Annotated in this window: 45 protein-coding genes and 2 rRNA genes (2 of these 47 cut by a window edge); 7 read left to right on the plus strand and 40 right to left on the minus strand. The window is 37.3% G+C overall.

The features are described from left to right. The 10 genes from AC4BC5_RS05120 to AC4BC5_RS05165 form a co-directional block, all read right to left on the minus strand. Positions 1–928 (minus strand): 23S ribosomal RNA (locus AC4BC5_RS05120); it reaches 1986 nt to the left of the window's first position. A 228-nt stretch (positions 929–1156) separates the two neighbouring features. Then, positions 1157–2714, minus strand: a 16S ribosomal RNA gene (locus AC4BC5_RS05125). Together the 16S and 23S rRNA genes form the textbook arrangement of a ribosomal RNA operon. A 482-nt stretch (positions 2715–3196) precedes the next feature. Then, positions 3197–3754, minus strand: coding sequence for a Maf family protein (locus AC4BC5_RS05130; RefSeq protein ID WP_490497091.1), 558 nt, complete (start codon positions 3752–3754; stop codon positions 3197–3199). Further along, positions 3751–5739: a DNA mismatch repair endonuclease MutL gene (mutL, locus tag AC4BC5_RS05135; protein WP_490497092.1), complete on the minus strand. Its 1989-nt coding sequence runs from the start codon at positions 5737–5739 to the stop codon at positions 3751–3753. The genes AC4BC5_RS05130 and mutL overlap by 4 nt, the downstream gene beginning before the upstream one ends. Positions 5740–5754: 15 nt before the next feature. Continuing rightward, the gene (gene mutS, locus AC4BC5_RS05140) at positions 5755–8328 is read right to left on the minus strand and encodes a DNA mismatch repair protein MutS (protein WP_490497093.1); all 2574 of its coding nucleotides are present in this window, start codon (positions 8326–8328) and stop codon (positions 5755–5757) included. Continuing rightward, positions 8282–8701, minus strand: a complete 420-nt coding sequence (locus AC4BC5_RS05145; RefSeq protein WP_490497094.1) for a YlbF family regulator — start codon at positions 8699–8701, stop codon at positions 8282–8284. Before AC4BC5_RS05145 ends, mutS begins: the two co-directional genes overlap by 47 nt. 18 nt (positions 8702–8719) lie before the next feature. Next, entirely contained in the window at positions 8720–9517 is a 798-nt protein-coding gene (locus AC4BC5_RS05150) for a TIGR00282 family metallophosphoesterase (RefSeq protein WP_490497095.1), read from the minus strand. Between the two features lie 93 nt (positions 9518–9610). Continuing rightward, entirely contained in the window at positions 9611–10033 is a 423-nt protein-coding gene (mgsA, locus tag AC4BC5_RS05155; RefSeq protein WP_490497096.1) for a methylglyoxal synthase, read from the minus strand. A 12-nt stretch (positions 10034–10045) separates the two neighbouring features. Beyond that, entirely contained in the window at positions 10046–10831 is a 786-nt protein-coding gene (locus tag AC4BC5_RS05160; protein ID WP_490497097.1) for a Cof-type HAD-IIB family hydrolase, read from the minus strand. A 142-nt stretch (positions 10832–10973) separates the two neighbouring features. Continuing rightward, the gene (locus AC4BC5_RS05165; protein ID WP_490497503.1) at positions 10974–11771 is read right to left on the minus strand and encodes a formate/nitrite transporter family protein; all 798 of its coding nucleotides are present in this window, start codon (positions 11769–11771) and stop codon (positions 10974–10976) included. Between the two features lie 552 nt (positions 11772–12323). Between AC4BC5_RS05165 and rpsD the strand changes: the two genes are divergently transcribed. Beyond that, a complete protein-coding gene (gene rpsD / locus AC4BC5_RS05170; RefSeq protein WP_490497098.1) occupies positions 12324–12935 on the plus strand; it encodes a 30S ribosomal protein S4 in 612 nt (203 codons plus the stop codon). Between the two features lie 107 nt (positions 12936–13042). On the opposite strand, the gene AC4BC5_RS05175 is transcribed toward rpsD, so the two are convergent. Beyond that, positions 13043–14434, minus strand: coding sequence for a citrate/2-methylcitrate synthase (locus AC4BC5_RS05175; protein ID WP_490497099.1), 1392 nt, complete (start codon positions 14432–14434; stop codon positions 13043–13045). A 179-nt stretch (positions 14435–14613) separates the two neighbouring features. Between AC4BC5_RS05175 and acnA the strand changes: the two genes are divergently transcribed. Continuing rightward, entirely contained in the window at positions 14614–17289 is a 2676-nt protein-coding gene (gene acnA, locus AC4BC5_RS05180) for an aconitate hydratase AcnA (RefSeq protein ID WP_490497100.1), read from the plus strand. Positions 17290–17332: 43 nt separating this feature from the next. Further along, the gene (gene icd / locus AC4BC5_RS05185) at positions 17333–18601 is read left to right on the plus strand and encodes an NADP-dependent isocitrate dehydrogenase (protein WP_490497101.1); all 1269 of its coding nucleotides are present in this window, start codon (positions 17333–17335) and stop codon (positions 18599–18601) included. A gap of 448 nt (positions 18602–19049) precedes the next feature. Here the strand turns inward: icd and AC4BC5_RS05190 are convergent, their stop codons facing one another. The 8 genes from AC4BC5_RS05190 to AC4BC5_RS05225 form a co-directional block, all read right to left on the minus strand. Beyond that, positions 19050–19982 (minus strand): RNA-guided endonuclease TnpB family protein, encoded by a 933-nt coding sequence (locus AC4BC5_RS05190; protein WP_490497102.1) that lies wholly within the window; start codon positions 19980–19982, stop codon positions 19050–19052. A 19-nt stretch (positions 19983–20001) separates the two neighbouring features. Then, positions 20002–20940, minus strand: a complete 939-nt coding sequence (locus AC4BC5_RS05195; protein WP_490497103.1) for an ATP-binding cassette domain-containing protein — start codon at positions 20938–20940, stop codon at positions 20002–20004. Continuing rightward, a complete protein-coding gene (locus tag AC4BC5_RS05200) occupies positions 20933–22012 on the minus strand; it encodes an ABC transporter ATP-binding protein (protein ID WP_490497104.1) in 1080 nt (359 codons plus the stop codon). Before AC4BC5_RS05200 ends, AC4BC5_RS05195 begins: the two co-directional genes overlap by 8 nt. An 11-nt stretch (positions 22013–22023) precedes the next feature. Further along, positions 22024–22959 (minus strand): oligopeptide ABC transporter permease OppC, encoded by a 936-nt coding sequence (gene oppC / locus AC4BC5_RS05205; RefSeq protein ID WP_490497105.1) that lies wholly within the window; start codon positions 22957–22959, stop codon positions 22024–22026. A gap of 2 nt (positions 22960–22961) precedes the next feature. Beyond that, on the minus strand, positions 22962–24449 hold the full coding sequence (locus tag AC4BC5_RS05210; protein WP_490497106.1) for an ABC transporter permease: 1488 nt from the start codon (positions 24447–24449) through the stop codon (positions 22962–22964). A gap of 66 nt (positions 24450–24515) precedes the next feature. Beyond that, positions 24516–26498 carry a peptide ABC transporter substrate-binding protein gene (locus AC4BC5_RS05215; protein ID WP_490497107.1) on the minus strand — a complete coding sequence of 661 codons (1983 nt, stop codon included), beginning with the start codon at positions 26496–26498 and terminating at the stop codon, positions 24516–24518. Between the two features lie 459 nt (positions 26499–26957). After that, positions 26958–27563 carry a DUF1054 domain-containing protein gene (locus AC4BC5_RS05220; protein ID WP_490497108.1) on the minus strand — a complete coding sequence of 202 codons (606 nt, stop codon included), beginning with the start codon at positions 27561–27563 and terminating at the stop codon, positions 26958–26960. Positions 27564–28484: 921 nt separating this feature from the next. After that, positions 28485–28790 (minus strand): hypothetical protein, encoded by a 306-nt coding sequence (locus AC4BC5_RS05225; protein ID WP_490497576.1) that lies wholly within the window; start codon positions 28788–28790, stop codon positions 28485–28487. On the opposite strand from AC4BC5_RS05225, the gene tnpA reads away from it, so the two are divergent. Both tnpA and AC4BC5_RS05235 read left to right on the plus strand, forming a co-directional pair. Next, positions 28765–29232 (plus strand): IS200/IS605 family transposase, encoded by a 468-nt coding sequence (gene tnpA, locus AC4BC5_RS05230; RefSeq protein ID WP_490497504.1) that lies wholly within the window; start codon positions 28765–28767, stop codon positions 29230–29232. The genes AC4BC5_RS05225 and tnpA overlap by 26 nt on opposite strands. A 373-nt stretch (positions 29233–29605) precedes the next feature. Beyond that, a complete protein-coding gene (locus tag AC4BC5_RS05235) occupies positions 29606–30262 on the plus strand; it encodes a hypothetical protein (protein WP_490497109.1) in 657 nt (218 codons plus the stop codon). A gap of 120 nt (positions 30263–30382) precedes the next feature. Here the strand turns inward: AC4BC5_RS05235 and AC4BC5_RS05240 are convergent, their stop codons facing one another. The 7 genes from AC4BC5_RS05240 to AC4BC5_RS05270 all read right to left on the minus strand — a co-directional run bounded on the left by AC4BC5_RS05240 (position 30383) and on the right by AC4BC5_RS05270 (position 36318). Further along, positions 30383–31351 carry a sodium:calcium antiporter gene (locus AC4BC5_RS05240; RefSeq protein ID WP_490497110.1) on the minus strand — a complete coding sequence of 323 codons (969 nt, stop codon included), beginning with the start codon at positions 31349–31351 and terminating at the stop codon, positions 30383–30385. 72 nt (positions 31352–31423) lie between these two features. Beyond that, on the minus strand, positions 31424–32809 hold the full coding sequence (locus AC4BC5_RS05245; RefSeq protein WP_490497111.1) for a PH domain-containing protein: 1386 nt from the start codon (positions 32807–32809) through the stop codon (positions 31424–31426). After that, positions 32802–33290 (minus strand): PH domain-containing protein, encoded by a 489-nt coding sequence (locus tag AC4BC5_RS05250; protein WP_490497112.1) that lies wholly within the window; start codon positions 33288–33290, stop codon positions 32802–32804. Before AC4BC5_RS05250 ends, AC4BC5_RS05245 begins: the two co-directional genes overlap by 8 nt. A 15-nt stretch (positions 33291–33305) precedes the next feature. Further along, on the minus strand, positions 33306–34115 hold the full coding sequence (locus AC4BC5_RS05255) for an acyl-CoA thioester hydrolase/BAAT C-terminal domain-containing protein (protein WP_490497113.1): 810 nt from the start codon (positions 34113–34115) through the stop codon (positions 33306–33308). Between the two features lie 268 nt (positions 34116–34383). After that, positions 34384–35277: a metallophosphoesterase gene (locus AC4BC5_RS05260; protein WP_490497114.1), complete on the minus strand. Its 894-nt coding sequence runs from the start codon at positions 35275–35277 to the stop codon at positions 34384–34386. Beyond that, positions 35240–35653 carry an iron-sulfur cluster biosynthesis family protein gene (locus AC4BC5_RS05265; RefSeq protein ID WP_490497115.1) on the minus strand — a complete coding sequence of 138 codons (414 nt, stop codon included), beginning with the start codon at positions 35651–35653 and terminating at the stop codon, positions 35240–35242. The genes AC4BC5_RS05260 and AC4BC5_RS05265 overlap by 38 nt, the downstream gene beginning before the upstream one ends. 83 nt (positions 35654–35736) lie before the next feature. After that, complete coding sequence (locus AC4BC5_RS05270) at positions 35737–36318, minus strand: GNAT family N-acetyltransferase (protein ID WP_490497116.1); 582 nt, start codon at positions 36316–36318, stop codon at positions 35737–35739. Between the two features lie 126 nt (positions 36319–36444). Here AC4BC5_RS05270 and AC4BC5_RS05275 point away from each other — a divergent pair, with 126 nt between their 5' ends. Continuing rightward, positions 36445–36891, plus strand: a complete 447-nt coding sequence (locus AC4BC5_RS05275) for a YueI family protein (RefSeq protein WP_490497505.1) — start codon at positions 36445–36447, stop codon at positions 36889–36891. A 15-nt stretch (positions 36892–36906) separates the two neighbouring features. Further along, positions 36907–37314 carry a hypothetical protein gene (locus AC4BC5_RS05280; protein WP_490497117.1) on the plus strand — a complete coding sequence of 136 codons (408 nt, stop codon included), beginning with the start codon at positions 36907–36909 and terminating at the stop codon, positions 37312–37314. 169 nt (positions 37315–37483) lie between these two features. Here the strand turns inward: AC4BC5_RS05280 and gshAB are convergent, their stop codons facing one another. The 14 genes from gshAB to AC4BC5_RS05350 form a co-directional block, all read right to left on the minus strand. Continuing rightward, complete coding sequence (gene gshAB, locus AC4BC5_RS05285) at positions 37484–39745, minus strand: bifunctional glutamate--cysteine ligase GshA/glutathione synthetase GshB (RefSeq protein WP_490497118.1); 2262 nt, start codon at positions 39743–39745, stop codon at positions 37484–37486. Positions 39746–40057: 312 nt separating this feature from the next. Next, positions 40058–41290 carry a signal recognition particle-docking protein FtsY gene (ftsY, locus tag AC4BC5_RS05290; RefSeq protein WP_490497119.1) on the minus strand — a complete coding sequence of 411 codons (1233 nt, stop codon included), beginning with the start codon at positions 41288–41290 and terminating at the stop codon, positions 40058–40060. A 13-nt stretch (positions 41291–41303) separates the two neighbouring features. Next, positions 41304–42113 (minus strand): Cof-type HAD-IIB family hydrolase, encoded by an 810-nt coding sequence (locus AC4BC5_RS05295; RefSeq protein ID WP_490497120.1) that lies wholly within the window; start codon positions 42111–42113, stop codon positions 41304–41306. A gap of 12 nt (positions 42114–42125) precedes the next feature. After that, a complete protein-coding gene (smc, locus tag AC4BC5_RS05300) occupies positions 42126–45701 on the minus strand; it encodes a chromosome segregation protein SMC (protein WP_490497121.1) in 3576 nt (1191 codons plus the stop codon). A gap of 13 nt (positions 45702–45714) precedes the next feature. After that, positions 45715–46407, minus strand: a complete 693-nt coding sequence (rnc, locus tag AC4BC5_RS05305) for a ribonuclease III (protein WP_490497506.1) — start codon at positions 46405–46407, stop codon at positions 45715–45717. A 355-nt stretch (positions 46408–46762) separates the two neighbouring features. Next, on the minus strand, positions 46763–48529 hold the full coding sequence (locus AC4BC5_RS05310; RefSeq protein WP_490497507.1) for an oligopeptide ABC transporter substrate-binding protein: 1767 nt from the start codon (positions 48527–48529) through the stop codon (positions 46763–46765). A 21-nt stretch (positions 48530–48550) separates the two neighbouring features. Continuing rightward, a complete protein-coding gene (locus AC4BC5_RS05315; protein WP_490497122.1) occupies positions 48551–49468 on the minus strand; it encodes an ABC transporter permease in 918 nt (305 codons plus the stop codon). 19 nt (positions 49469–49487) lie between these two features. Beyond that, complete coding sequence (gene opp4B, locus AC4BC5_RS05320) at positions 49488–50450, minus strand: oligopeptide ABC transporter permease (protein ID WP_490497123.1); 963 nt, start codon at positions 50448–50450, stop codon at positions 49488–49490. After that, complete coding sequence (locus tag AC4BC5_RS05325) at positions 50450–51394, minus strand: ATP-binding cassette domain-containing protein (RefSeq protein WP_490497124.1); 945 nt, start codon at positions 51392–51394, stop codon at positions 50450–50452. The genes opp4B and AC4BC5_RS05325 overlap by 1 nt, the downstream gene beginning before the upstream one ends. Continuing rightward, the gene (locus AC4BC5_RS05330) at positions 51391–52395 is read right to left on the minus strand and encodes an ABC transporter ATP-binding protein (protein ID WP_490497125.1); all 1005 of its coding nucleotides are present in this window, start codon (positions 52393–52395) and stop codon (positions 51391–51393) included. The genes AC4BC5_RS05325 and AC4BC5_RS05330 overlap by 4 nt, the downstream gene beginning before the upstream one ends. A gap of 189 nt (positions 52396–52584) precedes the next feature. Then, on the minus strand, positions 52585–52827 hold the full coding sequence (acpP, locus tag AC4BC5_RS05335; RefSeq protein WP_016176251.1) for an acyl carrier protein: 243 nt from the start codon (positions 52825–52827) through the stop codon (positions 52585–52587). A 130-nt stretch (positions 52828–52957) separates the two neighbouring features. After that, the gene (gene plsX / locus AC4BC5_RS05340) at positions 52958–53959 is read right to left on the minus strand and encodes a phosphate acyltransferase PlsX (RefSeq protein ID WP_490497126.1); all 1002 of its coding nucleotides are present in this window, start codon (positions 53957–53959) and stop codon (positions 52958–52960) included. Positions 53960–54006: 47 nt separating this feature from the next. Further along, positions 54007–56034, minus strand: coding sequence for an ATP-dependent DNA helicase RecG (recG, locus tag AC4BC5_RS05345; protein WP_490497127.1), 2028 nt, complete (start codon positions 56032–56034; stop codon positions 54007–54009). Between the two features lie 108 nt (positions 56035–56142). Beyond that, a protein-coding gene (locus AC4BC5_RS05350; protein ID WP_490497128.1) for a DAK2 domain-containing protein crosses the window boundary here: on the minus strand, positions 56143–57671 show its 3' portion. It continues 133 nt past the right edge of the window; only the last 1529 of its 1662 coding nucleotides appear in the window; its start codon lies off the right edge, out of view — the gene reads right to left on this strand; its stop codon occupies positions 56143–56145.

Raw genomic sequence — 57671 nt, forward strand, 5'->3', positions numbered from 1 at the left:
GATGGGCCCCTAGTCCAAACAGTGCTCTACCTCCATCATTCTCAACTTCGACGCTAGCCCTAAAGCTATTTCGGAGAGAACCAGCTATCTCCAAGTTCGTTTGGAATTTCTCCGCTACCCACACCTCATCCCCGCACTTTTCAACGTACGTGGGTTCGGTCCTCCAGTGCGTTTTACCGCACCTTCAACCTGGACATGGGTAGATCACATGGTTTCGGGTCTACGACTACATACTCATTCGCCCTATTCAGACTCGCTTTCGCTACGGCTCCGTTTCTTCAACTTAACCTCGCATGCAATCGTAACTCGCCGGTTCATTCTACAAAAGGCACGCTATCACCCATTAACGGGCTCTAACTTGTTGTAGGCACATGGTTTCAGGTTCTATTTCACTCCCCTTCCGGGGTGCTTTTCACCTTTCCCTCACGGTACTGGTTCACTATCGGTCACTAGGGAGTATTTAGCCTTGGGAGATGGTCCTCCCGGATTCCGACGGAATTCCTCGTGTTCCGCCGTACTCAGGATCCTCCTAGGTGTCTTTCACATTTCGTCTACGGGGCTTTCACCCTCTTTAGCTAACTTTTCCAAGTTATTCAACTATCTGAAAAAACTACCATATCGGAGTCCTACAACCCCAAGATGCAAGCATCTTGGTTTGGGCTTTTCCCGTTTCGCTCGCCGCTACTCAGGGAATCGAATTTTCTTTCTCTTCCTGCAGGTACTTAGATGTTTCAGTTCTCTGCGTCTACCTCCTGCCAGCTATGTATTCACTGACAAGTAACATCCTATAAAAGATGCTGGGTTCCCCCATTCGGAAATCTCTGGATCAAAGCTTACTTACAGCTCCCCAAAGCATATCGGTGTTAGTCCCGTCCTTCATCGGCTCCTAGTGCCAAGGCATCCACCATGCGCCCTTATTCACTTAACCTTATCAACCTTACGGTTGGGTTTTGATAAAGATCTTCTAGCGATAGAAGTTTTATCAAGAAAAATAAGCAATTGAACTTATTAAAAAACTCATTCAACGCGGTGTTCTCGGTTTGTTTTGATTTCTTTACTTTAAATATCCAGTTTTCAATGAACAATCTGTTTGAGAGTAAACCTCTCAAAACTGAACAAAGGCAAACGTTTGTGTAGTTTCCGTAATATTCCTTAGAAAGGAGGTGATCCAGCCGCACCTTCCGATACGGCTACCTTGTTACGACTTCACCCCAATCATCTATCCCACCTTAGGCGGCTGGCTCCAAAAAGGTTACCTCACCGACTTCGGGTGTTACAAACTCTCGTGGTGTGACGGGCGGTGTGTACAAGGCCCGGGAACGTATTCACCGCGGCGTGCTGATCCGCGATTACTAGCGATTCCGGCTTCATGTAGGCGAGTTGCAGCCTACAATCCGAACTGAGAGAAGTTTTAAGAGATTAGCTTAGCCTCGCGACTTCGCAACTCGTTGTACTTCCCATTGTAGCACGTGTGTAGCCCAGGTCATAAGGGGCATGATGATTTGACGTCATCCCCACCTTCCTCCGGTTTGTCACCGGCAGTCTCGCTAGAGTGCCCAACTAAATGATGGCAACTAACAATAAGGGTTGCGCTCGTTGCGGGACTTAACCCAACATCTCACGACACGAGCTGACGACAACCATGCACCACCTGTCACTTTGTCCCCGAAGGGAAAGCTCTATCTCTAGAGTGGTCAAAGGATGTCAAGACCTGGTAAGGTTCTTCGCGTTGCTTCGAATTAAACCACATGCTCCACCGCTTGTGCGGGCCCCCGTCAATTCCTTTGAGTTTCAACCTTGCGGTCGTACTCCCCAGGCGGAGTGCTTAATGCGTTTGCTGCAGCACTGAAGGGCGGAAACCCTCCAACACTTAGCACTCATCGTTTACGGCGTGGACTACCAGGGTATCTAATCCTGTTCGCTCCCCACGCTTTCGAGCCTCAGCGTCAGTTACAGACCAGAGAGCCGCCTTCGCCACTGGTGTTCCTCCATATATCTACGCATTTCACCGCTACACATGGAATTCCACTCTCCTCTTCTGCACTCAAGTCTCCCAGTTTCCAATGACCCTCCCCGGTTAAGCCGGGGGCTTTCACATCAGACTTAAGAAACCGCCTGCGCTCGCTTTACGCCCAATAAATCCGGACAACGCTTGCCACCTACGTATTACCGCGGCTGCTGGCACGTAGTTAGCCGTGGCTTTCTGGTTAGATACCGTCAAGGGATGAACATTCTCTTCTCATCCTTGTTCTTCTCTAACAACAGAGTTTTACGATCCGAAAACCTTCTTCACTCACGCGGCGTTGCTCGGTCAGACTTTCGTCCATTGCCGAAGATTCCCTACTGCTGCCTCCCGTAGGAGTCTGGGCCGTGTCTCAGTCCCAGTGTGGCCGATCACCCTCTCAGGTCGGCTATGCATCGTTGCCTTGGTGAGCCGTTACCTCACCAACTAGCTAATGCACCGCGGGTCCATCCATCAGTGACGCAAAAGCGCCTTTCAGCTTTCTCTCATGCGAGAAAAAGCATTATGCGGTATTAGCACCTGTTTCCAAGTGTTATCCCCCTCTGATGGGCAGGTTACCCACGTGTTACTCACCCGTTCGCCACTCCTCTTTTCCAGTGAACCGAAGTTCGGCGGAAAAGAAGCGTTCGACTTGCATGTATTAGGCACGCCGCCAGCGTTCGTCCTGAGCCAGGATCAAACTCTCATAAAAAATTTGAAACAATCTTTCGATTGTTAAGCTCAGTAAAAAATTAACTTTGCTAGCTATTGCTTGCTTGTTGTATAACTTCTATCTAATAGAAGTATCCTACACAATTGGTTCGTTTGCTTGCTTTGTTCAGTTTTCAAAGGTCTACTTTTTTCGCTGCGTTAGCAACTTTTATATAATACCATCTCGCCAAATGAATGTCAACTATTTTTTTCGAATTAAATAATTTTATTTTCAAAAATAAAATATAAAAATTATTTATTTCTTGTTATTTTAAAAACGATAAAAACTTTTTAAAACAACTTAAAATCACACATTCATCTTAACGACTTTGTTATAATACCATCTGCTCTTTTCGAAGTCAATACTTTATTTCATCTTTTTTCAGAAATAGATATATTCACTTACATTTAAAACCAGCGTTGAATAACTTACCATATTTCTTATCTACAAGTCAATAGAAAAAGAAAAAATTCAGTGCTTAGTTAAACACTGAATTTTTTTAATAGTTGATGAACCATACCTACAGGAAAACCAACAATTGCATAATAATCTCCTTGTATTTCCTGAACAAAAATCGCGGCTGCACCCTGAATGCCATACGCTCCAGCTTTATCCATATATTCTTGCTTATCTAAATAATCATTAATTTCTTTTTCAGAGAGTTCAAAAAACCTTACCTTAGCTGAAGCAATCCCTTCTAGTTCGCACCCATCTGAAGATAAAACTACAGAGGTATAAACATCATGTGTTTTCCCACTCATTTTCTTTAACATTCGCTGCGCATCCTCACGCGAAGTCGGTTTCCCTAAAATATCGCCTTCACTAACTACAATCGTATCACTAGCAATTACCAATGTTTTTGGATCTTGCTGAGTAATAAACGACGCTTTTTCCTTAGCCATACGCAACACATATTCTTTGGGTTGATCGCCTGAACGAATTGTTTCATCAATATCCGCTGGAATAACTTCAAAATTATCAATTAGTAATTTCAACAATTCTCTTCTTCTAGGTGATTGTGAAGCTAAGATAACCTTCATCCTTCTCCTCCTCGAGAGCGATGCGGATCTTGAATACGTTTAAACATTCTTTCCATATCACTATTGGTAAAATGAATGAGTACTGGACGACCATGCGGACAATTAAACGGATTTTCACATTTCGCTAAATCTTCTAATAAAACGCGAGCTTGTTGTGGATTCAAATAATGATTAGCTTTAATTGAACGTTTGCAACTCATCATGATGGCCGTCGCTTCTCTAAATTGGTGAACACTGACTTTACCATTTGTAAGCAAGATATCAATCATTTCACGTATAATACCTTCTTCTTGACCTGTCGGATACCAAGTAGGATGGGCACGAACAATAAAACTATTCGCCCCAAACTCTTCTAAATGAATTCCTACTTCTTGCAAAGCAGTTACCCGTTCTTTTAATTTCAAAGCATCACTATTAGGATAATCCAATACAATCGGTACGAGTAATTCTTGCAGATCATTTCCCACTTCACCAATTTTTTTACGAAAATACTCATATTTAATTCGCTCTTGAGCTGCATGCTGATCAATAATGTACAACCCATCTTGACTCTGAGCAAATAAATACGTTCCATGCATTTGTCCGAAATATTCTAGCTGTGGAAAACGCTGCTTCACAACTTCTTCTTGCAACTGCTCAATCATTTGTGATCCTTTTTTATGAAAATCAAATTCTGGATGGTCTTGATTGATAGACTCACTTTGTAGTTGCCTTTCATAATTTCCAGTAGTTCCAGAAACTTCAATCGGAATTTCCGGAGTTTCTGGAAATTCAAAACTTGTAGTATTCGTCTCTTCAGCTATCTCTTCAGAAGTCGGTTTCACAGGTTGCTCCGTAAAACTTTCTTCTATATAAAAGTCGCCTGTTTCTTTATTAAAACTCAAGCCGTTTTTTGTGCTCTGGGGTTGCTCTAATTCAATAGATAGTTGTTCGACTTTTTCTTGATTGTCGATTTTTTTCTTAAAACGCAAATTATCAGCAGCATTAGGAATTAAATTTTCTTCTCGCAAGACTTCATTAATCACTTTACTAATCAAGGCTGTTAGTTCAGGTTCTTTAGATAAACGCACTTCTTGCTTTGTTGGATGCACATTCACATCAACTAACAATGGATCCATCTTAATTTCAACAACAGCAATGGGGTAACGTCCTACCATTAATTTTGAACCGTATCCATTCACAATTGCTTTATTTAAAGCAATATTCTTGATATAGCGACCATTGATGATTGTCGAGATATAATTACGACTTGCTCTTGTAACTTCTGGCAAAGAAATATAACCTTGAACATCAAAATCTAAATCTTTGATATGAATTGAGCGCATTTTTTTCGCAGTCTGCAATCCATAGATTCCGGCAACAGCTTGCTTCAAATCACCATTCCCCGAAGTAGCCATCATCTTATTACCATCATGAACTAAACGAAAAGCAATATTCGGATGACTGAGTGCCAAACGGTTAACAATATCACCAATATTTGCTAACTCGGTCTGTAACGTTTTAACATATTTCAAACGAGCAGGCGTATTAAAGAATAATTGTTCTACAGTAATTTTTGTTCCTTGACGCAAGGCTGACGGGCGATGTTCTTCAATGGTACCACCTTTCATTTCCAAAAAAGTACCTTGTGTTTCACCTTGAGCGGCTGTCTCAACTGTGACAATCGACACAGATGCAATACTCGGCAAAGCTTCACCACGAAATCCCAGCGTACGAATCCGGAATAAGTCGTCACGCGTGTGAATTTTACTTGTAGCATGACGTTTAAACGCATTAACAACATCATCTTCCGCAATTCCTTCACCGTTGTCGATTACTTGAATCTTTTTCAAGCCCGCTTCTTCTAACAAAATATCAATTTGTGTACTACCTGCATCAATGGCATTTTCAACTAATTCTTTGACAACAGAAGCCGGTCGTTCAACAACCTCTCCTGCTGCAATCTGATTGGCAAGACGTTCGGACAGTTCTTGAATTTTTCCCATTGTCTTCCCCTCTTTCTACTTCGGCATTTGTTTTTTTAGTTCATATAATGCATTTAATGCATCCATTGGCGTCATTTCTAGAACATTTAAAGCTTGCAATTGCTCCAATATTTTCTGCTCTTGCGGATTCACTTCACCAAACAATGATAATTGTTCGGTTTCTTCCATTATAGGTGTTTTTTCTACAAGAGGTGTAACCGATGAGCTATGCCCTTCTTCTAACTCTCGTAAAATCACCGACGCACGTTGTAACAATTCTTGCGGCAGCCCTGCAATTTTCGCCACATGAATACCATAACTTTTATCTGCAGGACCTTCCATCATCTTATGCAAGAAAACGACTTCGCCATCTTTTTCTACGGCACCTACATGAACATTACGTAAATGCGACAACTCTTCATCTAGCACAGTCAATTCGTGATAATGAGTTGAAAAAAGTGTTTTAGCTTGGACTTCCTTATGAATATATTCAATAATCGATTGAGCCAAAGCCATCCCGTCATAAGTAGCAGTTCCCCGACCTAATTCATCAAATAAAACCAAACTATTCGGCGTAGCATAACGCAAAGCTTGATTAGCTTCCATCATTTCAACCATAAACGTACTTTGTCCCGCAATCAAATCATCGCTCGCACCAATCCGCGTAAAGATACGATCAAAAATCGGCATATCGGCAGATTGAGCTGGTACAAAACAACCAATCTGTGCCATCACTACCGTTAAGGCTAATTGACGCATGTACGTACTTTTACCAGACATATTCGGTCCTGTAATTAAGAGAATCCATGTTTCTTGATTCATATCAATCGTATTAGGAATATATTCTTGATGCCCCAACACTTTTTCTACGACTGGATGTCGACCATCCACAATTTTTAACGTTTTTTCTGTGTTAAGTTCTGGACGAGTATATTGATAACGTTCACTGATTGTTGCAAAACTTTGAAGCACATCGACACTACTAATCGCCTTGGCTAAACGCTGTAACCGATCAATAGCTTTTTTCACTTCTTCTCTAACTTCTAAAAACAACCGATATTCTAAATCAACAGATTGCTCTTCTGCTTCTAAAATTAATTTCTCTAGCTTCTTTAACTCCGGGGTAATAAAACGCTCTGCATTAGCTAATGTTTGCTTCCGTTCGTAGCGACCTTCTTCCAGGTTAGTCAAATTCGATTTGGTCACTTCAATATAGTAACCAAATACACGATTAAAACCGACTTTTAAGTTTTTAATTCCTGTCGCTTGACGTTCTTTTGCTTCTAATTCAGCTAACCACTTTTTACCATTACGCATCGCTTGTCGGTATTGATCTAATTGATCATTAAAACCATCTTTTATAACATTTCCTTCTGTAATCTGTAAAGGTGCATCCTCATTAATTGCTGAATCAACCAAGGCTACTAAATCATCCATCGGTTCTAAACGAGTCAATAATTCCTTCCATTCACCATGGTCAATTCCAGATAGAATACTATGAATGTACGGTACTTGTTGTAAAGATGTTCGTAGTTGAATCAAATCACGACCATTCACACTACCGAATGCTACACGACCAGCTAAACGTTCTAAGTCATAAACCTTGGTTAACGCTTCTTGTAAATCAGACCGTTCAAAAAAGGCCTGAATCAGCGAAGCAACTTGATCTTGACGAGCAGTAATTTGACTTTGTTGAATTAACGGACGATCTAGCCATTGCTTTAACAACCGTCCGCCCATTGCCGTTTTCGTTTCATCTAACAACCACAACAAGGTTCCTTGTTTTTTACCAGTACGAATAGATTGCGTTAGTTCCAGATTAAATTTTGAATAATAGTCCATTTTCAAGAAATGATCTGGTTGATAAGACACTGCTTTTTGAATATGATCCAGACTACGCTTTTGTGTAACTGCTAAATAGCTCAACAACTTACCAGTAACTTCTTTTTCCAGAGGGTCATTCAGTCCACTAGTTAAAAACTGAAATTCCGCATTCTCTTCATAAACTTCTTGTGTAGAAAAAATCACACCTAAACGACTTTCTAGCAGTTCACTAACACGTTCAGGAATATCGCTGGTAAACACTACTTCTTTGGTTTGCAAAGCAGATGCTTCGTTCAAAACAGCTTCTTCATCTTCTAAAATTGCCGAACGTAATTCACCCGTTGTCAAATCAACATAAGCAAAGCCATAACGAGAACCAGCCGATGCCAAAGCAGTCAGAAAGTTATTATCTTTGGCAGATAACCCTTTTCCATCCATCACAGTACCTGGCGTGATTAATTGAACAACTTCACGCTTGACCATCCCTTTAGTTGTTTTAGGATCCTCCACTTGCTCACAAATAGCAACTTTATATCCTTGTTCAACCAAGGTATCAATATAATTGGCAGCTGCGTGATAAGGCACTCCACACATCGGGATAGGATCTTCAGCATTTTTATTGCGACTGGTCAAAGTTAACTCTAATAATTGCGCAACTTGTAGCGCATCCTCATAAAATAATTCGTAAAAATCCCCTAGTCGATAGAACAAAAAAGCATCTTGGTATTGAGCCTTGATGCTAAAGTATTGTTCCATCATTGGGGTATGCTTCGTTTTTTGAGGCATTTGTTTCTTCCTCCTCAATAGCTTGATTTACTTGCTGCTGCAAGCTAGTTGTTACATAGTGCAACAAATCATTCGCTTCCATTAATTTTTCTCGGTAAGCAATCACTAAGGGATGCTCAGCATATTCTTTATTTAATTCATTAATACGGGCAATAGCTTGTCTTTCTGCTTCAGGTTTTCCGTAATGAGCATATTGCACAGCATCTTTTTGCGCACGTTTTATTGCTTCTTCAATTTCTTTTAAATGTTCATTTTGGCGTGCTTTTTTTTGCACCTGTTTAAATTCCTTGATGATTTCATGTTCTGCTAATAACTCTAGTAAAACATCTAATTCATGCTGAATTTGCGGTTCTTGCTCTAAAGGACTCACCATCTTTCCCTCGCTTCTGGATTATTCTGTAAACGGGCGATCTTCATTAATCTGAATCGGTTGAATCGATTTGGCTTTCCCTGTTTGTTCATCTATTTCAATAATACACGCTGATAAAATACTTCGACCTTGTTCCACAACTTCAAAGCGCTGTGGTAAAGCTGTTAAGAACTTTTCAATAATAGCTTCACGCTTCATTCCTAAAATGCCATCATAAGGCCCTGTCATGCCAACATCAGATAAATAAGCTGTCCCTTGTGGTAAAATTCGCGCATCATTCGTTTGCACATGCGTATGTGTCCCTACAACAGCTGAAACACGACCATCTAAATACCATCCCATCGCTTGTTTTTCACTTGTTGTTTCTCCGTGGAAATCAACAAAAATGAACGGCGTACGTTTACGTGCTTCTGTAACTAATTCATCCGCTTTTTTAAATGGATCATCTATATCCACCATAAACGAACGTGCTTGTAAATTAATCACTGCCAATTCAATTGCATTAACTTTCACGTAAACAATGCCTTTTCCTGGGGCTGCTTCTGGAAAATTTGCTGGACGAATCATTTTTTTGGCATCATCAATGAATTCAAAAATTGCTCGATTATCCCATGTATGATTACCAAGCGTCACCACATCAACACCATCTTGCAAAAATTTTTTATAGATTTTTTCAGTGATCCCACGACCAGCTGCTGCATTTTCACCATTTAAAATTGTAACTTGAGGACGATAAACCTTTTTTAACCTCGGTAAATAATCCGTAATTGTTTCTCTTCCTAACGACCCAACTACATCACCAATAAATAAAACCCGCACATAATTTCCTCTTCTCTATTAACATCTTTTCCTATTATAAAGGTTTTAGAGTAGAAAAAAAAGAGTTTGGAGTTCCAAACTCTTTTAAGCAAGTTAAAAGGACAACGGGGTATGATCCAACTCATGAATAATTTCTCGAAAGTCAGCAAATCCCGCTTCTAAGCCACGGATCAAAATTTCTGCTGTGCCAATGTTTGTCGCTAATGGGATTTCATAAACGTCTGATAAACGAATTAAAGCCGTCACATCAGGTTCATGCGGCTGAGCAGCTAACGGATCTCGCAAAAAAATCACCATATCTAATGCATCTTCTGAAATCATCGCTCCAATTTGCTGGTCGCCGCCTAGCGGACCAGATTTAAAGCGATGCACAGGCAAACCAGTTGCATCTTGGATTCTACCACCTGTAGTCCCAGTTGCAAATAATTCATGCTTTTCCAAAATAGGTTGGTAAGCACCTACTAGTTTCACCATTAAATCTTTTTTTCGATCATGAGCGATTAACGCAATCTTCATCGTGACTCCCTCCTACTTTTCGGTTAAAAAACCTAACTCTACTAACGCTTTCCAAATCCCATCATTATCATTATCTGTAGTAATCATATCGGCGTATTGACGAACTTCGCCCGAGGCATTTCCCATTGCCACACCTACACCTGACATCGCCAACATTTCACGGTCGTTCATTCCATCACCAAAACTAATGACATCAGCTTTAGTTAAACCCACTTGCTCAGCAACATGCAAAATAGTCGTAGCCTTTGAGCCACCTTTTGGGATGACATCCACACATTTTTCATGCCAACGAACAAAGTGCAATTCTGGATACTTCTCGTCAAAAAAGTGTTCCAATTCAGCATCATAAAATGCTAAAGCTTGATAAACATCCGCCGTATCAAGAAAGGTTGGATCTAAACCAGGGGTAGTTGCGCCAAACGAGCTCATTGCCTCTTCCATACGTTCTGGATTGAAGGTTGTTGAACGTTTCGAGTCATCTAAACCAATAAATGACGTATCAATTAACATTTCATGCGCTTCTTTGATAAACGCACGAATTTGCTCTTCTGGTAATAAATTTTTATAAACTTGTTCATGATTCATAAATGCTGCAGAACCATTACAAAGAATGTAATTATCAAATTCAAATGTTTCAATAACTGGTTTAGCTAAATAGCGACTACGCCCAGTTGCTACTGTTACAAAGTGTCCAGCTTTTCGTAATTCTTCTAGAGCAAAAATGGTACTAGGCAATGCTCGTTTCTTTGAATCCAAAAGCGTTCCATCAATATCAAAGGCAAATAATTTACGTTCCACGTTTGTTAACTCGCTTTCTTTTATTTCTTACTACTACTTAAACATAGTTATCTGGTCTTTTCAATATTCTTGATTATTTTTCTAAAACAAAAAAATGCCAAATCATAAAAGATTCGACATTTTGAATAGTTGAATAGGTAGATTAGTCTACATAATTTGATTTTGAATTGTTTAACCAAGCGTAAACCAAACCAATTACTAATCCGCCACCAACATAATTACCAATTAAGGCAAAAATTAAATTATGAATAACATTCCCCGCAGTCATCGCTTCAATCGTTCCATGAGAAGCAAAATAAGCAAGTGAGAACGCTGGGAAATTTGCGATAACATGCTCATACCCTAGGAAAGCAAAAATGAAAATAATAAAGATAATTGACATCACCTTGCCGGCATCGTCTTTCATCCGCATACTTGCTAGAACAGCTGTATTTACAACAATATTTGCAAAGATACCTTCAACAATAATTTGAATAGTCGATTTGTTAAGCTTGGTTGCAATTGCTTCAAACATATAATTGTCTGCGGGTAGATTTTGGAATGGGCCCGTCAAAGATACTAAGTAACCGAATAGAACGCCGCCAATTAAATTAAATAAAATACAGGTAAATAATATCTTGCAAGCGAGATTTATTGACAAACGTTTGCGATATACACCAACTGTCATATATAGCATATTAGAGGTTCCCAACTCAGCATTCATATATAAAATCATAACTAATGACCAACTAAACATGAACGCGTACAACATTTTACCAAGTCCATGTGCAATATCTTCACCTTTCATCGCAATCGAAAAAGCTATCGCTGTTCCTAATGTTAAAAATAAACAGGCCAACATCGCACGCACAGCATAACGTACATAACTTTTTTCGATTAAATCCACTTTTTTACTGATGGACGAATCAATTTTTTCTAATAAGGGGGAGATTGGATTCATCATTCTTTTCACCTTCGCTTCTTTTTTTAAAACTCACCTTTTCATTTTAAAGAGAAATTCTTATTTTGTAAAGGATTTTGTGAAAAAGATTACTTTCTTTTTCTTTTCCTCTCTCGCTCTTTCATTATTTTTTCATAAAACGCTATTTATCAACCATCTCATTGCTTATTAATTTATTGATTTACCCCTATTAATATCTCATTATTTCCTACTTTTTTCAGCTATCTTGTGATAATATAAGCGAAAATTTTTCAACCTTATAAACCACTATTTTTTCATTTCCGATATATTTTTCACAAATTACACAGAAATCTACCATAATCCCCAGTGTATTAAGCTTGACAATCTGACTAAAGTTATCATATACTATTCTTTGTGTAAAATAATGCAGCAGAAAAATAATCATACGTCACCAGTTCGTTGCCCTCTACGGGTGCAATTGCGTAACCGCGGCTGCGAAGGTGAAGGTTGAAGAACGAACTACACGTGTTATGAATTTTTCATCGGATTATTTTACTCCAAAAAAACTTATTTTATTGGAGGAATTTTTAAATGTCTCGTTATACAGGACCATCATGGAAACTTTCTCGTCGCTTAGGTATTTCTTTATCTGGCACTGGAAAAGAATTAGCACGTCGCCCATACGCACCAGGACAACACGGACCAAACAGCCGTGGATCACGCTCTGAGTACGGTATGCAATTAAACGAAAAACAAAAACTACGTCATATGTATGGTATGAATGAACGTCAATTCCGTACTTTATTCGTACAAGCAAGCAAAATCAAAGAAGGAAAACACGGTGTTAACTTCATGGTATTACTAGAACGTCGTTTAGACAACGTTGTTTACCGTCTAGGTTTAGCAACTACTCGTCGTCAAGCACGTCAATTAGTTAACCACGGTCACATCACTGTTGATGGCAAACGTGTTGATATCCCTTCATTCCGCGTTGAAGTTGGTCAAGTGATCGGCGTTCGCGAAAAATCTAAAGGTATCTCTACTATTAAAGAAGCTGTTGAAGCAACTGTTGGGCGTCCAGCATTTGTAAGCTTCGATGCTGACAAACTAGAAGGATCATTAATCCGTTTACCAGAACGTGACGAATTAACTCTTGAAGTTGACGAAGCTTTAGTCGTTGAATACTACAACCAAAAACTATAAGAAATTATTCTTACATCCAATACTTTGTTTACAGAGTATTGGATGTTTTTTTATAAAAAAAGACAACAATAACTTGCTATTTGTAAATAGTAGTTATCGTTGTCTTTTTATGCACCTTTATCAATTGATTTGATTGAACGCTCCTCTAATGTTTGATAATAACGATCAACAGATACTTCTTGATAAGCTGGGCGCATAATTTTTTGAACATTAATCAACTCTTCAATACGATGCGCTGACCAACCTACAATACGAGCAATTGCAAAGATCGGTGTATATAATTCAGGTGGCAAACCTAACATACTATAGACAAATCCACTGAAAAAGTCGATATTTGCACTAACCCCTTTATACATTCGGCGTTTTTCTCCAATAATTTCTGGCGCTACTCGCTCAACCAATGTATATAGATTATATTCCGCTTGAGCTTCTTTTCCTTTTTCTTCCGCTAATTTGGATACATATCGTTTAAAAATTGCTGCCCGCGGATCGTTATCGCTATAAATCGCATGCCCCATTCCATAAATCAAGCCTTTTTTATCAAATTCTTTTTTATCCAAAATATCTGATAGATATTGGCGTACTGCATTTTCATCAGAATAATCTGAGACCTTTTCTTTTAAATCTTCCATCATTTGCGTCACTTTAATATTCGCACCACCATGTTTTGGTCCCTTTAGCGAACCTAAAGCTGCAGCAATCGTTGAATACGTATCCGAACCACTTGAAGTAACCACACGTGTAGTAAAAGTAGAGTTATTCCCCCCACCATGTTCCATATGTAGTACTAATGCCATATCTAAGGTTTGTGCTTCTTGTGGCGTATACTGTTTATCCGGGCGTAACATTGTTAGAATTGTTTCTGCTGTACTTAACCCTGCTTTGGGACGATGAATGTACATACTTTCATCTTTAGTATAATGATTATAGGCATGATAAGCGTATACTGCTAGCATTGGAAAAACGGCAATTAAACTTAAACTTTGATCTAAAACGTTCTCAATACTTACATCGTCAGCTTTTTCATCATAGCTTGCTAAAGTTAAAATACTCCGAGACAAGCTATTCATGATACTTTCTGGAGGAGCTTTCATAATCACGTCACGTACGAAATTAGTTGGCAAAGTACGTCTTTTGGCAATAATTTCTTGAAAATCATACAATTCTTTATCTGAAGGTAGTTCTCCAAAAAGTAATAAATATGCAACTTCCTCAAAACCAAATCGTCCTTCTGAAACAAAACCATTCACCAATTCATCGATATCGATTCCACGGTAACGCAACTCACCTACACCTGGGATTTTCTCCCCGTTGACAATCTTTTCAGGATAAATTGTCGAAATATTGGTCAGCCCTACAACGACTCCTTTTCCACTGTTATCACGTAACCCTCGCTTTACATCACTTTCTGTATAAAGTTGCACATCTATTTTATCATTTGCATAACATCTTAAAGCGAGTTCTTCTAAACTTGGAAAGGAATTTTGATATTCTTCCACTTTTACTCCTCCTATTCTACCTTCTTTTGATATTTTAGCTCGTTTTTTTAAAACAAATTATGGAAACCATTATAACATGATAAGTTAAAAATGAAAGAATTAAAATTTATTGATTTGCTTTTTCAAAATAAAAACGTATAATTATTCTAAGACTCTAAAATAGAATTGGAGGCATTTTAATGCATTGGAAGAAACATTTAAAATTAAATAGCAAAGAATATGATTATTGTGCAATTGCTGATGTAGTAAAAGAATACAATGGTAACTTAGCTGCTTTGCCTTACTCGATTCGTGTTCTACTAGAAAGTGTTGCCCGCCATCTTGGTGAAGATGTCACTGAAGAAAATATTGATACTTTAGTAAATTGGAACCCAAATACCCCTCAAGGAGTTGTCCCTTTTAAACCAGCCCGCGTTGTCTTACAAGATTTTACTGGTGTTCCTGCTGTCGTTGATTTAGCGGCGATGCGTGATGCAATTGTTTCACTAGGTGGAAATGCCTCAGACATCAACCCTGAAATTCCTGTTACCTTAGTCGTTGACCATTCTGTTCAAGTGGATGCTTCTGGTCGTCCTGAAGCCATTGCAATTAATACAGAAAGAGAATTCGAACGCAATCAAGAACGTTATCAATTCTTAAAATGGGCACAACAATCATTTAATGATTTTGAAGTGGTACCGCCAGAAACTGGAATCATTCACCAAGTAAACATTGAATCTTTATCTGATGTGGTCATCAGTAAAGAAGTAGATGGTAAAACGTTATTGTTCCCAGATACATTACAAGGAACAGACTCACATACCACAATGATTAATGGATTAGGCGTTCTAGGCTGGGGCGTGGGTGGAATTGAAGCCGAAGCAGCTATCTTAGGGGAAGCTTCTTTCTTCCCAACACCTGAAGTTATTGGTGTTGAGTTTGTTGGTTCTTTTCCAGCTGGCACAACGGCCACTGACTTAGCACTTGCCGTTACTGAACGTTTACGTAATGAAAAAGTAGTAGGAAAATTTGTTGAATATTTCGGAACTAGTTATTCTGAATTGAGTTTAGCAGACCGTGCGACTTTAGCAAATATGGCACCCGAATATGGGGCAACTTGTGGATTTTGTCCAATTGATGAAGAAACGTTAAACTACATGGCAACTACTGGCCGTTCACCTGAACTAATTGACTTAGTAGAAACTTATGCCAAAGAAAATCATTTGTTTTACGATAAAGACGTTGTACCGACCTATACAAAAGTCATTACTATTGATTTGGGTGAAATTCAACCCTCCCTTGCTGGACCAAAACGTCCTCAAGATCGAATTTCATTATCGAATGTTGCCGAAGATTTTGATCAATCTATTCAAGCGCCAGTTGGACCAAAAGGTTTTGGCTTACCCGCAGAAGAATTAGAGAAATCTGCTGAAATCAAATGGGATAAAGAAGATAACATTATCCATACAGGGGACGTTTTATTAGCAGCGATTACCAGTTGTACAAATACAAGTAACCCCTTTGTTATGCTTTCAGCAGGGTTGCTTGCTAGAAACGCTGTAGAAAAAGGCTTAAAAGTTCCTGCTTATGTCAAAACATCACTAGCTCCAGGATCGAAAATTGTCACTTCTTACTTATCTAAAAGTGGTTTACTTCCTTACTTAGAAAAATTAGGTTTTTATCTAGTTGGTTATGGCTGTACAACCTGTATCGGAAATTCTGGTCCTTTAGATGATGCTATTTCAGAGGCGATTCAAGAAGAACAGTTATTAGTTTCTTCTGTTCTATCAGGAAACCGTAACTTTGAAGGCCGTATTCACCCATTAATCAAAGCAAATTACCTTGCTTCACCGCCATTAGTTGTTGCTTATGCATTAGCCGGAACTGTTCGCAAAGATTTGACAGTAGAACCTTTAGGAATCGGCAAAGATGGCCAACCAGTGATGTTAAACGATATTTGGCCTAACGCTGAAGAAGTACAAGACTGTATCCAAAAATATGTATCTCCGGATGCCTTTAAAGAAGCTTACTCACATTTGTTTGATGCAAATGAACGCTGGAATGAAATTGAAACAACAACAAGTGATTGTTATGAATGGCAAGATGAATCAACCTATATCGCTAACCCTCCATTCTTTGATGGCTTAACAAAAGAGTTACCCAAGCAAGGAACATTAGAAAACTTACATGTCTTAGCTAAGTTAGCTGACTCTGTAACAACCGACCATATCTCTCCTGCTGGAAGCATCGGGTTAGATTCTCCTGCTGGTAAATATTTAAAAGAAAAAGGGGTAACTTACCGAGATTTCAACTCATTTGGTTCTCGTCGAGGTAATCACGAAATTATGATGCGTGGAACCTTTGGAAATATTCGTTTACAAAATCAACTAGTTCCTGGAAGTACGGGTAGTGTGACTAAATACTTACCAACTGGTGAGGAAATGTCTATCTATGATGCCTCAATGAAATATCAAGAAAATAATCTTGGTGGCATTGTCCTTGCAGGAAAAGATTACGGCATGGGCTCTTCTCGGGACTGGGCTGCTAAAGGAACGCAATTATTAGGTGTTAAAGCTGTTCTGGCAGAAAGTTTTGAACGTATTCACCGTAGTAATTTGGTAATGATGGGTGTTGTGCCTTTAGAATATCTAAATGGCGATACCGCAGATTCACTAAATCTAACTGGTGAAGAAACATTTGATATTTTCTTACCAGAAGAACCCGAAGTAAAACAATTAATTGATGTCGTTGCTAAAAAGGCAGATGGCACTGAAATCCGTTTCACTACTCGTCTCCGTTTTGATGCACCTGCAGATATTCGTTACTGGAAAAACCAAGGCATTTTACCAATGGTTATCCGTAAAAAAATGGCGTAAGGCAATCTGAAACGATAAATTACTTTAAACTAGGAGAAATTTTATGACATATATTACTGTAACGAATGGTCAACGCACCATTCCAAATACACCAACCATCCCGTTTATTGCGGGAGACGGTGTTGGTGCTGAAATTTGGGCAGCGTCACAGCCTGTATTTGATGCCGCCATCGAAAAAGCCTATGGCGATGAGAAGAAAATTTTCTGGCAAGAAATCTTAGCTGGCGAAAAAGCGTTTGAAGAAACAGGTAATTGGTTACCAGATCATACCTTGGACGCCATTGAACAAGCAAAAGTGGCCTTAAAGGGACCCTTAACTACTCCTGTTGGTGGTGGTATCCGTTCATTAAACGTAACATTACGTCAAACATTAGATTTATTTGCATGCGTTCGCCCTGTTCGTTATTTTGAAGGCGTACCTTCGCCTGTAAAAGCCCCCGAAAAAACCGATATGGTGATTTTCCGCGAAAATACCGAAGATGTTTATGCTGGGATTGAATTTGCAAAAGGCGAAGCTGAGACACAACAATTAATTCAATTGTTGCAAGAACAGTTTGCAGTGAAAAATATCCGCTTCCCTGAAACTTCAGCAATCGGTGTCAAACCTGTTTCTGAAGAAGGAAGTAAACGATTGATTGGCGCTGCAATCGATTTTGCAATTGCTCAAAAGCGACCAACCGTTACCTTAGTTCATAAAGGAAATATCATGAAATTCACAGAAGGCGGCTTCAAATTATGGGGCTATGAGTTAGCTGAAACAACCTATAAAGATGCTTGCTTTACGATGAATCAATATCAAGGAATCAAACAAGCGGATGGTGCTGAAGCGGCAGAGACAGCATTAAATGAAGCCAAAGCCCAAGGGAAAATCATTGTAAATGATGTTATCGCTGACAATTTCTTACAACAAATCCTATTATATCCAGAAAAATATGATGTCATTGCAACTTGTAATTTAAACGGGGATTATATTTCTGATGCGCTAGCCGCACAAGTCGGAGGTATCGGAATTGCTCCTGGTGGTAATATTAACTATGATACAGGCTATGCTATTTTTGAGGCAACACACGGGACAGCACCCGATATTGCAGGAAAAGGAAAAGCCAATCCTTGTTCATTACTTCTTTCAGGTGGCATGTTGTTAGAATACCTCGGTTGGCAAGAAGCTGCTGATTTAATTACAAAATCAATTGAAGAAGCCATTCGCACGAAAAAAGTAACATCAGATTTTGCTCATGCTATGGATGATGCGGTTGAATTATCGACACAAGAATTCGGTTCATTATTAATCTCCATTATTAAAGAACTATAAAAATAGGCCTGTGACCTTAGTAGATTAACAGTAAACTATCCAAACAATAGAAGAATGCTCCTTGATTTTAGCGGAATCATTCTATTTTGTTTGGATAGTTTTGTTTTGTTCTCCTTTATGTCACAGACTCGTTTCTTAATGTCGTGCAATATACGATAGTCAATCCATCGTTACACCGAAGCAAAACAGTTCACAAAAACGTCTCTTTTAAAAAAACCAGCGACACTTTTTGCTGTGATTGCGCAAATTGTCATGCTAATTAGTGTCCGTTTAACTCAATGTTTTTTTGAAAAGTTAGTAACCAGATAAGCAAAAGAAGCGTCCGAGAAATTCTCGACGCTTCTTTTTTCGTTTTTTCATAATTAGTGAGCAGACATTCCTAGAAACAAAAATCAAACAATTTTTTCTATACCCTAGGCTATCCCTGGAGCCCCTTCCAGTTCTTATATTACTCTGTACTTTTTTTAACAATCAATTTTTTCCCATACCACTCTGATTTATAGCGTAATTTATTAAAAAATTGTTGCCAATCATTTGCTGTAAATGCCTGTTCTGGACAGTTAATCTCGGAAGTATTTTCTTGTATGAGAATACGATCAAAATTCACAACTAGAAAATAAGACAATTGATTTATAAAATCTTCTTTTTTATCTTTTCGTTGAACTAAAAGTTGATTCATTCGTTTCTTTTGCTTTTGGTAGTTTTTAGCATCCGCTAATAAAACTTTGTGCTTTTTAGCAACCTTTGCACGTAAGCGTAATTTTCGTTTGGTTTGTTCAATTCGTCCTAACAATTTTTCTTGATTAAACGAAATGGGACAATGACCCTCTGAAAAATGAACGAGTTGTTTGGGACAATACCAGATTTCAATATCGCGGTGCGTTTTTTCTAGTTTTTCAACTTCTTCAATACACAAAATCGAAACATAAAAATCTTCGGTATTTTTGGAAGAAATTGTCGCTGACTTAATCGTGCCTTTTACTTCGCGATGCAAATTTACCGCAACAAGTGATTTTAGTTTCGGTAATTTTAATTTACCATTTTCAAAATAAATTGTATGTTTCTGGTTGTTAGTGGTATACGATTGCCACATATTTGATTTATTTTTTAAATTTGGAAAACCACTTTGACCACTGTAATAGCGACGAAATGCCTTCTCTAAATTACGTTGGGCATTTGCAAGAGCTAGACTATCCGTCTCTTTTAAAAACGGATAGTCCTTCTTTAATAAAGCTGGTGTTAGTTTGCTTTCACTATTTTGTTTACGATGCATCAAAAGATGATTATACGTAAAACGAACACAACCAAACGTTCGAATAAAAAACTGCTTTTGTTCTGCATCAGGATAAATTTTAAAGCGATATGCTTTTAAGACCCCCATCTTGTCCACCACTTTTATCCTAATTTTTAACAGCTGCGCGATAACCTGCTAATTCCAGTGCATTGCCATAAACATAATGTCCTGGTTTTACTTCTTCAAAACTTGGTTTATCTTTGGAATAATCGTGCATATTTGGATTATAAACAACTAATTTTTTCTTACGAGCTAAAATCGGATCTGGAATTGGAACAGCAGATAATAGAGCCTTCGTATATGGATGTAACGGATTCAAGAATAACTCTTCTGTTTCTGCTAACTCTAAAATTCGACCTGCACGGATAACAGCAATTCGATCTGAAATAAAACGCACAACAGATAAATCATGGGCAACAAAGAAATAGGTTACATCATCTTCAATTTGTGATTTTTTCAATAAGTTTAAAACTTGAGCACGAATCGACACATCTAAAGCTGAAATAGGTTCATCCGCTACGACAAGAGACGGCTCCATGATTAAAGCACGAGCAATCCCAATCCGTTGACGTTGACCACCAGAAAATTCATGTGGGTATCGATACATATGCTCTGGCAACAAACCAACTTGTTCAATCAATTGTTCAACTTTCTCTAAACGTTCTTCTTCACTTTTAAACAAGTTAAAATTATATAAACCTTCAGAGATAATATATTCCACAGTTGCACGCTCATTTAAAGAAGCCGATGGATCTTGAAAAATCATTTGAATTTTACGAATTTTGTCTTCTAGTTCTTTTTTCGTCAACTTGCCATTGATTCGTTTTCCTTCAAAGAGAATATCCCCATTGCTTGTTTCATTTAAACCAACAATTGCACGTCCAATTGTGGTCTTCCCAGAACCTGATTCACCAACTAGAGAGAAAGTTTCTCCTTTGTAAATATCAAAATTGGCATCTTGTACGGCAACAAATTTTTTCTTACCTTCACCAAAAGTAATTTCTAAATCTTTAACCGATAAAATGACTTCTTTTTCTTTAGACACGAACTTCCCCTCCATCATTTCCTTCAGTTACTTCTGTTAATGCAACTAATTTTTCATGCAACCCTTGAATAATTTCTGGCTTTTCAGCTTTTGGCGCACGCGGATCAAGTAACCATGTTTTAGCAAAATGTGTGTCAGTCACTTGAAACATAGGTGGTTCACTATCAAAGTCAACTTGCATTGCATATGAGCTTCGGGGTGCAAAGGCATCTCCTTTAATTTCTTTATATAAAGAAGGTGGCGTACCTGGAACTGAATAGAGTTCATCGCCTTTTTGACCCAATTGTGGTAAGGATGATAACAAACTCCATGTATAGGGATGACGTGGATCATAGAAAATTTCTTCTACTGTTCCAGTCTCAATAATTTGTCCTGCATACATAACAGCAACTTTATCTGCAATCGCTGCTACTACCCCTAAATCATGTGTAATAAAGATAGTGGTAAATTTATATTCTTCTTGTAATTCACGAATGAGTTCTAAAATCTGAGCTTGAATAGTTACATCTAAAGCGGTTGTTGGTTCGTCACAAATTAAAATTTTTGGACGACAAGCCAAGGCAATGGCAATAACAATACGTTGACGCATCCCACCAGAATATTGAAAAGGATATTCATCATAACGTTTATCAGCATTAGGAATTCCTGTACGATCCATTAAATCAATCGCCATTTTTTTCGCTTCTTTAGGTGTTTTCCCTTGATGTTTGACGATAACTTCAGAAATTTGAGAGCCAATTGTTTTAATTGGGTTTAAAGAAGTCATCGGATCTTGAAAAATGGTCGCAATTTCTTTTCCGCGAATCCCGTCCCATTCTTCATCTTTTTTCAATGCCGCTAAATTTTTATCTTGATAGTCGATGGTGCCACTTGTAATTGAACCGTTTGCTTCTAGCATACCCGTAAATGTTTTGGTAAGCACAGATTTCCCAGAACCTGATTCACCAACAATGGCTAGTGTTTCTTGTTCTTTCAATTCAAGCGAAACATTTCGAATTGCACGTAGTTCTCGGTTACGTACTTTAAAGCTTACAGAAATATTTTCAGCTTTTAAAATTGTTTTTTTCTCCATAGTGTGCCTCCTTACATATGTGTTCTTGGATCAGCAGCATCCGCCAAGGTCTGTCCAACAATGTAAAGAGAAACAGAAACTAAGGCTAACACAGTAACTGGAATCCAAAATAGATACGGATAGTTGCTCATATTATTTGTGTACTCTGAGATTAATTTACCTAATGATGGAACATCTGCACTTAAACCCACACCTAGGAAAGATAAGAACGTTTCATATGAAATGAACGCTGGTAAAGATTGTGAGACATTCGTTACAATAATTGATGTCAGATACGGCAAGATATTACGGACAATCATTCGTATCGTTGGCGTCCCTAATGTTTTTGATGCTAAGTTGTACTCACGGTCACGCATAATCATTACTTGAACACGGATGAAATAAGCTGTACTAAGCCAACCAGTGACACACATCGCAAATATTAAATTCCAAAAACCACTACCAAATGTGTAAGACAATACAATGATGATTAACAATTGCGGTACATTCGTAACCACATTGTAAACTTCTAACATGACGCGGTCGACTTTTTTAGAGGTTCCCCAAATTGCACCGACAATAACACCAATTAAGGTAGTGATTAAAGTTGCTAAGACACTAATTGAAATTGATGTTTTAGCGCCTGCCCAAACAGCATCAAACAGAGACATCCCATTTTTATCTGTACCAAACCATTCTTGCATGCTTGGTGGATTGTAACGTTTTGAAAAGTCATTAATATCATCTACGTTCATAAAATCATAACCACTAAACATCGGTTGAATGAAAGACATTAATAGAATAGCCACCATTAAAATCAGCATTGCAATTGCTACTTTGCTAGAAAAAAACTTTCTTCCTACTGAACGCCAATAAGAATATGTGGGTGTATCAATTTTTTCCGAAGTTAGGGAATCCGTTGAAACAAAACTAAAGCCATCATTGATTTTCTTTTCTGAAGTTTCCACGTTTATTTCCCTCCTTCTGATAGATTGATTCGTGGATCAACCATTGCCATTGCTAAATCACCGATTAAAACAGAAGTAACTGCTACGGTTGTAAAGACAAATACAATTGCCATGACAACTGGGTTATTATGTGCTTGAATAGCATCGGGTAACATTTTACCCATACCAGGTGCGGCAAAAATAGTTTCAGTCATTGTTGCCCCAGTAATTGCTCCAATAATACTCATTGGAATTTGGTTAACAATTGGAATTGCTGCATTTTTAAAGATATGTTTGCGGGCAATTTCTCGTGAATTCAAGCCTTTTGCTTTAGCAAATTTTACGTAATCTGCTGATTGTTGGTCAATCATGTACCGACGAATCCAAATAATAATATTTGAAATCGACAATAAGCCTAAAATAATGGTTGGTAAGATATAGGAACGAATATCACCTGCGCCAAAGGTTGGGAATGAATCTGGCAAGCCAAATAGACGACTACCAATAAAACGGAAGAAATAAATGAACGCTAAACTTGGAACAGAAATTAAGACCGTGACTAAGCCAATCCCCATTTTATCAGGTAATTTTCCTTTAAAACGAGCCATAAACATTGCCAAAGGAATCCCAATTCCATAAGCAAGTAAGACAGCAATTACACCCATTCTAAAAGAAATACCAATCATTGATGGGTCACGGTAATTTTTGTCGGTATGAGCATAATTATCGCCATACAATTTTTTATCTCTTGCAGATAATTTACTCGTCATTTGATACTGTCTTGAATAAACATCAACAGAAGAACGTGATGTTTTGCCATCAGCGAAAGTGACTTCTTTACTATCTGATTTTCCTTGTCCACCACCGATGACGTCTGTTACGTTACGTCCGGCAAACGTTGGATAAGAGACACCTAAATCTAAGTGCACGATATTTTGGTGAATATACGGGAATTCTTTATCAAAATAAATTTGATATTTATATTGTGTTCCCGAACCGACTAGAGCCAGTCCTGCCAATTCATCGTTGGTAATACGTAGGGAGCGTTTCATATCCGGATTATCCGGATCTTGCACCTTCCATGGATGATCAATTTGTAGCATGTTAGCATAAAAACGATACACGCGTTTTGGTAACGGAATGTCTTTGATTGCGTAAAATGACTTACTTAAAGGAAATTGTTTTAACTCCCAATCATTTTCTTCTGACCAAGCTTCAAGAACTTTTTTATTTGCTGCTGTTGGTTCTCCAGTAACTTCTGGATAGTCCTTTTTAACAGTATCAACTAGTTTTTTCGAATTATAATATTCGATATATCCCATCTTACTAAACGCTGTATTTTCATACTCTGCCAATTCATCAGGTTTTCCTTTTAATTTTCCGTATTGAATGTCATCTTGGAAGACTGCTCTACGGGGAACTAACGTATAAATAATCGTATAAGTTAGTGTCGTTACTAGGAAAATACTGAGGATTGATCGTAATATCCTAAATAAAAGGTATCGCTTCAAATTACTTCCCCTACTTTCTAATATGTAAGTAAAAAAGGCTCAAAAGCCTTTTTTACTTGTGATAAACTATTCTGCTGTTTCTTGTGATTTTGCTTTTTCTTTTTCCCATTCAGCGCGTGCTTTATCATATTGTTCTACAGTTACAGCACTGTCTTGAATTTCAATATATTTCAATTTGTTTTCAGCAATTCCTGCCCAACCATCTGGTTTTGTGTAAGGAACCACATTAGTTACACGAGGTACACCCTCATCTGCATAGATTGGAATTTGGATTGCGCTGTTTAACAACCATGCTTCAGCATCAGCATATTTTGTATAACGTTCATTATCATTATCAGTAATCGCAGATGCGTCATCTAACAATGCATCATACTCGCTTAATTTAATACTGTCTTTCGCAGCAGTTGATGGATCTTTTCCTTCAACAATTTGTGATCCTTCTAGACCTAGTGTTTTCAACATATCGCCCTTACGTGAATCATAAATATTTAAATAAGTGGATGGATCGACAAAGTCAGGACCCCAACCAGAAGCATTAGAAATATCAAAGTCACCTGCTTCACCAGTTGTTGCTTGGTAAGTCGCTGCTAAATATTTATCTTGATTTAACAATTGAATATCAATAACAACATTGTCTTTTCCTAGAGAAGACTCAATCGTATTTTTCAATGATTTTGCCATATTCACGTTTGTTTCTCTTGTTTCAGCTTCTGGCATATCTAAGTGAATTGGGAATTCAACGCCATCTGCTTCTAATTCAGCTTTCGCTAAATCCATATATTTTTTCGCTTTTTCAGCATTGTAATAAGCATCATGACCTTCGGCTAAGTCAACATCACCAAAAGCATCGGGATCAAGCGCTTTTAGTTTCTCTTCAACAGTTTCGCCATAAGGTTTACCATCAATTGAGATAAATTCTGTTGGAATTAACGTATTACGTAAAGAAGTTTTTGCTCCTTCTTCCCCAACATTTTGTGCATTATAAGATGTTTTATCAAAACCAAATAATACAGCTAAACGGAAGTTACGGTTACGAATTGCTTTTTGAGTATCTTCTTTTGCTTTATCCGTTGTTTTTGAAGTTGCATCAAATGTACCACGGTTAAAGTTAAACGTCATATTAAACGTAGAACCACCTGTATCTGACCAAGTAATAGCATCTGGATATTCAGCTACAACATCTTTATAGCCAGCTGAGTTTGGATAAACACGAGCTGCTGTCAATGTACCATCTTGGTAAGCTTTAAATAGACCATCTGGATCACTACCATCATTATATGTCCATTTTACAGTATCAATGTGTAAATTATCTAAATCCCAATAAGATTCATTTTTGTCATATTCAATCACAGATTTTGCTGTGTTGTTTACTAAGATAAATGGACCATTGTAAAGAATACCATCTGGTTGAGGTTTTCCGAAATCATCACCTTTAGATGTTAAGAATTCTTCATTAATTGGGTACAAAATACCATAAGTTGTTTTTGAATTCCAGTAAGATTCTGGTTGATTCAATGTATATTCTAAAGTGTAATCATCTACAGCTTTTACACCCACTGTAGAAAAGTCATCTGTTTTTCCTGAAACGTAATCAGATAATCCTGAGATACTGTCTGCCACAATGTATAATGTTTCTGAGTTTTTCTCTACTGCATGTTTTAAACCAGTAACGAAATCATGCGCTGTTACTTCAGCTCCATATTCATTGCCTTCGCTGTCCATCCATTGGACACCTTCACGAATATGATACGTATAAGTTAAACCATCTTCACTAACTTCCCATGATTCAGCCATGGCTGGTACCAAGTTTCCATAACGATCATTTTCTAGTAATCCTTCGACAAAGTTTGTATAGTGATCACTATTTGTTTTACGTTGAGAAACGGTATAATCCAATGTTTCTAAATCAGTCGCAAATACAGTATTGTATTCTTTAACTAAATCACTGCTTTCACCAGAACTACCCTCTTTTTTATCCCCTCCGTTACCGCATGCGCCAAGCACAAACGTACTAACTAAAAGAGCTGTCAAAACCTTACTTTTTTTCATGTACACTCCTCCATTTTTTCTTTTTTACTCAATTATTCTCTGCAATCCTCTTACAACCAGCAATTGTCAGAAAATTAAATCAAGTATTGAGAAAATGATACAGAACTTTTTTTTAGTCGTCAACTTTTTTTAATAATTATTTATCAATCTATATACCTAATTTTAATCATTCTAGTCATTTTTTAATAAAAGGGGTGTTTTGTGTTAATTCAGCAGAAATTTGTGAAAAAACTAAATTGATTTTCAATAATTTTTTTGACGTAGTGAGTAGTTTTCTATCTCTTTTGATCTTAAGACGCTGGATACTTAAGGCGATGAATTCTCACGCAAAGAATGGCGGTGTAACATATTTCACAATCATTTATTTTTCCTATAGTTAGAATATGACAGGTGCATAAAAAGTGGCTGTTCAGCAGCTTCTCATAAGCCAAGCGTGTGAGCATTTTTCACTGTTTCTTTTCACTCTATTTTTAGCCCGCTATACATCTCTAGTAATAAATTATATGTTTCGAGCATATAGTCTCGTGCTTCTTTTGGTTTTTGCCATAAAGTACTCTTTTTGGGAATAACACGACCAATTTGTAATTCACTTTTTTTTACTTTTTTCAAGCGTTCTAACGCCTTCTCCATAGAATCACCAGTCAGAGGTTCATAATCACTAACCGTATGATCTGTATTTAACATCATATCTTCTGGAAACTGTTTCCACCATTCTGGATGGGCCAGCAAGCGCTCAGCCATTTCTTCTTTGCCTTTAGGCTGATCAATAATCGACAGCCACATAAAGACATACTCTGGGAAAATCCCCAGTTGAAAGTGGGCTTCCATTTTGTAGCCACGTTTTTTACGACTAATTGCTGACCAGGTATTTTCTGGTGGGTGTACACTGCGGCGACGATGTTGCGCGATATGAATAAATAGCTCGTCATCCGTTTTAGGTGTTAGTTTTTCTTTAAAATATTCATTTAATTCTTGAAAAATCGGCTGAATTTCTGCACGAATCGCTACCATCCGTTCATCTAATCCTGCAACTTCAAAGACATCAAAACTTTTTTCAGTAAACATTACTTGTCCTCCTTATCCATCCCAACACTTATTTTCTCTAAAAGAATCTTAAACTGTCAAATTATTAAGATGCGATTGACTATTTCTTCTGATAAAATTTTTTTATCTGGATAAAGTAAGACTATCCAAATATACTTTAAGTACCCACTAGGGATAACATTCAGAATTTTTTTGAAGTATGATCTAGTACTATAACATTTCCTAATTTTTAACAGGATACTCACATACTTTTTTGTATATGTCTTAGAAAATAATGAAGACAATGTCTATTTTATCTGTTTTATTCTTTAAAAACTTATTAATAAGTTTTTTGGTTCGTTGTAATTATTTATCTTACACCTTGTTTTTATGTAACACTTTTCAACAGAAATCAAAACAAAATCCACCTAAAATACAGGACGACTTTAGGTGAATTTTGTCTTTTCGTATGAATATACTATTTAACGTATAACATATTCTTTGGAAGTCTAAATAAGTAATCACACATCCAATTTACTGTTTATTATTTTTATATAGATGACGCTCGTTTATCCTATATCCAATAATACCAATCAATACTGCAATAGCAGAAATTGTCAAATCATAGATAGTTATATCGTGGAATCTAAGAATAGGTGAAACGAGTGTGACAATACTAAATAAAAACATCCGTTCACTTTTATGAGGATTAGATTCATAAGTCATACTAGTCCACTTTACATTAATTATATGATTACGTAATAAATATTTCCAAAAAACAACTAAAATAACAATTGTTATAATTAGAAAAACGACTGCTGTTATGCCATAGTATTTCATTTGTTGTATTAGAGAAGATATAATTAACAAAAGTACATACAGTACAATTAATCCTACATAGCGCTTCTTTCTATTAGTAATCATTTTTACACCATCTCCATTTTTAAATACGCTAATCGAATATTACGATGCTTTCCAGGTAACATGATCTAAGTACATATATACAGCACCTTTTGAAGGATGTGCTTTTATTGCTGAAATAGCTTCTGTACAACGATTTCTAAATCCACTCAGACCTAGACCAACAAAACCACCCACAATCCCTCCAGGTATACCACCTAATGCTCCACTAAGAATTGCAACTGCATTTCCAACAGTCCCCATACCATAAGATTGATTTAATACTGAAATTAGGTTCTTACCATCAGCTTTGGATGTACATTTAATCTTAATTCCAATATATATAACTAATGAAAGTTTATCACACACGAGATGGAGATGTAAGTATCACATTGTTTTTGTACCAAAGTATAGACGACAAGTGATTTATGGAAAGTATAAGAAAAGTATAGGGGAGATTATCCGAACATTATGTGAAAGAAAAGGAGTGGAGATTATCGAAACAAATGCGTGCAAAAATCATATCCACTTACTCGTAAGCATCCCACCAAAATATAGTGTGTCAGGCTTTGTAGGCTATCTAAAAGGCAAGAGCAGTTTAATGATTTTTGACAGACATGCGAATTTGAAGTATCGATATGGGAATCGAAAATTTTGGTGTAGAGGGTATTACGTGGATACAGTAGGGAGAAATAAGAAGCAGATTGAAGAATATATTCGGAATCAAGTACAAGAAGCTTATGTAGCCAATCAGCTAACACTGTTTGAAGAGTATGATCCGTTTACAGGACAACAAAACAAGAAGAAATGAAAGAGATTTTTTAAGGATCCGTGAGTAAAAGTGGTGCAAGTGAGAAACCTTTCAGAAAGCCTTTTAGGCTATGACCGGTAAAAGAGGCTTTCAGCCGAAGAACAAACCTCCAGTTCACACTGGAGGTTTTGATTACTTGATAACAGAACATTTTTTTGAAAGACATCAAAACTTTTTTCAGTAAACATTACTTGTCCTCCTTATTCATCCCAACATTATAACGCAGTTTATTTCGTTTCAACAACTTTTACAATAAATTAAAAGCCATAGAAAACGTTTTAATTTCAAAGTGAAATTATATTGACAAGAAAATAAAGAAAGCGTATCTTGTATAATAAATTACAGTTTTAATGAAATGGATTGGGGGAAAAAAATGATTGATATTTTATTTATCGGTCCATTAGGATGGGAAACAAGCGTTTGGAAAAAGCTAACTAACAAATTAAATAATATGACACTAGAATACATCTATTATTGCAATAGTACTCTTGATACATTAAATACCTTAGAAGACTTTATAAATCAAATTGATGAAATTCTAGAGAGAATTAATGATGAGACGGTGTTAATTGCATCTTCTTTTGGCACAATGATATTATTGAAATACCTCACTTTAAAACCTTTAAACAATAAAATTATTTTTGTAGATGGTTTTCAACAGTTTCCATTGAAAGAAGATTTAGTTACTCATTTTTCTATGCGTATAGAAAATTTTTCTAATCAAAATACCTACTTGAATTCCATGCTGGATAACACTGAAAGACAAGATAATGAATTAGTTAAAATTGTACTGGATAATATAGACTCAAACAATACAGTAACAACTTCTAACGCTAATTATCTAAAAAGTTTAACTTTGTTCGCAGGCGAAAATCCCATCCATTTATTAAATAAGATAGAAACAAAGAATTGTTTTGCATTTAGTTCTCTTCCTTTGGATAACATATCTATACAGTTAATAAGTGCTAATGATCATCTTCTGATGTTAACTAATCCAGATAAACTAAATAATATTTTATTTCATAGTTAAACCTTCCATGTCATTGGGCGAAAACAGACAATTTTCGCCCAATATTTTTTATTATTTAAGACACAAAATGTATATCATTAGTCTCTAATAAATTTGTATTTTTATCACTAATTTCATCACTTACAACAAAAGTAAACTTGCAAGAATATAGACAGCATAACTCGCAATTAAAACAATTCCTTCCCTTTTGCTAATCTGATGTTTATTGGAATTAAAGATAAATGCTAGAAAAATCAACACGATGAGTAATAAACTGGGAAATTGCAGATAAAAATTTTCCGGCGAGAAGTATAAACCATCTGCTAAAATACTACCAATGCCCAAAACAACTAGAATATTTAAGATATTAGCACCAATGACATTGCCTACTGCTAAATCGCCTGCGCCTTTTCTTGTTGCATGGTACATGGTCGATAACTCTGGAGCATTTGTAACAAAAGCAATGACTGTTGCAGAAATAATACCTTCTGATAAACTAAAACGTTGCGCTAAAATATCAATAATCGGAACTATAATGCCTGCACCTAAACTAATTAAGGCGATAAAGATACATAATTTGAATAACGAAAGAAAAAAATTAGCTTGTACAGCCGAAGTTTGAGTCGTCACGGCTGTTTTAGTTTTAAAGGTAAACCATAAATAAAGAGGAGTTAAAAGTAAAAAGAAGATGCCCGCAATTTGCGGTAATTGAGACGTTGGTGAAAGAAAAGTGAATAAGAAGACTAGAAAAACTAAACTACTGAAAAAGAGTGTCTTGTAGGTGACTAAACGAGAAATTGGAACAACACCTGTTAAAGCTCCGATTCCAACAATAATACTCAAATTTGTAATCATCGACCCCATTGCATTTCCTACCGCAATGTCGGGACTATGCTGATTGACAGCTACAACGGTTGTCGCCAATTCTGTTATGACTGTTCCAAACGCAACAATTGTCGCACCTGTTGCGATTTCTGAGATTTGTAGTTTACGACTAATTTCCAATGCTTGATCAATCATGCGATCTGCAGAACTGGAAATCAGCCATAAACATCCTAAAAACAATCCCACGAGAACAATACTTGGAACTTGAAAAAGAATGTTTGTCATAAGAAAACCTCCCTTTTTCTTTTATTTTCTCTAAAAAAAGGGAGAGCTGTCAAGTTATTAAGATGACATTTGCTATTTTTTCTGATAGAATGCTTTGATTTTAGAAAGATCCTCTTTGTCAAGGTAACGCAGACTTAGACTTGCTATTGATTTATTCGTTTTGACAAATAAACGAACATGATAAATTTCTTTCAAATATAACCATCTACTTGTTTCTTCAGATAAAGCTTGAATTTTTGTACGTTCCACAAAAGTTTGAATTTTTGTAAAAAAGAAATAGCGTTGCATACAAAGCTGCTGTTTCACTATCATGTATCCTTGATAATAGCTATTTAAACTTTCAATTAGTAACCAACTGATTAGAACTAAAAGACTGATTATACTGAGCCATGGACGAATAAAAAATACGCCAATACTGATAGGGAGCAAAACGATTAATGGTCGTCGTAAAAAATACCATTTTTTATGACGAGCAGTGTAAGCTAACGCTTCTTTTTGAAAATGCCATTCTGGTAACAGCCTACTTAATACTTGGGAAAGCTCTTTTTCACGAACGATTGGCAGTAAAAACACTTGCTTTATCTCATCGCCTTCTTCTTGGCCACCAGCCAGGAGTAACTCAACTGAAACTAAACCAAATATTTTACGTAAAACCTGTTGATGAATTTGTATGCCTTGAATTTTAGTTAAAGGAATTTTTTGTGTTTTACGTTCCAATAAACCACTTTCAAGTGTCAGTGTCTCTTGCTGGCGTGTCACACAAAAGCGATAATACAAGAGCATATTTTTAATAACTGATAATACCGACACTAGAAGTAGCACACTGCCACCAGCAAGGAGGACTGTTAGCCATCCTGCTTGCAAAAATTGTTCTCCTATCGTCAGTAAACGATTGGCCCAACTATCAGGTAAAATCTGATCAAAAAAAGCTACTACTGCAAAAAAAGTAGCAAAAACACTTAAATTTGTTACACTAAATACTAAAATTTGATTCGCTGCTATCTCATAAACATCGGTTGCTTTTATCTCTCTTTGACGGTTGCGTAGCGCTTCTAATTGTTGAACAACTGCTTCAGGAACGGCAGTTAGAACAGCTTCCGCTTCGGTACTACTTCCGCCTGCTGTTTCCACAGAAACACGAACAACATGAAATGGCCGAAAGAAAAACCATTGTTGTTGCTTTAATGTTTGTATGCGTTCATAAGGAATAATCGTTTCCTTTTTGTTCCAAATACCTGCATAAACCACTAATGAATCGGTCGTCATTTTATAATACTGAGTGAAATATTGTAAACTAGCTCCCCCGCTGATGAGTAAAAATAAACCGATACACCACCAAATTATGGGTAAATCCCGCCAACCGATTAATGCTAGAACAATTGGTAAAACCAAACCTTTTAATTGTTGAAAAAATGCGATAATCCATGAAAGTGGGTGATAACGTCGTTTTTCAGACATCTTCTTTCGCCACCTTCACCAACGCAATGATTTGCTTTCTTAGTTCTTGCGCTTCTGTAATGTCTAAACCTGCAAGACGATGAGTGGTTGCTGCCGTATGAATCATCAATTCAATTAAATTTTCTTGTCTTAAAAAGGGCCCTTGTTCTGTTTCAATATGCTGAATACGACTGATTGGTACAATAGTTGTTGAACGAAAAAAATACCCTTTTTGAAAAGCTACCTCTTCATTCGTAATTTCATAACGATAAAAGGTATAACGATAGGGGATTAAAACCAAACTGGTTAGTGCGCTAATCATGATTAGAATGACTCCACCAATACTAGCAATCAGCCAATAGTTATTCCAAAAATCAAACCAATTTAAGCCAAAACAACTAATAATAAGAAGTACTAACAGGATACCACTCGTTACAAAAATCGTTTTGCGCCAAACTCGTTTAATTCGCACAGGCAATTGATTGGGTAACAATACGTACATTTTTCCACCTACTTTTTAGTATACATGCCACTTGGCTAATTTCTTTGCTATGATCTCATTCATAGAATATGTTGCATATAAATTCCCATCATAAGTTCCACCTTGCATCCGTTTATTTGAAAAAAGATGCCCGGCTTCTTCAAATACATGCAATTCAACTGATTTAGCCCGAATAGCATTATCCGCCAGTATCGTTCCCATCTGAGCACTAGGCCAAAATAAATCTTCTTTTCCCGCAAACAATAACAGATTGCCCTTGAATGCCGAGCTGTCAATTCTAGCTTCTGGCACTTGACGATTCGCTATAAATTCGTAGTCAAACATGGTGTTTAACAAAGAACTTTTACCAATATATTCTTTCAACCTCATTCGCCAGGTAAAATGAATAGAAGGCAACGGTTTGCCATGTAACGTCCATGCTGGTTGATAATTTTCTCCTGGATAAATATATGCTGTAGGAGCGACAAGAATCAGATTAGAAATCACTTGAAAATGATTTGCTAAGATAAGTGCTAATTCAGAACCACGTGATGCGCCAACAATGGTCAATGGATACGAAGCTTCAAATTGTTCTGAAAATTGAATAACATGTGAGAAAAACTCTAACGGTATACGAGCCAATTTCGGAGGTAAAGTTTCTTTACCAAAATAATATATCGCTAAAACACGATAGCCTTTCTTAGCAATTTGATAGGCTTGTTCAAATAGACAATCGCCTTCTGCCGTTCCTAAAGTAATGATTACTCCACGGCGACTCTTTTCAGGTATAAAACAATAACCACGTATCGATTGATACGCTACTTTTTTGATTTCTACTTCCATCATACGAACCCCTTTACAACCAACATTTTCAAATAACCGTTTTCATTTTATCAAATAATAAAGCCCTTTCGCAAGCACTACCAAAAGAAACAGGTTGCCATCGTCCAACGGTTTATTAAAAATGTGGATTAACGCAACTGCTAAAATGAACATACATATTGGCCTTTTCAAATACCCTCGCTATAGTTAGTCTTTCGCTTAATCTTAAATTTCAATAAAACACTAGAACCCTATCGAAATCGGATTCTAGTGTGACTTTTCATATAGATTTTTAATACTCAATTACTGTTAAGCTCCGTTGAAATTCCTCTAATAAATGGCTTGCTTTATAGCTATCAAACGCATCTTGATTTCTTCTTAGCACCCCACGCATCTTGGTTGGGTTAAACACTTCAGCTAATTGATTTTCTAAGACAAACTCTCGCGTTAATTGCCATTCAAAATAATAACCAAATGGGCGGCAATGGTACTTGGTTTCACCGATTATTTGTGTACCAAAGCGACGATGCGTATGGCCAAAAACAACATGTTCGATATTAGTAAATTCATTGAGCGTCTCGCCAAATGCTTTTGAACCTAAAAAAGCATTTAGATGATTCCAACGAACATATTTGCCAGTGTGCTGCACGATAAAATTTTCTTGGGGCACAAAATGCGTGGCTAAAACAATTTGTTTTTCTTTAGGAATTGTGGCTAAGACGTGAAACAAGCGTTCACAAACGCGTTGACTAATTTCTGGGTCTGTGCCTTGGCGATGAATCATTCGATCATACCAAAATAAATTTTTTAAACGGACAATTTCCTGCCTATCTTCCATATCTGAAAATTGGTAATCATACCAACCATTTACACCTAATAGAACTTTTTGTTCGGATAACGCTAGGGTCTTAAAGTTTAAAAAAAAGGGATTAGCGAAATCCTCAAAATCTTGTTCTTGTGTAATATCTGCCATTTCATGATTTCCCCAGTGAAAGGTTGTTGGTATCACTTCATTAAAAAAATCAACAACCGCCAATGCACGGTCTACTTTATTAGCAGTATCGCCGGCTAAATGCAGGCGAGAAATTTGTTGTTCCTCTAAATAATGGCGTAAATGGGCTAAATCAGTTGTAGTCAAATGATTGATATCAGCATGAAGATCCGTTACGATAGCTAGCTTGTTCATTTAATCTTCCTTCTTTTAAATCCATCCGTTTCATCGGTACGTTGGCAGCTAACACACCACTGTTAGAGGTTAGCTGTATACGTTGATACGCAGTTTCCATACTAATTTTTGTTTCTTTATCTAAATAACGCTCAGACGTTGATTTGATATAAATCGTTCCTAATTCAGTCGCTAAACGATCATCATAGACAGCTAATTCTGATTCAGGAAATTCTTCTGGTACAAACAATATTCGAAAATTAGGATACAGTTGACAGGAGGCACCCGATTCCACAAATGGTCCAATGGCGTCTTCAAAATCTAATAAAATCCGATCACCCTCTTGACGAATCATGTTCATTTTTTCTTGAGCTGCTTTTGTCACAGATAGTTTCATTTTTGTCGCCTCTTTCTTAATAAATCACTGGAGATCAGTTTCTTACTATAAGTATACGTCAAAACGAGACCGCTTGTATTAGATTACGCTTCTAAGGCTTTTTTTCGTTTTTGCCATTGGGTTCGAGTAATACCATATGTCACTATATCACTCACTTTTCCGTGAATTCTTTGTGCTTCATAAACGGTACTTTCTTTGGTCATGCCAATTTTTTCCATTACACGACCAGATTTAGGGTTTTTCAAATCGTGGATTGCTAAAATTCGAAGCAGCTGGAGTTGATCAAAACCGAGCGCTAACAGCACTTCCGCTGCTTCTGGAACTAATCCTTGTCCCCAATAAGCTTTGTTAATAGTATAACCAAGTTCAGCTGTATCATTTTTCGTATTTATGCGTAAATCAATCGTTCCAATCATTTTATGATTTTCTTTATATTCAATCGCAAATTTACCAAATGGATCCGCCATAAAAAACGAAGCAATAATTGCTTGTGTTTCGTCAATTGTTTGATGTGTTGGAAAGACAAATGTAGTTGTTTCTTTATCACTTGCATACTCAAACATATCTTTAGCATCTGCCAATGTTAAGGGACGCAAAAGTAAACGCTGGGTCTCCAATACTTGATTTTTTGCTAAAACGACAGAATGATTTATTTGATTTTCCATACAATCTCCTCCTTTATAATCTCTCTATTATAGCGCATTTCATAAAAGGTACAACTGCTTGTGAATAATACAACTTATTTTAAGTTCTATGTTATAATAGATAAAACAACCTGCCTAGGAGGAATGATGATGACCGACGAGCTACAAAAACATCTAGACAATGGTCTCTACGGCGTGCCATTACTCAAACCCGACGAGCAACGAAAATACCTAGGTACTTTTCGTGAGCGTTGCTATCTTAGTATGACCATTTCTCAAATGAAAAAAACACAAAATGAAGACACTCTTCGAAAACATCTGAAAGAGTACCCGAACAGCAAAATCTTAATTAACGGGAAAGTCCCCGAATCAGTTCAGCAGGCATATATTCAATTAGCATTGAAAGCTGAGCTCCCCTTCACTGTTGTTGCTACAGAAGAACCTTACCAAAATGACAGAATTGGTTTACTGGTTGTTGCTAAAACAGCAGTCAACGAAAAAACCATTGATATAGAAAAAAAATTTACTGTTGCCCCTAGTCAGAAACAATCAACACCTAAAAAGGAACCATTTTGGCAAAAACTTTTTCGTTAAAAGGAGGAATGGCTTATGTCTACACCATCATACAATGAATTAAAAAAGGAATTGGTTACTGCTCTTGATATTCATATCGATTTGTTAAAAGATACATCCTTGATTGAACCTGAACATTTAGATGGTATTATGTTTATGATGCGTAGCTTTGGTTTCATGCTTGATCGTGCACCAAAAGTCTTACTTGAAGAAGATCCTGAAGAAATGAATTTCCTAATGTTTCAATATTATAGTCTACTAAGTGAACTGAAGCATAATTTAATTTTAAATTACCCAAATACCACCTTACAAAATCGCTCCTTAATTGACATTGTTCAAATTTTCCCAACAACCTATGAAAAAGATATGAAATTGTGGTGGGAACAACTAACAGGTTTGCACGTTGACGATAGCAAACAAACAATGTCTTTGGATATTAACTAAGCAGTGATTAGGATATCAACATACGCAAGGAACAATTGTTAAACAAGGTAACCAGGCAGAACTAGAACAACTAAACGGCCTCTATGCCAAACTTCATCAAAGTCAATTTAAAGAATAAACACCAACAAAAAGTCGATAGTCTATGAGTGAATCATGACTACCGACTTTTTTACATTACTTCTGGAAATAATAACTTTAAAACATCCATCGTTAAACGACGACTTTGACCTTGATACGAATACATATGCATGTGCATTGCTGGATTAAAATTAGCTTCAATAATCCCATAAGCACCCGGTTCATCGGCTGGACGGTTTTTGTCTGGAATAATTAAATCAATCCCACAAATCACGGCACCTAGTGCTTCGACAGCCGCTGCTGCTACTTTTTGATAATCTTCTGGAATTTCCTGTGTCATATCAATGGAGTCGCCACCCGTACTAATATTTGAGTTTTCACGTAAATAAACAATGGTTCCCGCTTCAGGGACAGCGTCTACTGTATACCCTTGCTCTTTTAACATGAGTTTTTCAATACTACCTAATTGAATCAACTCGAGCGGTGCACGATGGTCAGTCCCACGTAACGGATCTTCATTTTTCTTGGCAACTAATTCTTCAATCGTATGCACCCCATCGCCTTTAACATTTGCTGGCACACGTAGCATAATCGCTTTTGTTTCTCCAGCTAATACAAAGAAACGGTATTCTGTTCCTGGTAAAAATTCTTCCACTAAAATGGAGGTATCTTCTGAAAAGGCAATTTCTACCGCTTCTTGGTAGTCTTCAAAAGAAGCTCCTTCTTTAAAAATAGAAATACCTAATCCATAATTCGTTGTTTTCGGTTTGACAACAAAACCTTGCTCGGCGAATTCTGCATAGCCTTGTAATGCAGCTTGTTTGTCATCAAATTCACGGCCCGCAGGCACACGGAAACCGGCACTTGCCAAAACTTTTTTAGTAACCGTTTTGTTTGCCATGATTAATGGAACAATGTAGTTATCTTTACTTGTCATATTGGCATTTTTCACATATTCTATTTTGTCACCTGCTTTTAATTTCAAAAATTGGTCACTTTCATCAAGAACTTCAACTTGAATTCCTTTTTGAATCGCATCAAACAATAAAATCTGTGTCGATAATTCCATGCCACGGAAGCCAGCTAGTTGATATGGTCGTTCCCAAGCATGGTCATGATAGTGCTTGCCGTATGTCACTGCTACTTCTTTTTGACTCGTTTGTTGACTAGCTAGATACAAGCATCCTGCTAATGTTTTTTCAGGAGCTACCAATTTTTCTTCTAAATCCACAATTAAATTCTTAGAAACAGGTAGAGATAATTTGTCAATAAATGCCGCAAATTCTGACACCAATTCGCGTGCCTCTTCGATAAAAATGGTTGGTTTTAGTGGGTGTTCTAACGAGACAATCTTTTCTTTTTCGTCTCCTTCTGCTACCCAAGCATCCGCATCTGCGCCTTCATCCTTCCATAATAAAAACAATAAGAAGACATGTAAAAATTCGACTTGCAGTTCACTAATTCCATATTTTTCAAAAGGATTTAAATCAATGTTACGCAGTTCAATGTAACGAATACCTGCATCTGCTAAGTCGGCTACTTTTTTACCTCCACGTAAACGAACGGGCGCATAAAATTCTTTTTCTTCTGACAGTTTTCCCTCTTCCACCATACGATCAATATCCGCTAAATAGGCTTGAATCGTCGCATAGGTTACTTGGACATCTTCATGATTTTTATACCCGTAAATACTGTTGCGAATGCTACGAACAGGTTCTTTGGGGCCTTTTTCATCTACGAAGTAACGGGCTTCACTAGTTGGTGTTGCCCCAAACAGATACGTAACTAACCAACGATAATGTAAATAATTGCGTGTCACTTTTAAATAAATATCGGTTTTAAATTGTTGGTAATCGGTTGTCTCGGTCTGTGCCTCAAATAATTTACGAATCAATGTATCACTAAATTCAAAATTAAAATGAATCCCGCTGACCATTTGTTTACGGCGACCATAAGTTTTCGCCAAATAACGACGATATAAAACATCTTCAAAGTTATCTAACTTTGCGATAATAATTTCTTCATCTTTTTCTGGTAATGCTGGCGGCATACTTAACGGCCACAACATTTCCTCTGCATCCATTGATCGATAGGCAACATCGTGAATTGCTGCTAGATAGCGAAATAGCTCTGGAATACTTTCTGTTACTGGTGTAATTAATTCCATTTGTGTTTCAGCGAAATCTGTCTGAATATAGGGATGATGTGTGCGATTTCCTAATTTATTAGGATAGTCTGTCGTAACTAAATCCCCTGTTACTGTCACACGTTGACTTTCTTTCTCCATACCATACCGAACTTTTAGTAAATAAGGCTGGAGTTCTTTTTTTTCTAAAATTTGTTGAATATTCATAAGTAAGTTTCCCTTCTTTCGAACAATGCATTATCCGTATTATATCAACAACTGAGGAGACTTGCTTACTTTTTGTCTCTTTTTGTAAAAATTATCAAGTAAAAAAGACAGCAAAATTTTCGAGGAATGCTAAAAAAGTCTTGATTTTCAATTTTTCGAAAATCAAGACTTTTTATTCTTCCCACTTAGGTTACAACAACCAGCATAAAAAGGAACGAACCCCTTAATAAGCTGCTTTTAAGTGATTTTTAAAATTCACAGGTAACACCAATAACAGCATGGTTAATCTTTAACTTTTTAGCTGTCTTTTAGTTAGGCTTCTTCTTGCAACAGCTCTTTGAATAGTCCGACCACAAAATCATTGGGATTAAATGGCTCTAAATCATCGATTCCTTCACCTAAACCGACAAGTTTCACAGGCAGGTGCAATTCGTTACGGATAGCTAACACAATCCCACCTTTGGCTGTGCCATCCAGTTTAGTTAAAACTAAACCAGTCACATCCGTTGTTTCCTTGAACTGCTTGGCTTGTGTCATCGCATTTTGTCCCGTTGTCGCATCTAAAACAAGTAGCACTTCATGAGGAGCTTCAGGATCCACGCGTTGAATGATTCGCTTAATTTTATCTAACTCATTCATCAGGTTGACTTTATTTTGTAGTCTTCCTGCCGTATCTACTAAAAGCACATCAGCATTTTCTTCTTTGGCACGTTGCATCGCATCGAAAACGACCGCAGCTGGATCACCACCTGCTTTCCCACGAACCACTTCAACTTGCGCACGTTCGCCCCAAACAACTAATTGGTCAATCGCGCCTGCACGGAAAGTATCCGCTGCAGCGAGTAAAACTTTTTTCCCTTGTTTGCGGTATTGGTTTGCTAGTTTTCCAATGCTCGTCGTTTTCCCAACGCCATTGACTCCAACAAATAAGAAGACTGATAACCCATTTGGTTGGAGATTCAATTCATTGACTTCATTCAAGCCCTCTTCCTCATATAAATCGACTAGTTTTTCAATAATCGCATTTTGAACAGCGCCTGGTTTTTTCGCGTTACGCAACTTCACTTCTTGACGTAATTCATCCGCAATTCGCATAGATGTTTCAAAACCAACATCGGCACTAATTAATGTTTCTTCCACTTCTTCAAAGAAATCTTCATCGACAGAACGGAAATTCGCAAACAATTCATTCATTCGTTGCTTAAAGGTTTTACGTGTTTTTTCCAAGCCTTTATTGTATTTTTCTTGCGTAGCAATCGGTTCTGAAACAGGTTCAGGTGTGACTACTTCTGTTATCTCTACTTCTTCAATAGTTTCGATTGGTTCTTGAACGATTTCAGAAATTTCCTCGATAGTTTCTTCTACTTCGGCAATTTCTTCCACTTCAGCTTCTGGTGTTTCTGTCAGCTCTGTTATTTCCTGAGTCTCTTCAGCCACGAGATCCTCAGCATCTTCATCGACTTGCTCAATTTCTTCCACTTCTGGTTCTTGCTCTTTTTCTTTGTCACGAATAAAGGCGCTCTTAATCTTATCAAATAACCCCATATTTTTTCACTCCTTATCGTAATACGTATTTTTCAACGACTTTAGCAACACCATCTTCTTCATTTGAAGCGGTCACTACATCCGCAATTTCTTTCACTCTTGGAATCGCATTGGCCATTGCAACACCGATTCCTGCATATTCAATCATTGGTAAATCATTTTCTTCATCACCAATACACATTACTTCAGCTTGTTTGATACCCAAATCTTTGGCAAGTAATGAAATTCCATACGCTTTGGTGATTCCTTTTGGCATAAATTCCAATAAATTCTCACGCGTTTTAATCACTTCATATTTTTCGCGAACGGCTGTTGGGATTTTTTGAATTTGCTGATCAAGATACTCTTGATGGTAAGCAACAACCACTTTATTATACAAACGGTTTGCTGGTAAATCCGCTACTTTTGCTGTTTCACGATGCAATAATGGTGAAAGCTCAGGATAGATGGTTTTATGATTTTTTGATGGATCTAAAACAATCACCGTATCATGTGACAACACATCCATTGGTAAATCCAATTCTTCGGCTAAAGCAACCAATGCTTGAACGTCAGCAACTTCTAAAGTCGCTCGTTCCATCACTTCACCAGTATCATTTTTTTGGACTAAGCCACCATTAAAAGTAATGCTATAATCTCCTTCATCTTGTAATGCTAATTCATGTAAAAAAGACTCAATCGCACGTAAAGGACGACCAGTGCATAAGACAATTTTTACACCTTGTGCTTTAGCCTGCTGTAAAGCTTGTTTGTTTCGTGCGGAAATGCGTTTTTGTCCATCGAGTAACGTTCCATCTAAATCAATTGCAATTAACTTAATCATCAGTATCTCCTTCTACGCTGTTGTAATTTTCCCATCATTAGTCACATCTTCTAGACGGACTGAAACAATTTTTGATACACCTGACTCTTCCATAGTTACACCATATAAGACATTAGCTGCCTCCATCGTACCTTTGCGATGAGTGACAACAATAAACTGTGTATCATTTTGGAATGTTTGTAAGTAATGACCAAAGCGCATAACATTGGCTTCATCAAGGGCAGCTTCCACTTCATCAAGCACACAAAATGGTACTGGGCGAACCTGAATAATGGAAAAAAGTAACGCAATCGCTGTCAGTGCACGTTCGCCTCCAGAAAGTAAGCTTAAATTTTGTAACTTTTTCCCTGGTGGTTGAGCTTCAATTTCAATCCCGGTATTTAATAAATCCGTTGGGTCTGTTAAAACTAATTCTGCACGTCCACCACCAAACATATTAGGGAAAACGACTTTGAATTTCTGACGAATACCTTCAAATACCTCTTTAAAGCGTGTTTTGACCTCTTCATCCATTTCTGACATTGTATCAAATAATTGATTTTTTGCGGCTAATAAATCATCACGTTGACTTGTTAAAAACTCATGTCGTTCATTGACTTGTTGATACAATTCAATTGCGTTTAAGTTTACTGGACCTAAACGATCAATGCGCTGACGTAATTCTTGAATTTCCTGCTTCATTTCTATACTTTTTTCAACTGCTGGATACTTAAATTCCGCAGCTTCAAAAGTTAGATGATACTCTTCTTGCAAATATTGCAGGCGATTATCAAGCAGCATTTCTGCCCGATTTTTTTCGACTTCCACTTTGTTTTTTAAAGCCATTGTTTCTTTTTGTTCGATGTTCAATTGACTCAACTGCTCATCTTTGTTCGTAATCTCTTGTTGAAGACGATAACGCTCTTCACGTATTACTTGTAATTCTTCTTGTAAATTTGCTTTTCTTTCTCTTAACTCCACTACTTGTTTTTGTAAAGATTCCTCAGTCATTTCATGATCTGAAAAATCCATGGATAGAGCAGCAATCTGACGTTCAAGTGATTGTTGACGTGTTGTATGCTCGTCGATTGTTTGATTAATTGAAGCAATTTTTTGCTGCAAATGACTAACTTGTTCCTTGTTCACTGCAAATTCTGCTTTCAATGTTGTTAATTCTTGACTGAGATTAGCACGTTTTTCTTCAATTAAATCTTCTTGTGCGCCTAACTCTTGAATTTCAGCATTAATCAGCGTTAATTGTTTTTCAACAGTTACTTGACGAGCAGTCAGCTCTTCTTTTTGTTCATCATACTCTTCAAAGAAAGCTTGCATTTCACGGTTTTCAAAAGCAAAAATCTGTTGTTCTTTTTTCAAACGTTCTAACTCTGTTTGAACGTGTTGTTGTTTGTTCACCAGCTCTTGTTCTTTCATGCGTGCCTTTTCGCCAATCTCACGTAATTCTTCTACGCGTCCTTGTGCTTCGTTGGCGGCTAGTTCAAATTGTCGCACTTGTTTTTCAGTCACTTGTAGGCGTTGATCTAGCTGTTCAGCTTGTTCTTTTAGCTGGCTTAATTCGTTTGTTTGACCAAATAAATTACTTTGATTGCCGCGTTTAGTTGCGCCACCAGTCATTGAACCACCGGCATTCATTACATCACCATCTAAAGAAACAATGCGATAACGGTATTGTAAAGCACGAGCTAAAGCATTGGCACTTTCTAAATCTTCTGCAATTAAAATAGGTCCCAATAAATTTTCAACAATCATTTGCACGTTTTCAGGATAGGTTACTAATTCACTAGCAACACCTAAAAATCCGTTGACTGTTTCTGCTTGACGACGAACTGCTTCTGAGAGAGTACGAGGTCTAATCGTTGTCATTGGTAAAAACGTTGCACGACCGCCACGATGCTGTTTTAAAAACGTAATCCCTGTTCGAGCATCTCGTTCATTCTCAACAACAATATGCTGTGCTGCACCACCTAATGCCGTTTCAATTGCTAAAGCGTAAGTTGAAGGAACTTCAATCAACTCCGCTACGGCACCTACAATTCCCGCTAATTCTTGTTTATGTTGCAAGACCAGACGAACCCCTTGATAAAATCCGGTATAGTTGTCTTGGATGTCTTGCAGACTTTTTTGACGAGCTTTCACTTGTTGCAACTCATTCATTAATTGATACATTTTCTTTTGCGCTTCTGCAAAATGTTGTTGATTCAATTGGATTTTTTCTTTGGTCTGAGCATAGGTACTGCGTTGTTCTGCTAATTGTTGTTGAGCTGTCGTTAGTTCTTGCGTCAATTGTTTTAGTTGCTGCTCTTTGGCTGTTACGTCAGCACTAATCGTTTGTTGTTTAGCTAAGCCATTTTGATTTTTCGCCATTTCTTGTTGATATTGACGTTCTAAATATTTTAATTCATTCCCAATATTGGCCTGCTCTTGCATCGAATCAACGTATTGACCTCGCAATTCAGCAATCACTTCTTTGGTTGTTTTCTGATATTTCGACAGTTCAGCCTCTGCTTCTGAAATTCGTTTTTCCATCTGTTGAACTTGGCCATTTTTTTGTGACAGTTCTTGAATGAATCGCGTTTTTTCATCTTCTAACTCACTGATTTTTTCAGAAACTTCTTCAAAGTTCTCTTGGTATTCTTGACTACTTTTCTGCGTATGCTTCGAACGTTCTAGCAAAACTTCTTGCTGTCCTTCTGCTTGTTTTAACGCTTCAACCACGCGCAAATGTTTTTGATTGCCATCTTCTAATGTTTGATCTAATGTACTACGACGTAAGCGCCATGCTTGCAGTTGTGTTTCTTCGTTATGAATCGCCTGTGCAATTGTTTCTAACTGCTTATTCAGCTGATCAAATTGTGCTTGAGTAGCCTCCCAAATTACTTTTGCGTCCTTCATTTCAGCTACGGTATAAGCAACATCAACTTGTGTAAATTGTTTTTTTAATTCTAAATAGAGTTTAGCCGTTCTACTTTGCTCTTCTAAGGGTACCAGCTGATCTTCTAATTCATAAATAATGTCTTGCACACGACTTAAATTATCTTCTGTTTCAAATAATTTTTGTTCCGCCTGTTTTTTGCGCTGTTTATACTTAAGTACACCCGCAGCTTCTTCAAAAATACCTCGACGATCTTCTGGTTTACTACTAAAAATTGCTTCTACTTTTCCTTGAGAAATAATGGAAAAGGACTCTTTCCCTAAGCCAGAGTCCATAAATAATTCTTGAATATCTCTTAAACGACAACTTTGTTTATTTAAGAAAAAGTCACTTTCTCCACTACGACGTAAGCGGCGAGTCACGCTGACTTCACTATAGTCTACGGGTAGATAGTTATCTGTATTGTCTAAAACTACTGTAACTTCTGCGATATTTAATGCCTTACGTGAATCTGAACCAGCAAAAATGATATCTGGCATTTTTCCACCACGCAAATTTTTTGCCGATTGTTCACCTAACACCCAACGAATCGCTTCGGTAATATTACTTTTTCCACTTCCATTTGGTCCTACGACAGCTGTTACACTATTTTCAAAATCAATGACTGTGCGATCAGCAAATGATTTAAAGCCAGCTATCTCAATTCGTTTTAAATACACCTAGTTTCCTCACTCATTCTTCTAAGTGCCCAAGCGCGTTAGCTGCGGCATCTTGTTCTGCTAATTTTTTTGATTTTCCGTGACCTTTACCAATTAATTCACCATCACAAAAAACTTCTGTCCAAAATAAACGTTCATGAGCCGGACCTTCTTCTTTCACAAGTCGATAGTCGATTAAAACATCACCTGAACGTTGTAAGACCTCTTGTAAACGGGTTTTATGATCCATCTCATGTGAAAAAGCACCTGCTTTGACTTTTGGAAATACAATTTTGCCTAAAAATTCATGCACTGCTTTCAACCCTTGATCTAAATACAATGCGCCTAAAAATGACTCAAATAAATCACATAACAATGACGGACGCTTACGTCCACCTGAATTTTCTTCTCCTTTACCAAGACGGATATAACGATCAAAATGACATTCCTTGGCAAATTTGGCTAAACTATCTTCTCTAACAATTGCTGCGCGTAATTTCGTTAAACGCCCTTCTGGTACAGTCGGAAATTGATTGTACAAAAAGCGTGAAACTAATAATTCTAACACAGCATCGCCTAAAAATTCTAAACGTTCATTATCAGATAGCTGTAAATTACGGTGCTCATTCACATAAGATGAATGGGTAAATGCCTGTTCCAGTAAACTAACATCGCGAAACACAATGTTAAACTTTTCTTTTAGTTCGTTGATTAACTGATTATCCATTCGTTCCATTCCTTTATTCTTTTTATTCACACTGTTCCATTATACTGTTTTTTCCTTAATTAGGAAACGATTGACGTACAATCGAATAGAAAACTTTGGGAAAATTTAGTTCTTTATCATAAAAAATCACTAGCTCACAAACGAGACTGTCAAAAAAGTTAAATGACAACTATTTTTTGCTTTGTGGTTAAATGTGCCTCCTTAAAATCCCTTAAAAAGTAGCTTATTACAGCAGGTACACTTCTGTATACTAGAGGTTTCAAACTTGAGCGAAAATAAAAAGTTCTGATTTTCAATTTTTCGAAAATCAGAACTTTTCAACTAGCCCTCACAAACTAGCAATTTTTTAATTAATTTAACGTTTTTCAGCTGTCACACCTAAGTCTGCATACACGTAATGATCTAAATCACGAGAAATGTCGTAACCTGTCACCCGTTCCGCTACTGGCACCACTTCATAAGCATACGTTGTTGGAATCACATAAGCTTCATCAAAAACATATGCTTGCCAATCGCTATAAAGTTGTTTTTCTTTAGCTGGATCTAATGCCTCGGTACTGGAAAGAGCAGCTAGCAGCTCCTCATTTTTTTTAGAAACAAAGCGTGTATAATTAAATACGCCAGTTTCATTATAGAGGCTCGCTGGATTTGGATCATAACCTGTTGACCATCCTGCCTGGTACATATCTATGTTTGGATTATCCTTTTCTAGCATCTCATAAAAAGAATTTATCTCAATTAAACGCCCTGTGGTTAATTCCACATCCAAACCAACTTCTGACCATTGCTGAATATAATACTCCGCTAATGCTTGGGCGGTATCACCACCATCTCGAAAAGCAAAATTAATTTTAAATGGTTTCCCTTCTGGATCTTCACGGATACCATCGTCGTTTGTATCTTTGTACCCCGCTTTATCTAATAATTCGTTGGCTTTTTCAGTATTATAGGTAAATCCTGAAAATGAATTATCGTGTAATGAAGTAAATGCCGGAACAATTAATGAATTTGCACGAACTTGTAAGCCGTTGTATAGCTGATTGGCAATTGTTTCATTATCAATCGCATAGCCAATTGCTTGACGTAATTCTTTATTTGCCATTTTAGCTTTAGGATTATAAATATTTTTCGCTTCTTTGGCATCCCAATGCCCCATTTTAAACCCAATGTAGTTATAGGATGTTTGTTGTTGTCCTAGGATGTCATAGCCTTCTGATTTTTGCCAAGACGTATATTCAGCTGTGGGCATGCCAATATAAATGTCATACTCTTTTGCGGCAATTGAAGCGGTGGCAGAAGCGATTGGTACTTTTTTCATGACAATTTTAGCTAGTTTTGGTTTTTCGCCATAATAATATTCATTGGGTAAAAATTCTACCGATTCTCCCGGAACAATTTTGCTTACATAATACGGACCAAACGACACAGGATTTTTACGCACGGCATCAGATGTCTCCATATCTTTAACCGAGATATTCTCAAACACGTGTTTTGGCATCACTGAACTCCACACACCACCGCCACCTTGTAGCATCGACGGCGTGAATTCTTTATACGTAATGACCACTTCTTTTTCATTGATTTTTTCGATTCCAGAAATAGCATCCGCTTTGCCCTCATGGTAATCTTCAATGCCTACGATGTTACGAATATTATTATTATAACGTACACCAGCATATTCTTTGTCGGCAATTACTTCATAGGTAAAGATAATGTCATCTGCCGTAACACTTTCACCATCGCTCCATTTTAAGTCATCACGAATAGTTAAATGAACTTGTTTTTGTTTTTCATCAAACGTTATAGCAGCAGCACCATCACGAATGCGAAGATTTTCATCATACGTGAATAATGGTTCATCCGCAGGTTCAAAGAAGTTTGAATCTAGTATATTTGTTGCAAACGTTCTTGAAAAAACACCTGTAAAGTCATTGGAAGAAACCTGTGCAATTTCTAATGTTTGCCCTTCAATCGCTTTTCCTTTATTTTTTACAGCAGGCAAAAAGGTATGTTCTTTCTTTTCCTCTGTATTTTCTATCTCATCAATTTTATTACTAGTACAAGCAACCGATGTCAAGCCCACTCCTGCGACTGTGACTAAACCAATTAATATCTTTTTCATCATTTCTGTCCCCTCCTTATTTTACCCTAAGCGCTGACGAGCATCCGCTGTACGTTTCAATGCTTGTCCAATATAGTTGATACTTCCCATTAAGACTAGAATTAACAGAGCTGCGGGAACCCAAATCCACGGACGATTAGCCAATGTCTCTGAATTATTCGCATACGCTGTTAAAGTTCCTAAACTTGGTGTTTTTGCTGGTAGACCAAATCCTAAGAACGTTAAACTGGTTTCAATTCCGATATTTGCCGCAAAACTCATCGTGACATTCGTAATAATCAATGAACTGACATTTGGCAACAATTCACGGAAAATAATTTGATAATCAGAAGTTCCTAATGTTTTTGATGCGCTTATATAATCTTGTCTTGATTCAGATAACGCTTTCGCACGAAAGAGACGCGCTTTATTCACCCAATAAAAAGCTGACATTAGCCAAACCAACGTGAAAGCATTGTAACGTGGCACAATTGTCACTAGGACAATAACAATTAGCATAATTGGTAAAATCATAATAAAATCAACAACTCGCATTATTATGCGATCAATCACCCCACCATAATAACCAGCAATCAAACCAACAACAACACCCATGATTGAAGTAAGCAGCGTAATAGCAAAACTAATGAAGATAGAATTACGTGTACCAAAAACTAATAAACCAAATATATCACGACCCCCTTCATCTGTCCCTAGAAGATATTTATGACCAGTCATTGAAATATCTCCCGGACGTGCAAAGCGATCTAAAATATTAATTTTAGTGACAACATCTTGATCCAGAATCATTGAACCAACGAAAGCAAATAATAAAATAATCATTAGTAAAGTTAACGAAGCAACTGCTAAGTTGTCTTTTTTAAACTCTCGAGCAATCATTCGTATGCCCTTAGGTGGGATAGATACTGCTGCTGGTTGCGTTGTTTGTTCTGTTGACATCTGTAACGTCCCTCTCATTTTACTGTATTCTAATTCGTGGATCGACCATACTCATAATAATATCTGATAACAATGAGCCAATTAAAGTTGCTACACCAAACAATAAGATTAAGGCGATAATAACTGAATAATCACGTTGATTGATACTAGAGATAAATAAATTGCCAATCCCTGGATAGCTAAAAATTTGTTCAATCATCACTGAACCTGCAATCAAACCTGTGATTTCATAGCCTAGCATTGAGACAATTGGTAAAGAGGCATTACGGAAAATGTGCTGATTGAAGACTTTGCCTGTCGGTACACCTTTTGCACGAGCAGTACGAACATAAGCCATTTGTTTGGCATCGATGACTTCACTACGCAAATATTGAATCGTGACAGCGGTTCCTAATAACGCTTGAACCGTTGCTGGTAAAATAACATGATACAGCTGACTGACAAAATACCCAAAAGTTCCTGGTACAGCATCAATCGATACACTCCCACTTGTTGGGAACCAACCTAATTTAAACCCAAAGATATAAACCATTAGTAAAGCTAAAACGAATGTTGGTACAGCAAAACTGATAAAATTATATGCACCCACAGTTTTATCAAACCACGAATGTTGGTAACGACCTGCATACAGCCCTAGAGGAACTGCAAGAGCATAAGTTAAAATTACTGAAACAATGGATAAACGAAGGGTATTGCCGATTCGTTGCCCAATAACTGTTATCACATCATATTTATACATATAGCTGATTCCGAAATCACCGTGTAAGGTATTTTTAATCCAGTGAAAATATTGGATATACCATGGATCATAAAAACCTGCTGCTTGTCGTAATTCTTCCAAACGAGCAGGATCAGTTGACGGAGCAATTAATCCTGTGAACGGGTCTCCTGGCATCATTTTAGCCAACCAAAAAATGACTAAACTCAACATAACAACTTGAGGAATCATTAAAAGTAAACGACGTAGAATGGTTTTCCACATTAGTTGACACCCCCATGATTTAACGCTACTTGATGGCTTTTTGTATAATCAATTAAATCATAGACGCGTCCGTTTTCGTCATAATACTCTTTTTGGTGGATTTGATATTCTTTTTCAACTGCGCGACGGTGCGCCTTGTACTGCTTACGATTATGCACATCCATTTGTGGGATTGCTGATAATAAACGTTTGGTATAAATATGTTGGGGATCCTTATAAATATCTGCGCGTGTCCCTTTTTCGACAAAACGTCCCTGATACATAATCGCAATATTATCACACATATGTTTCACAACTCCTAAATCGTGTGAAATAAACAGATAACTTAATTGATATTCTTCTTGAATTCGTTTCATAAAGTTCAACACCTGTGCCTGCACCGATAAGTCTAGCGCTGAAACAGGTTCATCAGCCACAATTAGTTTAGGATTTGAGGCAGCGGCACGGGCCACGCCTAACCGTTGTCGTTGCCCACCTGAGAATTCATGAGGATATTTATAAAGAGTATCTTCCGGCATGCCAACAATATCTAATAGCTCCTTCACACGTTTTTTCTCTTCTAAATCGCTCAAACGCTCAAAATTACGCATTGGTTCCGCAATGATGTCTAACACTCGCTTCTTCGGATTCAAACTCGACATTGAATCCTGGAAAATCATTTGAACCTCTTTGTGGTAATTCAGTTTTTTGCGTGTAGCTGCTTTCGTAACATCTTGTCCATCATAGATAATCGAACCACTTGTGACTTTTTCTAGCCCCACAATGGCTTTACCCGTAGTTGATTTGCCAGAACCAGATTCACCCACCAAACCATACGTCTTTCCTTTTTCAATTGTGAAATCAATCCCATCTACAGCATAGACTTGGTCAGTAACTAAATTGAAAAAACCACTACGAATAGGATAATGAATTTTCAGATTATTAATTGTCATTAATTCTGTCATATATCCGACTCCTCGCCTTTGAAATGGAATTGTTTGTAGCACGTACATCGAACAAAATGATCCGATGCTACTTCATGAAAAGTCGGATTTTTTTCGTGTGCTTTTTCTGGAATCCAGGGAATGCGCGAAGCAAAGCGACATCCGTTACGCTTCATCTGTTCTAACGATGGTACAACACCATCAATCACATGTAACTTACCAGCAGTTTCTTCCTGTGGTATCAATTGAAGAAGTGACCGTGTGTAAGGATGCTTAGGGTTCTCAAATAATTCTTCTACTGTTGCAACCTCTACAAACTGTCCGCCATACATTACAGCTACACGGTCAGCCATTTGCGCTACGACACCTAAATCATGCGTGATTAGGAGAATCCCAGCTTCAGTTGCTTGTTGTACATCTGTTAATAAATCTAAAATTTGGGCTTGAATTATCACGTCCAGTGCAGTTGTCGGTTCATCCGCAATGATAATTGATGGTTTACAAGCAATTGCAATTGCGATAATGATTCGTTGACGCATCCCACCCGATAATTCATGCGGATACTGACGACCTACACGTTTAGGATTAGGAATACCGACTTGTTCCAATAATTCCAAAGTACGATTTTGACGCTCTTGTTCGTTCATCGATGTGTGGTACGATAAACCTTCTTTAATCTGATCTTCAATCCGCATTAAAGGATTTAGTGCGGATAATGGGTCTTGAAAAATCATGCCAATGTCATTGCCACGAATTTTGTTATAGCGTGTTTCATTCAAATTCGCTAAATTTAAGCCGTTATAAATAATCTCGCCCGTAATTTTTGTTTTTAAAGGATCATGTAACCCCATAATGGTGCTGGCAAGAGTGCTTTTTCCGCAACCTGATTCACCTACAACCGCTAAAATTTCATTACGATTTAATATAAATGAGACATCATCGACAGCATCAAAATAGTCATCTTTTATTCGAAAACTAGTATGCAGATTGCGAACCTCTACTAGCTGTTTATCTGCTGGCAAGCTGCTTTCCCTCTCTTCTAAAAATAATCGTTTAATTATATAAAGTTCGTGAATTTCCTTTTTACAACTATATTAACCGCTTAATAATTATATAGAATGAACTTTTCATTTGCAAGTCATACTCCAAACGGCAAGACACAAAAAGAAGGTGATTAAATGCCTGAACATTTAATCACCTTCACCAAGGTATTAAGCTAAATGGGTTGCAATATAATCTACTGCTGCACCGACTGTTTGGATTTGTTCTGCATCTTCATCAGAAATCTCTGTACCAAACTCTTCTTCCAATTCTAACACAAACTCCATCACACTAATAGAATCCGCATTCAAATCATCTTTAATACTAGTGGCATCCGTTACTTGATTAGGATCCACTTCAAAGTGATTTGCGATTACATTGGCTACTTTTGTAAATACTTCCTCACGCGTCAATTGCATTCACCTCCACGCTTTTGACCAAAGTCTAAAAAGAGCTACGCCATATTTTACGACTTTCTTTGGCATTTGTCTAGTTTTTTTTGCATTTGCATGACAAAGATGTCATTATGATTACATAAAAAACTTATTCTGAGCCTTTTTCTTCAAATTGATGGACTAATTTGCCCACTACATCTGTTTCAAGCATTGTATGAATTTGACGAATCGTGGTTGCAACAGCTTCAGGTCCAGTTGATCCATGTGTTTTGACAACAGGGGCTTTCAAGCCAAAGAGCACCGCACCACCATATTTTGCATAATCCATCTCATCTTTTAAACCACTTAAAGCATCTTTTAATAACAGTGCTCCTAATTTCCCTTTAACGCCTGCACCTAAAATTGCTTGTTTTAACAGACTCATAATGTTCATTGCTGTTCCTTCAATTGATTTTAACACAGCATTTCCAGTAAAACCATCTGTCACAACGACATCAGCCACGCCGTTTAATAATTCGCGAGCCTCGACATTGCCGACAAAATGAATTGCTGATTCGTTACTTAACAATTCAAAAGCTTTTTTCGTTACTTCACTACCTTTAGTATCTTCTGTACCATTGTTTAACAAAGCCACTCGTGGTTTAGCGATGTTCCGCACATTTTGCGCATAAAAAGAACCTAAGATACCATATTGAAGCAAATGTTCTGCTTTATTTTCAGCATTTGCGCCTAAATCTAACATATCGAAGGCAGCTTCTTGACCAATCACTGGCATCGTCGACATCAAGCCCGGACGCTCAATTCCTTTAATCCGTCCGACGATAAACAATCCTGCCGCTAATAGCGCACCTGTATTTCCAGCTGAAAAAATGGCATCTGCTTCGCCTGATTTGACTGCTTGTGCCGCTAAAACCATCGATGCTTGCTTTTTACGACGAATCGCTTTTACCGGTTCGTCATCACTATTAATTTTTTCATCCGTATGGATAATCGTAATATTCGTTTCATCCGTTATATACTTTTTAATTTCAGCTTCTTTTCCATAAAGTAAAAACTCAATATCGGAAAATTCTTTTTTCGCTAACATGACACCTTCTACAATGGCTTGAGGGGCATTGTCGCCACCCATGGCATCAACAGCAATTTTCATGTGTGTAGCACTCCTTCCTTAATTCGTTTCTTAGTATATCATACTCATTAATCAAAAAATTGATTTTCGCCCTCTTTTTCTAAGTAGGTAGCTAGTGCTGTATACTCGGGGAAAATTTCCCAATTTTCCACTTTCCAGAGTGCTTGTGCTTCTTTCCTTGCAACCTCTAGAATATGTGCATCTGTCACTAAATCGGCAGCCGCAAATTCTGGTAATCCTGATTGACGGAAACCAAAAACTTCTCCTGGGCCACGTAATTCTAAATCTTTTTCGCTGACTACAAAGCCATTTGTCGTTTCAGTCATAATTTTCATACGTTCTTTTCCAGTATCATTTTTAGGATTAGCTACTAAAACACAATAAGAAGCTTCCGCACCTCGACCAACACGTCCGCGTAATTGATGTAATTGCGCTAACCCAAAACGGTCGGCATCAATAATTAACATCATCGTGGCATTTGGAACATTAACACCAACTTCAATAACAGTCGTTGAAACTAAAACTTGACTTTCGTTATTTTTAAATGTCTCCATGATGGCATCTTTTTCGCTATTTTTCATCTTTCCATGTAACAGACTGACTTTAAATTTTGGTTCAAAATATTCCTGTAATTCTTCATAAATAGCTACGGCATTTTGGACATCAAGCATTTCAGATTCCTCAATTAAAGGACAAATTACATACATTTGATGTCCTGCATTGAGTTCTTGATAGGACCATTCCAATACTTTGGGCATTTGCGGTGGACGAATCCAACGTGTTTCTACAGGAATACGACCAGCTGGCATCTCGTCAATAATCGATACATCCATTTCACCGTAAGCTGTAATTGCTAAAGTTCTCGGAATTGGCGTTGCTGTCATAAATAAGACATCCGGTTGAAAACCTTTTTCACGTAAGACACGTCGTTGATTTACGCCAAAACGATGCTGTTCATCTGTGATAACTAAGCCTAAATTTGAAAAATCAACATCCTCTTGAATTAACGCATGAGTTCCCACAATCACGTCAATCTCCCCATTAGCTAAATCAGCTAAAATTTCTCGACGAGCTTTCGTTTTGGTAGAACCTGTCAATAAAGCTACACGAACCTTAGAAGCAACAAAAAGCTGTTGTAAACTTTCCATATGTTGTTGTGCCAAAATTTCGGTTGGCACCATGAGAGCTCCTTGAAAGCCGGCTGTGACGGTTGCATATAAAGCAATTGCCGCCACAACTGTTTTTCCACTTCCTACATCGCCTTGAAGCAAACGCTGCATATGCTTTGGGCTTCGTAAATCACGACAAATTTCATTTGTCACGCGTTTTTGAGCACGCGTCAGCTCAAAAGGTAGTCCTTGCGTAAAAGTCTTCAATCGTTCAATATCATATAAAACGGCAATACCATTTGTCTCTGCCTTTTCAGCTTTCTTTAACCCTTGAATTCTCATTTGGAATAAGAAAAATTCTTCAAAAACTACCCGACGTTTGGCTTGATGATGCTGTTTTGGATCTAACGGAAAGTGCATCGCATACATCGCTTCTTTTTTTGACAGCAGGCGATATTTGTCAATTAATGAGACAGGCAAATTTTCTTCAATTTGATCAGCAAACTGGTCAAAAGTTTTGGTAATCAAATCAATTAAAGTTGTTTGACGAATTGCTTTGTTTACATGATAAATTGGCGCAAAATCGCCTTCACTGTTACTTCCAAGGATTTTCATACCCGTTAATGTTTTGCGTTTAGCATCCCATTTCCCATAGACTGCAATATCTTCTGATACCACAACTTTATCTTTCAAATAAGGCTGATTAAAAAAAGAAACACTAAAAACATCGTGCTCTTGCATCATTCGAAATTGTAGACGTGTTTTTTTATAACCAAAACGACTAACCACTGGCGGCGAGACAACCAGTCCTTTAATCGTCACTTTTTCTTGATCTTGAATTTCTGCGAGTCGTCGTTCTTGAATATCATCATAACGAAAAGGATAGTACGCCATTAAATCTCCTACCGTATTGATGCCTAAATCAGCTAAATCTTTTGCACGTTTTTCACCAACTCCAGCTAATACACGAACAGATTCTTGTAACATCGTACTTCCTCCTTTCTTCTAAAAAAAGCTTGGTTCAAAGTGAATTGACCAAGCTTTTTTTAATTTTTTGCGCACTCACTAAGTAAATATACGCAAAGTGGCTATGTTTTATTCTGCTGAGAATAAGTATGGATAAACTGGTTGATCGCCAGTATGGATTTCAATCTCTAAATCGCCATTAATTTCAAGCAACGCTTTTTCCATTTTTTCAGCGCCTTCTTGTGAACCTTCTTCACCAATAATAATTGTAATAATTTCTGTATCTTCGTTCATCATTTTTTCTAATGTTTCCATTGAAACTGTAAATGAATCAGCCTTTGATACAACGATTTTACCATCAATCATCCCTAAGAAGTCACCTTTTTTAATTTCAATGCCATCAATGGATGTATCACGAATCGCATGAGTAATTGAACCACTCACAACGCTATCTAACATTTCAGTCATTGCTGTTTTATTTTCAGCTAATGATACTTGATCATTAAAAGCTAACATTGCTGTCATTCCTTGAGAAATTGTCCGAGATGGAACCACTGCTACTGGGATTTCAGCAACTTCTGCCGCTTGCTCTGCTGCCATGAAAATATTTTTGTTGTTTGGTAATACAATGACTTGTTCTGCATTAACTTCAGAAATAGCTTTTAAGATGTCTTCGGTGCTTGGATTCATTGTTTGACCACCGCTGATAACATAAGCAGCCCCTAGACTGGTAAACAATTCTTGAACACCACTACCTGCTGCAATGGCAATAATGGCATAAGGTGTCCGTGGTTTTGCTTGTGGCCCATCATTTTCTAAAATTGTTTCGTGTTGTAGACGCATGTTATCAACTTTTACTTTAACTAATGAACCAAATTTTTGGCCGTAATTCATTACTTCACCAGGATATTCTGTATGCACGTGTACTTTGATGATTTCATCATCATTGACAACTAACAAAGAATCCCCTAGCTCATTTAAATAGTTACGGAAAGTTTCATAATCAAATTCACTTTCAACAGTTGGACCTTCACCAATTTTCACCATGATTTCGGTACAGTAACCAAAAGTAATATCTTCTGTAGATAATTGTCCTTGCACGCTACGGTGATGTTCAGCATTCACCATCTCATCCATTGCAGATGGCGTGACAAAGTTTTCTTCAACAACATATTCACCATTTAAAACACTTAAAAAGCCTTCATAGATGAACAACAGTCCTTGACCACCACTATCAACAACACCCACTTCTTTTAAAACAGGTAGCAAATCAGGTGTTTTAGCTAAGGCACGTTTTGCACCAGTTACTACCGCTGTCATAACTTCTACGCAATCATCCGTTTCCGCAGCTTTTTTCTCACCAAATTCTGCTGCGACACGAGCAACAGTTAAAATTGTTCCTTCAACAGGCTTCATCACTGCTTTATAAGCAGTTTCTACGCCATGTGTAAATGCTTTTGCCAAATCTTCGGCAGTCAATGTATCCACTGTAGGAATTTGTTTAGCAAATCCACGGAATAATTGAGATAAGATAACACCAGAGTTACCGCGCGCCCCCATTAATAAGCCTTTTGATAAATGGTTCGCTAGTTCTCCAACTTTTTCAGAAGTTGAATCGGCTACAGCTTTTGCTCCACTTGTCATTGATAAGTTCATAT

This window comes from Enterococcus sp. AMC2644 (assembly GCF_058216475.1).

Coding starts and splice junctions, on each gene's coding strand:
- AC4BC5_RS05130 (WP_490497091.1), bottom strand. CDS start 3,754: ATGAAGGTTATCTTAGCTTCACAATCACCTAGAAGAAGAGAATTGTTG.
- mutL (WP_490497092.1), bottom strand. CDS start 5,739: ATGGGAAAAATTCAAGAACTGTCCGAACGTCTTGCCAATCAGATTGCA.
- mutS (WP_490497093.1), bottom strand. CDS start 8,328: ATGCCTCAAAAAACGAAGCATACCCCAATGATGGAACAATACTTTAGC.
- AC4BC5_RS05145 (WP_490497094.1), bottom strand. CDS start 8,701: ATGGTGAGTCCTTTAGAGCAAGAACCGCAAATTCAGCATGAATTAGAT.
- mgsA (WP_490497096.1), bottom strand. CDS start 10,033: ATGAAGATTGCGTTAATCGCTCATGATCGAAAAAAAGATTTAATGGTG.
- AC4BC5_RS05165 (WP_490497503.1), bottom strand. CDS start 11,771: ATGAATCCAATCTCCCCCTTATTAGAAAAAATTGATTCGTCCATCAGT.
- rpsD (WP_490497098.1), top strand. CDS start 12,324: ATGTCTCGTTATACAGGACCATCATGGAAACTTTCTCGTCGCTTAGGT.
- acnA (WP_490497100.1), top strand. CDS start 14,614: ATGCATTGGAAGAAACATTTAAAATTAAATAGCAAAGAATATGATTAT.
- icd (WP_490497101.1), top strand. CDS start 17,333: ATGACATATATTACTGTAACGAATGGTCAACGCACCATTCCAAATACA.
- AC4BC5_RS05190 (WP_490497102.1), bottom strand. CDS start 19,982: ATGGGGGTCTTAAAAGCATATCGCTTTAAAATTTATCCTGATGCAGAA.
- AC4BC5_RS05200 (WP_490497104.1), bottom strand. CDS start 22,012: ATGGAGAAAAAAACAATTTTAAAAGCTGAAAATATTTCTGTAAGCTTT.
- AC4BC5_RS05215 (WP_490497107.1), bottom strand. CDS start 26,498: ATGAAAAAAAGTAAGGTTTTGACAGCTCTTTTAGTTAGTACGTTTGTG.
- AC4BC5_RS05220 (WP_490497108.1), bottom strand. CDS start 27,563: ATGTTTACTGAAAAAAGTTTTGATGTCTTTGAAGTTGCAGGATTAGAT.
- AC4BC5_RS05235 (WP_490497109.1), top strand. CDS start 29,606: ATGATTGATATTTTATTTATCGGTCCATTAGGATGGGAAACAAGCGTT.
- AC4BC5_RS05240 (WP_490497110.1), bottom strand. CDS start 31,351: ATGACAAACATTCTTTTTCAAGTTCCAAGTATTGTTCTCGTGGGATTG.
- AC4BC5_RS05245 (WP_490497111.1), bottom strand. CDS start 32,809: ATGTCTGAAAAACGACGTTATCACCCACTTTCATGGATTATCGCATTT.
- AC4BC5_RS05250 (WP_490497112.1), bottom strand. CDS start 33,290: ATGTACGTATTGTTACCCAATCAATTGCCTGTGCGAATTAAACGAGTT.
- AC4BC5_RS05255 (WP_490497113.1), bottom strand. CDS start 34,115: ATGATGGAAGTAGAAATCAAAAAAGTAGCGTATCAATCGATACGTGGT.
- AC4BC5_RS05260 (WP_490497114.1), bottom strand. CDS start 35,277: ATGAACAAGCTAGCTATCGTAACGGATCTTCATGCTGATATCAATCAT.
- AC4BC5_RS05265 (WP_490497115.1), bottom strand. CDS start 35,653: ATGAAACTATCTGTGACAAAAGCAGCTCAAGAAAAAATGAACATGATT.
- AC4BC5_RS05270 (WP_490497116.1), bottom strand. CDS start 36,318: ATGGAAAATCAAATAAATCATTCTGTCGTTTTAGCAAAAAATCAAGTA.
- AC4BC5_RS05275 (WP_490497505.1), top strand. CDS start 36,445: ATGATGACCGACGAGCTACAAAAACATCTAGACAATGGTCTCTACGGC.
- AC4BC5_RS05280 (WP_490497117.1), top strand. CDS start 36,907: ATGTCTACACCATCATACAATGAATTAAAAAAGGAATTGGTTACTGCT.
- gshAB (WP_490497118.1), bottom strand. CDS start 39,745: ATGAATATTCAACAAATTTTAGAAAAAAAAGAACTCCAGCCTTATTTA.
- ftsY (WP_490497119.1), bottom strand. CDS start 41,290: ATGGGGTTATTTGATAAGATTAAGAGCGCCTTTATTCGTGACAAAGAA.
- AC4BC5_RS05295 (WP_490497120.1), bottom strand. CDS start 42,113: ATGATTAAGTTAATTGCAATTGATTTAGATGGAACGTTACTCGATGGA.
- rnc (WP_490497506.1), bottom strand. CDS start 46,407: ATGGATAATCAGTTAATCAACGAACTAAAAGAAAAGTTTAACATTGTG.
- AC4BC5_RS05310 (WP_490497507.1), bottom strand. CDS start 48,529: ATGAAAAAGATATTAATTGGTTTAGTCACAGTCGCAGGAGTGGGCTTG.
- AC4BC5_RS05315 (WP_490497122.1), bottom strand. CDS start 49,468: ATGTCAACAGAACAAACAACGCAACCAGCAGCAGTATCTATCCCACCT.
- opp4B (WP_490497123.1), bottom strand. CDS start 50,450: ATGTGGAAAACCATTCTACGTCGTTTACTTTTAATGATTCCTCAAGTT.
- AC4BC5_RS05325 (WP_490497124.1), bottom strand. CDS start 51,394: ATGACAGAATTAATGACAATTAATAATCTGAAAATTCATTATCCTATT.
- plsX (WP_490497126.1), bottom strand. CDS start 53,959: ATGAAAATTGCTGTTGATGCCATGGGTGGCGACAATGCCCCTCAAGCC.
- recG (WP_490497127.1), bottom strand. CDS start 56,034: ATGTTACAAGAATCTGTTCGTGTATTAGCTGGAGTTGGTGAAAAACGT.